We start from the raw sequence: 53,110 nt of genomic DNA on the forward strand, positions 1-53,110 counted from the left end.
CCTTGAATTGGACATCTGGGACAATCCTCCTTCGTGTTATGCATATCGGCTATTGAGGTGTAGCCTGGTCGCGGCCCTGAATCGCGAGATGCTCGTTCGGAAATGGGGACTATCCTCGTGCCACCCACATCGGCATACGGCTGGGGTAGCGGCGTAATCGACCAGCTGTCCAGTCCGCCCACGGCGAATACCTATATAGACCCAGACACCGCCCCCGAGGTGATTGTCACCTACCAGCAACTCGACTGGGCGATTATCGCCGTCGCCTGCGTAGCGGTGCTGATCCTGTCGGTCATGGTGATGGTGCTGGTGAGCAATGCCGAGTTCGATGACGGCCCTCCGGCGACATCACCCACATCCGACACCTGTCAGCCCTTCTGCGCCGGGGTTTTCTAGCCGGTCGCCAAATACTTTGCTCAGCAAGGTGGTTCGAAGGTTCGCTCCGGTATATAGCGCTGCCAGACCTCTGGCGTGAGCACCGTACGGGTCATTCGGCACACGCGTTCGACCGCTGGCGCCGGATTAAGATCCAGCACCACGAGCTGGCCGTGCAAGCCCGCACCCAGCACCAGATCGCGAGCGGGGACCAGTGTCGCGAATACGCCGCCGGTCATGATGCCCGGTTCGAGGAGCGATGGGCCGAGTGCGCGCGGCGCGGCGCGGTTCGACACGTCGTAGAGGCGGATGCCGCCGGTGCTGTCGCCGGTCACCATACGACGGCCATCGGGTGTGATATCGGCCGTGGCGACCAAGGTGCCATCGGCGGGAGCGACCTCTCCGAGCCGGGTCCATCGATTCGGATCTTCGACATCCCAGAGTTCGATGGCCGCACGGCTCACCGTAATGAGGGTGCGCTGATCCTGCGGCAGGAACCCCGAGTAGAAGGGTGCGTCGGGCGCGCCCACGGTCCGTCCGATCAAACGGGCGCGGGCCGGGTCGGAGACGTTCCAGAGCTTCGCCACATTCTCGAGGGTGCCTGCGGCATTGGGCTCGCGCCCGATCGAAAAGATCAGGCTGCCATCATAGTTCGCCAGCATTCCCAGGGTGCCATCGGTGAATATCGACTCCGTGATCGGGGTGCCGAGCAGGCGGGGGCGCTCGGGGTCGGCAATATCCCAGAACTGTGCTTTCGGACGGTCGGAAGGGGTGCCGTCGAACTGGCCGGACAGTGTCAGCAGGGTTTTGTTCGCGCTGAAACGCGCGGCCGTCGCACCCGGGAACTCCGAGAGGACGCGCGGATGCGCAGGGTCGGAGATATCGAGGATACGCACCGGTGACTGTCTGCCCTGCGGTACCGCCATCAGGAGCATGCCATCCGGGCTGATACTGCCGGAGCCGCTCGCCATGGCGGCGATTCGCCGAGGTTCGAACGGATTCGCGAGGTCCCAGAGTTGCAGTTCCCCACTGTCCCAGCCGGTTACCATTCGCTGTCCCGCGTCGTCGACATACGCGGGGATCAGGTCCTGGGTGAGCCCGCCGACGAAAGCCGGAGCCGGTGACCACAGCTGCACGAAGCCGGTGGCGTCACCGGTGGCGAGCCGTCGACCGTCGGGTGCGAAGGCCACCGATCGCGATCCGTTCAGACAGGCGGCGGCCGGATCGGGGCAGCTGGTCGCACCGCTGCGCAAGGGCGCGCCGAGTTCGGCCGGGCGGGTCGGATCGGTGACATTCCAGAGACGGGCGCCGTCATCGCCGCCGATCGCGAGCGTGTGTCCGTCCGGGCTGAAGGCCAGCGACCACACTCCCGATCGGGAGTCGACCCGGACGGATTCGCTGAGCGGCCGTGGTTCGGTGTCGGTGATCGACCACAGGCGCACACTGGCTTCGGCCCACAGCGCGATATCGATGAGCGGGCCGCCCTGCCCGATAGCCACGGTCGCTCCGTCGGGGGCGAAGGCGACCGCATCGACTCGATGTGCCGGGTTCGCCGTGGGAATCGCTACCGGAGCACCGGCCCCGTCGAGTGGCCACACGAGCACGTGCGAGCCTCCGGACGGCTGAGAGAACTGCTCGTAGCTGCTCGGGGCATCGATCGGATTGCTCGCCGTGACCAGTCGATTCCCCTTGGGGGAGAAGGCCAGCGACCGCACCGGAGCAGGAGTGGAGAGCACGCGAGCCCTGACCGGCGCCGTCGGGTCGGCGATATTCCACAGCGTCACGGTGTGGTCGGTACTGCCCACCGCGAGGGTGCGGCCATCCGGGTGGAATGCCACCCGCAGTGCGCCGGACCCGTTCGTCAGACCCTGCCCCAATGTGCGCGGCCGGGCCGGGTCGGAGACATTCCAGAGGCGGATCGAGCCGGAATCCGTGGCCACGGCCAGGATTTCGCCGTCCACGCGAAAGGCGACCGAGGTAACCGAGGTCTGAACCTCCGGGAGTTTCGCTAATTCGCGCGGTTCGTCGCGCACCGACCACAGTCGGACGGTGCGATCGCTGCTCGCCGAGGCGAGCACCTCGCCGCCGGTGGCGAAGGCGACCTCGTTGACCGTATTGCTGTGGCCGCGTAGCGGTGTGGCCAATGGCAGGGTCTGGCTGCGCAGTACCCGCGACTCGATGCCCGGATCGTGGGGCCGGATGCGATCGGCGGCCAGGACCAGTTGCGCGGACAGCGACGGATTGGTGTCGACGAGCGTATCGGCCTCCGACAGCAGCGAGGCGATGAGCTTATCGGTTTCGCGTTGCAGCACCAGCTTGTTCTGCACGAAGGCGATCGAGGACAGCGCGAGCAGGATTACCACGGCCACGGCCGCAGCGATCCGCAATGCCCGGGTGCGACGCTGTTTCCCGGTGTGCGCGGCCGCTGCGGCGCTGAGGAATTCGCGGGTTACCGAGCTGACCGCTCCGCCCGCCGCGTGCGCACGGGCGATATCGAGTCGTGGGCCCGGGTAGAGCCGCGACGGATCACGTTCGGCGGCAGCCCAATCCGCGGCATCGATATCGAGTCGCTGTCGCTCCACGTAGCCGATCCGGTCCTCGTCGATCCACGCGCGTAGTCGAGGCCAGGCATCGAGCACGATTTCGTGGGTGAGATAGACCGAGTCGGCGGCGAGGGTAATGAGTCGGCTGCGTGCGAGTATCTCCAGCGCGGCGTCGGCCGAATCGGTGGCGATATCGGGAAGTTCGGTGCGGCGCACCGTGCGCCGGGTGTCCTTGCTGTCGCGACCGACATTCACCAGCGCCAGCAGCATGCGGCGCGCCACCACCCGTTCGGGCTCGGAAAGCGCCGTCCACGCCTGTTCGGCGGTGGCGGCGACGGAACCCGAAACGCCACCGGCCCTGCGATACCCGGCGACAGTGAGTTTGCGGCCCTCGCGGCGCTCCCAGGTGGCGGCCATGACATGCGATAGCAGCGGCAGCAGTCCCGGATCGTAGCCGTGGTGATCCGCACCGTGCATCTCGCACAGCTCGCTGACGACGAGCTCCTCCAGGCCGGTTTCCAAAGTGAGACCGGAGATCTCGGCAGGTCGGGTAATGGCCCGACCCAGCTCTTCCCGGCCCATGGGACCGAGGAGATAGCTGCGGTCACGCAGCGCCGCGAGGAGCACGGGATGCTCCATACACCGGGCGTAGAAGTCGGCGCGGATGGCGATGACGACCGTGGTCGGCACCGATTGCTCGGGTGTGGTGAGGGATTCGAGTGCCGTCACATAGGCCTCGTGCACCCAATCCTCCGGGTGGGCGGTGAACAGCTCCTCGAACTGGTCGACTATGAGCAGGCGCGGCCGCCGCGACTTCCATTCGATGTCGAGCAGCTCCTGTGCTGTCGTCCGCCCCGGACTGATGACGCGCACCTCGCGGTCGGCGGTCGAAGCGGGAATCAGTCCGGCCTGTAGCAGCGAGGACTTACCCGCACCGGATGCGCCGACCAGGGCGATGATGCCCGTTGCCGCTCCGACGAGTTCGGTGAGCTCGGCCGTCGCGCGTTCGCGCCCGGAGAACAGTTCGGCATCCGCCTGGCCGTACTGGGTCAGCCCCGGATAGGGACAGCCGACCGAGATGGGGAGGGCGGGCCGCTCGGCGGTGCACGAGGTCCACAAACGCCGCCACTGCCGTACATCCAGCAATTCGGCGGGCACCGGTTCGGCGCGCTCGCGGGCGGCGTCGATCAGGGTGAGCAGGACGGGCAGGAACGAATCCCATTTGGCCGGAACGTTGCGACCCGCCCGCCAATCGCTGATGCGCTGCATGGACACGCCGCGGGGTCGCGAGCCTTCCGGGAAGCGGGTCCGCGCGTGCTCCGCCAACCGCGTCAGTTTCGGAGCGCCCGCGGCGGTATGCAGCTGACCGAACCGCTCGGCGAATACGACCCGCGGCGCGGCGGACCGGCTCGCCTCCTCGCTTTTGGAACTCACTGCACCCCTTGATGACTCGGAGGTGAGACTACCGGGTGTCCGGAGGCGGATGCGAGGCGCCGAATTTCTCCGGTCCGGAAAACGTCCGCACCGGCCCCTACCTGCGAATTGTTTGGTTTCGGGCGATTGTTCGGTTTTGCCGGGGCCGGCCGGTTCCTAACGTTGTGGTTGCCCGAACGGACGAGGGGTCGGACGGGCTCAGTCGTCCGGGCACCGCGAGGGGAGTGCCCGGGCGACGGCCTACTTCCGCGCGGCCGGGGCCCGCGCGGCGTCCCGAATCGCATTCGCCCGGTAGGGCAGAGAGTTTGGTGAGCTCAGTGTCGGTAGACCTCGCCGAGATCCAGCGGGCACTCGCACAGGGCCGCGCACTGCATGCCATCGTATTCCCGGACACCGTCACCGACGACTTTCCGCCACGCTGGCAACCCATCCGCACCGCCGCGGACGCGATCGACCGTAAGATCGCCGCCCTGCACCTGTGGAACGCCGACTTCCTGGACCTGATACCGGAATTCGCCCACGCTCTCTACACCGAGCTGGCCGATGTCCGCATCGGTCGGCTCGGCGATGACTGGGTCCTCGTCTACGCCCTCGAACACCTCGAGTCCGACCACAGGCGTGTGGTCTGCTGGATAGGCTGGGACCCAGCGACTTTCGGGGCGGACGTCCCGCCCTTCTGGTTCTGCGTCCCCAGGCCGCTGCGCACCTTCCTCTCGCAGGTCCACGCCGGTTTCACCGCACCCGACCGCCGGTCCTTCGGGCCGCTGCGCCCCCGTGGCATGCGCACCCTCGCCGAGGCCGCCCGCTACCCCGATGGCATCCCCGGCTGGACCGCCGAACCCGCCTCGACCCGCACCCTGGCCGTGGCCCTGACCCAGACCGGCCTCTACGCCTGCGTCTCCTGCGACCTGGAACCGGGACTGGGGCTCCCGGTCTACGCGGGCACCATGGAACCCGCACAGCCCTTCGGCCGGTTACTCGACGAAATCCTCACCGCACGCTTCGCCGACCTGGATCAAGAATTCTGATTCGCGAACCAGGTGCTGTAGAACAGGTACGCCAGTGCACCGAGCGCACCGATAATGGTGATACCGAACAGAATCGGATAGGTCGCCGTGGGTATCGCGAGGAAGCGGACACACAGCAGCACACCCGCGAATACGGCTATGCCGAAGCCCACCAGACGCACCCGCGCGCTATCTCAGCCCCGGTCCGGATCCCGCAGTGCGGATTCCACGGTCAAGCACAGTGCCGCGCCCGCCACCAGGTCGATGCCGTAGTGCGCGCCGAGGCCGAGTGTGGCGATCAGGGTGCCGACCAGCCAGAACGTACCGCCCCAGCGCAACCAGCGCGGACCGCCGCGTGAGTGGATGAACAGTGATAACGCCCATGCCGTATGCAATGACGGCATGCAATTGCGTGGCGTGATGCCGTCGAAGGGCATCGGCCCGACCGAATCGGGCACGGGGGGCACCACATTCGGCCAGATATCGGCGAGTTCGTAGCCGTTGCCCCATGATCCGAAGGCCAGAATCGGCCCGACCACGGGAAACACCACGTACCAGAGGATGAACCACCGCCGCTCGGGATCCGGTGCAGCGGTTCCCGGAGCGCGCGACCGCGCCGATCACAGTCTGCTCGGCAGCAGCCTCCGTGGCGGACAGTGGGTGCGAGCGGATTTCAGTGTGGTCGAGCCAGCCGGGTCTCGCGGACGCGTCCGCGCAATATCACCGACTCGCCGAGCTTCCAGTGCTCCCGCTCGTCCGGTTCGGCCGCCTGCACCGCACCGACGGAGGCGAGTACCCGACTCTCATCGTGTTTGGCCAGTTCACAGAGGCGGGCGGCCTCATTGACGGCATCGCCGATAACGGTGAATTCGTAGCGGCGGTGCGCGCCGACATTACCGGCGACCACCCGTCCGGCGGCAATACCGATACCCGCGTCGAATTCGGTTGTCGCACCGACCAACCGGGTGCGGATGGCGCGAGCCGCCGCGAGCGCCGCCCCGGCGGAGTCCGCGAGCGGCGCGGGGGTGCCGAACACGGCCAGCGCGGCGTCGCCCTCGAACTTGTTGACCAGTCCGCCATGTCGCTCCACCTCGTCGACGACGATGGCGAAGAACTCGTTCAGCATGGTGACGATCTCGGTCGCCGGGCGGGTCGCGGTCATGGTGGTGGAGCCGATAATGTCGATGAAGATGGCGGCGGCCTCGCATTCCTCGCCGCCGAGTTCCGGATGACCGGCCAGCGCCGCCGCCGCCACATCGCGGCCGACATGGCGGCCGAACAGATCCCGAATCTGTTCGCGTTCCCGCAATCCCGCCACCATGTGATTGAAACCGCTTTGCAGTTCCCCCAATTCGGTGCCGTCGTAGACGGTGACCGCGACCTCGAAGTCGCCGTCCTCGACCCGCCGCAGCGCATTGCGCACACCGCGAATGGGTGCGACCGTCGCCGCCAGGGTCTGCATCATCAACACCAGGCCGAAGACGAGCGTCGCGCCGCCCAGTGACAGGACACAGACCGCGAGGCGTTCGGTGCTGACATCCATCCCGCACAGCGCCAACACCGCCACGATCATCAGCAGCGCCACCGGTGTGCCCGAGCCGAGTCCCCACACCAGCAGCGACCGCCCGAACACGCCGAGGCCGCGGCGTCGCCGCCGAGGTGCCGCATCGAGTACGCGCGCGGTCACCAGCCGCAGTGCGAATTCCGCGATCAGGTAGCTGTTGGCGCAGACGACGACGGCGCTGAAACCGACGCCGAGGACGATCTTGGGTATCAGCGCCGGATCGACGAGCCCGTACAGCGGGGCCAGCACCAGCAGTCCGCCGAACCAGAGCAGGGCCTGTTGCAGCACCAGGCGTCGAGGTACCGCGGCGGCCGCGGCCTGTTCGGCCTCGCTGGGCACCGAATCCGGATCGGTCGCCCAGCGCAGGGTGCGCAGCCCCCACACTGTTCCCCAGGCGAATCCGGCCGCCAGCGCGAACGCCACGTAGACCGGTACGGCCACGAAGTTCAGCAGGGCCAGTTCCCGGGTGAATATCGACGGCCCCGGCAGCACCAACCCGGTCAGCACCACCGCGACGACGACGCCGATGGAATTCGCGAAGAGTAGGGGCACGGTCAGTAGCAGTTGCACCCGGACCCGCCGCGACATCGCGCCCTCTTCGGCGGGGCCCAGCAGTCGCGAGCCCCAGGGTCTCGTGCCCAGCGCGGCGGGTGTCAGATCACTATCGACCATGGCGCCAGCCTATGCGGGCCGACCGGTCGCGTTCCGAAGCGTGGTCGTTCCGGGTCGGCGGCGCAGGAATCAACGCGGCGCGCCGACGTTGGCAAGGGGTATGACCACGGCACCGCACGCGACGCGCTTCTCGATTCTGGACCGCTCCCGGGTCCGGCAGGGCCAGACGCCCGCGCAGGCGCTGCGCGAGACCGTCGAATTCGCGCGCCTGGCCGAGCAGTGGGGTTACCGCCGCTTCTGGGTCACCGAACACCACAGCGTGCCCGGCGTGGCCGGATCCGCGCCGACGGTATTGGCCGCCGCCATCGCCGCGGCCACCGAGCGCATTCGGGTGGGGACCGGCGGCGTCATGCTCCCCAATCACCAGCCACTGGTGGTCGCCGAACAGTTCGGGGTCCTCGAGTCGCTGTACCCCGGGCGGATCGATATGGGTGTGGGCCGTTCGGTGGGATTCACCGACGGCGTCCGCCGGGCCCTCGGACACGACAAGGGCGACGCCGAGGACTTCGATGCCCAATTGACCGAACTCCTGGGCTATTTCGCCGCCGCCCGCAATGGTGTGCACGCCTGGCCGGCCGAGGGTCTACCGGTCCCCGCCTTCCTCCTCGCCACCGGTTCGGGAGCCCAGCGCGCCGCCGAGTTCGGCCTCCCACTGGTCATCGCCGCGATTTCCGGCGAGGACGCCATGGTCCGAGCAATCGACCAGTACCGCAACACCTTCCGACCCGGCCAGCGGAGCACGCCCTACGTAATCGTCTCCACCTCCGCGGTCATCGCCGACACCACCGCAGCGGCCCACCGCCTCCTGCTCCCCGAGGCCTGGTCCGCCGCCTACTCCCGCACCCAGGGTGAATTCCCGGCCCTGCTTCCCCCGGCGGAGATCGACCGCATCGATATGACGGCCCGCCAACGCCGCATCTTCGACGAATCCCTGCGCGGTCACATCCACGGCCCCGAAGCCACCGTCACCGTGGCCCTCGACAATCTCATCAGCCGCACCGGAGCCGATGAAATCCTGGTCCACACCAGCACATACGACCGAGCCGCCCGCCTCGACTCGCACCGCCGCCTGGCCGCGGCGGTCGGCCTGAACACCCTCGTAGCGGCGGAGTGACCCGACGCGCGTCCAGCGACTTCCGCCGCTGAAACCCTTGTCGCGGACCGCATCGCAGGGGCGGTGATACCCATGGCATGCCCCAGAACCCCGGTCAGGGCGTGCGCCGGGCTTACTGAATCGGCGTCGCTATGTCGCCTGCCCATCTCGTCATTCCGGCGTGCTTTTGGCCGGAATCCACACCGCCGCAGTAGTGGATCTCGGCCAAAAGCCTGCCGGGATGGCGGGGGTATGCCGACACCGCGGCGTCAACCTCGATGAGGAGGACGCCGTCGTATTCGCTCGGGTCGCCGACCTGAGCCGCCACGACGCCGACAGTCGGCCGCACCCGGATATTGCGGCACGCTCCAGCCGGATCGGCGGTCGGACAACACGAATCGATCCCGACGGTCGCGGTGCGCAGTATCGCCATGCCTCTGATGCCGTCGCGGCCCGTTGAAAGCGCTTGCGCCGATCCTCGATGGGGAGTGCTGAGCCGGACTCCGCGGCTACGCGCCGTAGCCGCCGTCGATATCCAGCTTCTGGCCGCTGATGAAGTCGGCGCGGTCGGAGGCGAGGAAGCAGACCGCTTCGGCGATATCCTCGGCATCGCCGAAGGTGCGCAGGGGGATATTGGCGCGGGTGATATCGAGTGCGTCGCTATCGATTTCGCCGGTGTCGATGAGGCGCTCCGCCATGCCGACGGTGGTCATACCGGGGCCGACGCAATTGGCGCGAATGCCGAATCGCCCCTCCTCCACCGCGATTGCGCGGATGAGGGCCTCCACGGCCGCCTTGGGGGTGCTGGACAGGGCATCGCGCACCGGGAAACGGGCGGTTGCGGCGGTCGTGATGGCGACGATATTGCCGCGGCTGTCGCGCAGATGCGGGAGTGCGGCGTGGGTGGCATTGAAGAAACCGGTCGCATCGTCCACCAGTTGTCTGCGGAAGTCGGCGGGGGTGACCCGGCTCAGGTGCACCATCGGCACATGCGGTCCGGCGGCGTAGACGAGCGTGTGAATCGCGCCGAATTCCGCGACCACCTCGGTGACGACCTCGGCTGCCCGATCCGCGTCGGCGAGGTCGAGCTGCCAGGAACCCGCCGTACGACCGCACGATGCCGCACTGGAAAACAGCTGTTCCAGCGCGTTCGCCGATCGGAAGTACGTCATCGCCACATTGCTGCCGCGTTCGAGCAGCATGCGCGTCGTCGCCTGGCCGAGACCGCCGCTGGCGCCGAGTACCAGTGCCACGCCGGAGCGGTGACCGAAATCGTCCATGCGTTCTCTATATCCCAACCGCGGCCACCAAGCAAATGCTTGGTTCACGCACTGCGACCGCTGAGTTGACCGCCGCCCGCTCAAAACGGGACTTCGGGTTCCACACGCAGTGTCGGCCCAGCCCCCGACGGGCGAAGGTGCCATCGCGACCTCGACCGCCATGGCGGACCGGGCACACTGATCAGCGATGAACCTGCCTGAACTTCCCGACCTGCCGGTCCGCCCGGCCCTGGCCGAGATCGCTGACACGCTGGCCGCCGACGGTACAGCCGTACTGGTCGCACCGCCGGGCACCGGCAAGACGACGCTGGTCCCCTTGGCCCTGGCCGCCACCGTCGAGGGGCGAGTGGTGGTCGCCGAGCCACGACGGTTGGCGGCTCGTGCGGCGGCAGCGCGCATGGCGTCGCTACTGGGGGAGCAGGTCGGGGAGACCGTCGGCTATTCGGTACGCGGTGACCGCCGAGTCGGGCGGGGGACCCGGATCGAGGTGGTCACCTCGGGCCTGCTGGTGCGGCGACTGCAGAACGATCCGGAATTGGCGGGCGTGGATGTGGTCATGCTCGATGAGTGCCATGAACGCCATCTCGACGCCGACCTGCTCTTGGCGCTGCTGCTCGATGCGCGTGGCGGACTGCGCCCGGATCTGCGGGTGCTCGCCACCTCGGCCACCGTCGCCGCCGACCGGTTGGCCGTCCTGCTCGGCGGTTCCGGCGGTCGGGCGTCGGTACTCGAAGTGCGGGGCCGCGCCTACCCGGTGGATTTCGCCTACGTGCCGCCACTGAAGGATGAGCGCATAGAGGCGCAGGTGGCGCGCGCGACGCGCACCGCACTGGCCGAAACCGCCGGCGACATACTGGTTTTCCTGCCCGGCGCGGCCGAGATCCGCCGGACTACCGAACGGCTTTCGGGGCTGCGCGATGTGGATGTCGTACCCCTGCACGGCAGATTGTCGGCCAACACCCAGGACATCGCGTTGCGGCCCGGTACGCGGCGGCGGATCGTATTGTCCACGGCGGTAGCCGAATCCAGCCTGACCGTGCCGGGTGTGCGCGCGGTGGTCGATTCTGGACTGTCGCGGGTGCCGCGCATCGACCACCGCCGCGGTCTGTCCGGCCTTGCGACCGTACGGGTCTCCGCCGCCGTGGCGGAGCAGCGGGCCGGTCGCGCCGGTCGTGAAGCCCCCGGCCGCACCTGGCGATGCTGGCCGGAGAATCAGCACGCCACGCTGCCCGCCTATCCCGAACCGGAGATCCGCACCGCCGACCTGACCCGCTTGGCGCTCGAATTGGCCTGCTGGGGAACGGCGGACGGGCAGGCGCTCGCCTGGTGGGATCCGCCGCCCGCCGGTGGTTTGGCGGCCGGGCGCGAGGTATTGCGAGCCCTGGGAGCGGTGGACGCGGACGGTGCCGTCACCGATCGCGGCAGGCGCATGGCCGCCCTCGGTCTACATCCCCGGCTGGCGCGGGCGCTGCTCGACGGTGCGGCCGTGGTCGGCGCGCAGCGGGCCGCGGAGGTGGTCGCGCTCCTCGATGACGACACCCTCGCGCCCACCACCGACCTGGTGGCCGCCATCCAGGCCCTGCGCAGGGACCGCCCCGCGCGGTGGCGGCGGGAGGTCGATCGTCTGGCCCGACTGGTCGATGGGCCACGAAGCGAGTTCGACGACCCCGCCTATGTTGCCGCACTTGCCTATCCGGAACGGCTCGCACGTCGTCGGGCCCCGGGGTCCGCGAGTTACCTGATGGCAGGCGGGACCGCCGTCACTTTGCCACCCCGTTCCGGTATTGCCGACGCGGAATGGCTCGCGGTAGCGGTCGCCGGGCGCGATCCCGGCCGCTCCGAGGGGCGAATTCGATTGGCCGCCACCGCCGATGAGGATCTGGCCCGCCGCGCCGCACCGAATCTGCTCGGCACTCGCGACGAGGTGGACTGGATCGAGGGCGACGTCGTCGTGCGCCGTGTGACGCGACTGGGCGCGATTGTGCTGTCGGAGCGGCCTTTACGCGATCCAGACCGCGCACTGGTAGCCGCCGCCCTGCGCCGGGGGCTCGGCGCCACCGGCCTCGACCTGCTGCGCTGGACCGCCGACGCCACCGCGCTACGACAGCGCCTCGACTTCCTGCACCGCACCCTCGGTGCGCCGTGGCCACCGGTCGACGACGAGGCCCTGCTCGCCGCCGCCGACACCTGGCTCGGCCCGGAACTGGCCACCGCCCGCCGCCGCACCGACCTCGAACGCATCGACGCCGGTCAGGCCCTGCGCCGACTCCTGCCGTGGCCCGAGGCCGCCCGCCTCGACGAACTCGCACCGGAACGCCTGGAAGTGCCCTCCGGGAGCAATATTCGCCTCGACTACGCCGCCGATCCACCCGTGCTCGCGGTCAAGGTGCAGGAGGTCTTCGGCTGGGCCGCCACCCCGCGCCTGGCCGACGGTCGTGCCGCCGTCCTCCTGCACCTGCTCTCACCCGCCCAGCGCCCGATCGCCGTCACCGCCGACCTCGCCTCCTTCTGGCACACCGGTTGGCCCCGGGTCCGCGCCGAACTACGCGGCCGCTATCCCAAACACGCCTGGCCCGAAGACCCCACCACCGTCCCTGCCCACCGCGGCACCGCCCGCGGGATCAACCGCGGCTCATCAGCTTCATGAGTGTGGCGGTATCGGTGGTGCGCGAGCCGCCCGCGAAAGCCAGGGTGGCGTAGGAACGTTCGGCCGCCTCGGCATGCCCCGCACCGCAGGCATCGGTCACCATGATCGGCAGGTAGCCCAGATCGGTGGCGTGCCGCACGGTGGGTTCGATACCGATCTCCAGGGCGATGCCCGCAATGGCGAAGCTGTCGAATCCCAAGTCGCGCAACGCCATATCCAGGGGTGTTCCCCCGAACGCCGACATGGCGATCTTGTCGAAAGCCATCTCGTTCGGTCCGGGTGTGAGTTCCGGTATCAGCTGGTACTGCGGAGATCCCTGTGGAAAGGAGCCGCGCACCTCGATCGGGTCGTCCACGCGCTGCCACTCCATGGCTGTCCGCAGCTGCGAGACGCCCGCCGCCGCAGGCGGAATCGACATGTGTCGGGTGTAGAAGACCCGAAACCCATTCTCCCGTGCCTTATCTCGTAGCTGGCCGCAGGCTTCCACAATCCGTTGACCATCCGGAATCTGCCGCACGATCCCCACCTGCATGTCGTAGATCACCAGCGCCATTCGCGCCCGATCGCACGCATCCTCGACAGTCTGCGGAATGGTCAGGCCGTAGGCATACCGCATACCGGCCTCACCTGGTCCGGTCGTACGGTTCGGAGACATCGACCGAGGCGTCCATCAGCGCCTCCAGCGGCAGCGGAGCGATCACCGGAATGTAGCTCCACTCCAGAAATCCCTTCTTGCTCAGCGGAAAATCGTCGACATAGCGCTTGGCCTCCTCGACGCTGTCGACCTCGAATACGATCACCACACCGGGCTCATCGGCCCGCGCGTAGTTCTCTCGCACAATCCCGGCCTTCCACAGCCGCCACACATTGGCGACTTCCTCGGGTAGGAAGGGCGTGATGGTCTCCATGGTGACCCCGGGCTTGAAGCGGTCGAAAGTAATGACCTTCATGGGATGTGAACTCCGTGTCTGCACCAGTACCGCTGCCGTGCGCGGCGGCACAGGTCCATGGAATCGCGATGATTACAGTGTTACAAGAACGCACTTTTCGGTAAGCACCCGAGGCGAGAGATGCCCACGAAGCGCTACTACTGCCCAGTCGAGGTAACCGTCGACCTGATCGGCGGCAAATGGAAACCGGTAATCCTCGCCCATCTCAAGGAGGGCGTCCGCCGCTACGGTGAACTCCGTCGCCTCATGCCGACCACCAGTGAAAAGATGCTGGTCCAACAGCTGCGCGAACTCGAGTCCGCCGGTTTCGTTCGCCGGACCGTCTTCGACACCGTTCCACCGCAGGTGGAGTACGACCTGACCGATGAGGGCTGGAGCCTGGTCCCGGTCTTGACCGCCCTCTACGAGTGGGGCGAGAAGCGCTGTGAGAGAACCGGAGTCACGGTCGAAACCGTTGCCCCACCACGCTGAAGGCTGGTCATAGGCTGCGGCTATGTGTGACAGGATCGGTTCATGACGCAGACGACCGATCGGGCCTACGAGTGGACGAAGGGACAGCTGCTCGACGGCCAGTTCGTCGGCGGTGAACTGATTTCCGAGGGGCAGATCGCCGAGGAATTGGGAGTTTCCCGTACTCCCGTGCGTGAGGCGTTTCTCCGACTACAGGCCGAAGGATTTCTCGAGCTCTATCCCAAGCGCGGCGCGATTGTCGTCCCGGTGGGGTTGGGTGAGGCGCGCGCGGTAGGTGAGGCGCGGCTGATGGTGGAGGACTTCGCGCTGGCTGCCGTTGCCGCCCGGGGCGCCGCGGCGCTGTCGAAGCTGGGTGCGGACCTATTGAAGCGACTGGATGCCGATTCGGAAAGTCAGCTGGCGGGCTTGGGATTTCATGAGAAATTGGTCGCGGCCGCCGGCAATCCGCTCATTGCCGATATGTTCCGCAATCTGTGCGATCGCCACCTGCGCCTGGTCGCCGCCGCCGTCGGGACCTACGGCCCGGATGGTGATGCCGAGGAGCATCGCGAATTGGCCGAACTGATCGCGGCGGGTCGCGTGGATGAGGCCGCGACGGCGCTGCGGCGGCATCTCGCCGCACTCTTCGGCGTAGCTCCGGCGCGCCCCCGCGACCTGGTGTAATCCGAAACGAACACACTCCGTCATCAATGTGCCATTGACAAATGGCGCATTGGGGGCTGATGCTCTAGTTATGACGAGAACAAGGTCAATGGCGACCTTCGGATCGGCGGTCCCCGCATCGGCCTCGCGACAAGCGCGGCTCGCGGCGATGGCGTCGGTTGTCGGGTTGCGACGAATCAATGGGTTGCTACCGCGTAATCAAGCGGGCATTCAGGTGGGGCGCGGGCTGATCGCCGGCGTAATGGCCGCCTTCGGGCCCACCCTGCCGGGCACCCGGGTGTCGCGGGTTCGATCCGGCGCAGTGCGCGGCGAATGGGTCCGCGCGGCCGGGGTACACCACGGCGAGCGCGCCATCTACTACATCCACGGCAGTGGCTATGTGGTGTGCTCGGCACGCACGCACCGGGGCTTGGCCTCACGGTTGTCGAAGCTGACGGGGCTGCCGGTATTCCTGATCGACTATCGCCTCGCTCCCGAACACCCGTTCCCGGCTGCGGCGGACGATGTCGAGGCCGGATACCGCTGGCTGCTCGGCAATGGCTATCGGCCGGAGAATCTGGTGATCGGCGGCGACTCCGCGGGCGGGCACCTGGCGCTGGATCTGCTGCTGCAGAACCCGCGGACCGAAACCCCGCAACCGGCGGGTGTATTCATGTTCTCGCCGCTGATGGATCTCACCCTGACACTGGCCGAGCGCCGGGATCGGGAGCTCCCCGACCCGATGGCCCCGGCCCATACCGGCCGCCGTCTCATCGAGCTCTATACCGAAGGGCAACAGCCTGATTCGCCGCGCCTGCGGCTCGAGATCCCGACGGGCACCGCCCTCCCGCCACTGCTGGTGCAGGCCAGTGCGGGGGAGATGCTCGCCGACGACGCCCAGCACCTGCACGATATGGCTGTTGCCGCCGGGGCGCGCAGCGAGCTGGAACTGTGGCCCGGCCGCATCCACGTCTTCCAGGCGCTACCTCTCCTGGTTCCCGAAGCGGTGCCGGCACTGCGCCGCGCCGAGCAGTTCATCGCGACCGCCCTGGCGGCCGCACCGCTCCTGACGAAGGTGAGTTGACCATGTCGATTCTCGACAGTGTGCTGCCGGTGTTCGGCAACCGCCGATCACACGGAGCCAAAGCCGTGGTGACGGGTGCGGGAAGTGGTATCGGCCGCGCGTTCGCACTCGAAATCGCCGCTCGCGGTGGGGAAGTGCTGTGCGCCGATATCGACAAGGACCGAGCCGATGAAACGGCCCGCTTGATCGAGCGCACCTACGGGCGGACCGCGCACGCTGTGTTCTGTGACGTATCCCGCCGCGAAGACGTGGAGAGTCTGGCACTGCACGCCGAGCTCATCTTCCACGGCCCGCCCACCCTGATCATCAATAACGCCGGCGTGGGCATCGGTGGAAAACCGGTGGGCGCTATCGGTTTCGATGACTGGCAGTGGGCAATGGGGATCAATCTCTGGGGTGTCGTACACGGCTGTGAGATCTTCGCCCCGCAGCTGCGGGCCGCCGGCCGTGGCGGCATCATCAATGTCGCCTCCGCGGCGGGTTTCGCCGCGGCCCCCGGTATGGCCGTCTACAACGTATCCAAGGCCGGGGTGATGTCCCTCTCGGAGACCCTGGCCGCGGAGCTGTCCGGCAGCGGCGTCGCGGTGACCGTGCTGTGCCCCACCTTCGTCAAGACGAATGTGGTGCGCGACGGCCGGATCGGCTCGGCCTCTTCGCGATTGGCCGACGAGCTCATGCGCCGGACCGGCTTCTCACCCGAACGCGTCGCGCGCACCACCCTCGACTCACACGACCACGGCCGCCTCTATGTGCTGCCCCAACTGGACGCGCACGCGGTCTGGCTGCTCAAACGGCATTTCCCCGCCCTCTACGCGCACGCCCTGGGTGTCCTCAACCGGGTACTGCCGCAAAACGATTCCGCGGTCCCCACGACCGTCCCGAGCAATGCGAAGACAGGAGTCTGACATGTCTTTCGACTTCGACAATATGTTGACCAAGATCGAGTCCCGGCAGTGGGCATTGGCCGATATCGACTGGGACGCACCGGGTGCCGAACTCATCGACCCCGCGCTGCACGCCAAGCTCAAGCCGTTCATGGCCGATCTGATGTGGATCGAGAATGTCGGTGCGCGCGGTTTCGCCGCCATGGCGCAGAAGGCGCCGACCGAGACACTGAAGCAGATCTACCGCTACTTCCACGCCGAGGAACAGCGGCACGCCAATGCCGAACTGGCCCTGATGCGCCGGTGGGGGATGCTCGACGGTGAGGAGATCCCGGAACCGAATATCAATGTCAAACTGGTCATCGACTTCCTGGACAAGCACGCCGACGATATGTCGCTGTCGTTCCTGGGCACCGTCATCCCCATGCTCGAGGTGGCCCTGGACGGTGCGCTGATCAAGTTCATTACCGATGAGATCGACGACCCCGTCGCGCAGGAGGTCTTCAAGAAGATCAATGCCGATGAATCACGGCACCTGGCCACCGATTACGCGGTCATGGAGCTGCTCGGCCACGCGACGGTGCGTAAACTCGCCGCCGATCTGGTCGGTGGCTGGGTCAAACCGTCGTTCATCGTCGGCGTGCTCAGCTATGTGCCGCTGCTGAACAAGATGCGCGACAATATCGTCGAGATGGGTGTCGACGAGGAGAAGCTCTACGCGGCCATGCGGAAGTTCAAGGCGGTGGGGGAGCGCACGCCGATCGCCAATCGGGTGCCGATGTACCGGATTGTGAAGATGCACAGCAGCTGGGTGATCAATCGCGACCATCCCTACCATCTGTTCGCCGACGCCATGGTCAAGGTGACATCGCGGATTCCGGATCGCTTCCTGGGACCGCAGCCCACCTGGTCCAAGGAACTCACCTACGAGCCCGTCGCATGAGCGAGCGTAGCGAGCGACCGGTGGGCGCAGCCGAGCGTAGCGAGCGACCGGTGGGCGCAGCCTCCACCGCCAAGCCACTGGACGTGGCAATCATCGGTGCCGGTTTCGCGGGTATCGGCGCGGCGATTCGACTGCGGCAGAAGGGCATTACCGACTTCGCCCTCTTCGAGCGCGGCGACCGGGTCGGCGGCACCTGGCGCGACAATACCTATCCCGGTGCGGCCTGCGATATCCCGTCGCGGCTGTACTCCTTCGCCTTCGCACCCAATCCGGACTGGTCGCACACCTACTCCGGCAGTGGCGAGATCCTGGGCTATATCGAGTCGATGGTGCGGAAGTTCGATATCGGCCCCAGCATTCGATTCGACCACACCGTCATCGGTATGGAGTTCGACGAGGCGAGCGGCCTGTGGGATATCACCTTCGCGGCCGATCGGCGAAAGGTGAAGGCGCGCACCGTTGTCGTCGCCTCCGGCCCGCTGTCGAATGCCAGCTTCCCGAATATGCCGGGGATCGAGACCTACGAGGGTCACAAGATCCACAGTGCCCGTTGGGACCACGACTACGACTTCACCGGCAAGAAGGTGGCGGTGGTCGGCACCGGCGCCAGCGCCGTGCAGATCATTCCGGAACTGGTCGAGCGGGCCGCGTCGGTCAAGGTATTCCAGCGCACACCCGGCTGGGTATTGCCGCGGGCGAACCGTCGCACCAGCGCGGCGACCCGGCGGCTGTACCGGCAGGCCCCGATCACCCAGCGGCTGGCACGTGATGCCTGGTTCTGGGGACACGAGTCGGTGGCCCTGGGCGTTGTCTGGAATACGCCGCTGACCCGGGTGGTCGAGTCGGTTGCCCTGCTGCATCTACGATCCCAGGTCGGCGACCCCTGGCTGCGTCGGCAGCTCACCCCGGATTTCCGGGCGGGCTGCAAGCGCTTGCTGATCAGCAATGACTACTACCCGGCGCTGCAGCGGGAGAACTGCAAACTGATCACCTGGCCGATCGCGCGACTGTCCCCGAACGGTATTCGCACCGCCGAGGGTATCGAGCATCAGGCGGACTGCATTGTTTTCGCCACCGGCTTCGATGTCTCCAAGGCCGGTGCCCCCATACCGATCACCGGTCGCGACGGCCGCGTGCTCGGGGACGAATGGAGCAGGGGCGCATACGCTTTCAAGAGCGTCGCGGTCTCGGGCTATCCGAATCTGTTCCTCACCTTCGGTCCGAACTCCGGCCCCGGCCATAATTCGGCGCTGGTCTACATGGAGGCGCAGATCGAGTACCTCACCGATGCCATCGGTGTGCTACTCGCCCGTGATCTGCGCATGCTCGAGGTGCGGCGCGACCGCCAGGACCGCTACAACGCCCGGTTGCAACAGCGGCTGGGCTCCACCACCTGGAACTCGGGCTGCCGCAGCTGGTATCTCACCGAGGACGGCTTCAACTCCACCATGTACCCCGGATTCGGCACCCAGTACGTGCGGCAGTTGGCCCGGGTCGAACTCGACGATTACGTCCTGACCCCTCGGGACGCGGTGCGGCTCACCGGTGCCGACAGCGGAATCGCCCTTTCCCTCCGCTAATGTCGACGCGAGGTGTTCCGCCCATGCCCTCGGTGCTCACCCGCACCGGGGCATGGGCGCTGCGCCTGGTCGACCGGCAACCGCGAGACAGGGAGGGCGAGACTCAGATGGCGGAGTACCGCATCGACGATCTCGCCCACGCCGCGGGCACCACCACCCGCAATGTGCGTGCCTATCAGGAACGCGGCCTGCTCCCGACCCCCACTCGGCGCAGCGGTCGCGCACTCATCTACGACGATTCCCACCTCGCCCGGCTGCGGATTATCGATTCGCTACTGCAGCGCGGGTTCACCACCGCGCATATCGCCGATTTCATTACCAGCTGGGAAACCGGCAAGGACCTCACCGAGGTACTCGGCCTGCAACAGGCCGTCACCGCCACCTGGGGCAAATCCGAAGAGCCCCTGGAGGTTCCGCGCGAACTGGTGGACACCTTCCTCGGCGATGTGGACGGCGATCCGGTAACCGGTGCGGAACTCGAGCGGCTCGCCGATCTGGGCCTGGCCCGGTTGCACGGGGATACCGTCGAATTCACCCAGCCGGAACTGCTCGCGACCTTCGCCGCCCTGCACGGCTACGGGTACCACCTGGACAGTCTCATCGATGTCTACGCGGCGGTCGGTCAACGGGTCGACGATATTGCCCGGCTCATGGTCACCGCCGCCAAGGATCAGATTGTCGCCGAGCACGGGCCGGGCTGGCTCCCGGATACCGGTGCCGAGACCGCCGCCCTGACCAAAATGCTCAATCACCTTCGCGAGCTCGGCGTCACGGCGGTGCAGAACACGCTCGCGCAAGCCCTCGACCGGGTACTGGAGAGCGAACTCAGCGCCTATCTGGAGATCGCCGTCGAAAAGCGCAGCGCCGAGAAGAAGCCGCAGCCCTAGCCCACGCCAGCTGGCGAGTTCGCGAAAACCTCAGAGGCGGAGTGACTTCGACTCCAGGCGCCGGGCGGTGCGCGCGGCCATCAGAGTGGATATGCCGGTGGGATGCAGCGGGTCGTACCCCGTCATCTCGGAGATTCGAGCCAGTCGATAGGTGACCGTATTGCGGTGGATGAACAGCGCCCGCGCGACCGCATTGTGGTTGAACTGATTGTCGATGAACGCATCCAGGGTCTGCGCCAGCACGGGTTGGTCGTCGAGCGGTGCGAGCAGCGCGGCCAATGTGCGCCGGGCCGGGCCCGCCGTCGCGATGGCGTACTCGAACATCATGTCCTGTTGACGGCAGACGACCGCGGGTTGGTGGAGGCAGCGCGCCACCTCGGCGACCGCGCGCGCCTCGGCATAGGCGGCGGGAACATCGGTATGCGTCGGTGCGGGCGCGACCCCGATCCAGAACTGCGGATGCGGACCGGTGTCGCGGATGGCCAGCCGAGCGGCCAGCGCGCCCACCGGATCACCGTCGGGTTCCGGCATGGGTACCAATGCCGTCCATCCGCCACTGTCACGATGCAGCAGCGTGCCGGGCAGATCGGCGATCCGGCTGCGCAGACCGGTCAGGGTGCCGGGCGTCGGTTCCCCGAGCCGCACGACCGCGATGAGGAAGGCATCGGCGATCGGCACCTCGGGATCGTGTGCCCAGCCGCTGGGATCGCGCCCGGTCAGCAGGGCGTCGGCGATTTCGCGCTGCCGTTCGAGCAAATCCCAGCGCGGCTGGCGGGCGTCCTCGACGAGGGCGTTGGCAATGCGGGACATGATCAGACTCAGGTACTCCGTCAGCCGCAGACCCAACTCCGGAATGACCGGGTACTCACCGGGATCGAGCAGCCGCATCAACTCCGACCAGAAGAAGCCGCTGCCGACCCGATAGTTGGTGAGGGATTCGGTCAGGGGCATTCCGTCGTGGACCAGGTTCACCACCCGGTCCACCAGCGGCTGGGTGTCCTCGGAGGTCGGTTCGAATCCCTCGACCAGATAGCGGAAGAACAGCGCGATATTGAGTTTGGCGCTCACCACGAAATCCGCGTCCAGCATCGAATGCGGGATGGCGTCATAGGGCGGTGCGTCGGCACTGAATTCGCCGACCAGGGCGGTAGCGCGCTGCCGTAGCCGCTCGAATACGGCCGCGCGCGCCGCGATGTCGGTGCCCATCAGCGACCCGGGAATCCCTCCGGTAGCAACTGGAAGTCGGCCTTGAACTTCGGCCCGGCCGGCAGGCCACGCAGCAGTGCGCTGATCCAGGCGACCGCGGGCGGCCAGCCGGTCACGGCATTCGTGATGTGCTCGGGGATGGGGCTCGTATAGAACCGCAGATCCGCGCCGCGATCCCAGTAGGACTGCACGGTCGGCAGCACCACCGATGGCGGAATCAGCTCATCCCATACGCCGTGCCACCACAGCACCGGGGAATCGGGAATGTATCTGCCGAGGCTGTTGTCCTGGAGGACCTTCATGACTGCGGGTGACGACTCGAGCGATTTGCCGGGCTGGAAGTATTCGCTGATCGGCCGGTACATGCCCGTGGCCGCAATGGTTGCGTAGCAGCGGCTCTGGAAGTCCGCGACGAGCTGCTGGCCCTCGGGGGTCAGCAATTCCGCAGCATTGAATGCCTCCGGATATTCCCGGGAAAGGCTCGCGAATCCCAGCCACATGGTGAAGTTGCTGATTCCGGTCAGTCCGGGCTGGGCCCGCGTCGCATATTGCGCCTGCGCCACCAGGTCGCCGGGCGTCCCGCCGATAGCCGTTCCCAGAATTCGAACATCCGGCGCATACGACTGCCGCAATTCGGCCGCGCGCAGGGAACCGGAACCGCCGCCGGAGTATCCGTAGAGCGCGATACCGGAATCGGTGAGACCCAATGACGCATCGTTCTTCATCGCCCGGAGGCTGTCGAGAACCATCTTGCCTTCGTCATAGGTGTTGAAGGTATTGAACTTCCCATCGAAGTCGGGCACGTTGATCGCGAAACCCTGTGCGAGCCAACCACTGACCAGCGTGGCCTCTTTCAACGTGCCGACCTGCAAGGTGTACGAGGGGTTGCAGGCCGAACTGGTGGAGTCGATGGCCTCCTGGAACGACACCACCGGCCGCGCGCTGCCCGACCACGGAATTCCGGGCACGATCACCGATGTCGCGGTGACGATCGGATTGTCGTGTACATCGTTGGTCCGGTACAGCAGCTGTTTGGTGTACACGGGGAACGGAATTCCCAGCAGCCGGGTCTGCACCTCGCGTTCCCGCACCACCTGTCCGGGCGCGAAATCCGCGATATTCGGCGGATCGCTGTACCACGGGTCCTCATCGGGTGTGGGAATCGGCAACATGTCGTAGAGCCACGGCTCCGACGGCAATTGCGGCAATTGATTCTGATCCGGCGGAAATGTCGGTGGGAACCCGGGCTCCGCCGAAACCACCCCCATAGCACCCGCCACCAAGCATGCCGACATGGTGAAAACCACCAGCCGCCGTAGCCCAGACCTGCTCATCGACCCCTCCAAACTCCATTGTTCGCACGCGGTCGACTGTGATTCGTCCGGTGGGATTCAGCTCACACCACACGAAAGCCGTGCGCAATCGACGAAGCGCCGAGTATGGATAGGGGCTTTTGTGCACGTGCACAAATGAGTTCTCGGGGCTCTGCCGACTCGATGGGTCTTGACTGATACTTTGGTCAATGTGGCCGACCGGCAGACCTTGATCCTGCGAGCAGCGACGAAAGTCATCGCGCGGCGAGGCGTTCGGGGCCTGCGGGTGGAGGAGCTGGCGGCCGAGGCCGGGGTGTCGACCGCCCTCATCTATTACCACTTCAAGGACCGTGCCGGGCTGTTGCGCCGGACCCTGGAGTTCATCAGTGACCGCGCCGAGCGCTATACCTTCGACGACGCGCCCGCCCCCGGATCGCCACGCGCGGAACTGGAGCAGGCACTGCTGCTCGAACTCCAGGATGATCCGACGGTGCGGGAAAACAGCACCGCCTGGGGCGAATTGCGGGCCAGCGCCGTCTTCGAGCCCGAGCTGCGCGAACAGCTGGGTGCGTCGACCCGGTACTGGGTCGACAGCATCGCGGAACTGGTGCGGCGCACCGCGCCGGATTCCGCGACCGCCCCGCCGCTGGCGATCGCGGAACGGCTGACCGCGCTGGTCGAGGGACTGAGCCAGCGCTGGTTGAGCGGTTCGATCACCCTGGAGTACGCCCGCGAACTGCTACACCAGGCGATTGCCGCCGAACTCGGCGAGAAGTTACGCCCGGTGTAGCGCGGGTTCGTCCGAGCCCGACTCAGGCGGTCGGTCGCCCCGGCTGATCGTGGGTCGAGCAGTGGATGCCGCCGCCGCCGGAGGCAATGACATCGATCGGCACCGCGACGATATCCCGGTCCGGGAAATGCTCGCCCAGAATCCCTTTCGCTTGATCATCGGCCCGGCGGTCGCCGAATTCGGGCAGGAATACCGCGCCATTGGCGATATAGAAGTTCGCGTAGCTCGAGACGAAGTCATCGCCCATATCGGTGAAGCGGCTCGGATCGGGCTGTGGGAGGTCGATAACGGTCAGTCGGCGGCCACGGGCGTCGGTGGCTTCGGCGAGGACCGGCCGGGCCTGGTCGGATGAGCGCGACCAGCTGTCGGCCGGAGTGCCGGGGAAGGGCGTGTCGAGCAAGACTACGCCCGGTGCGACAAAGCGGGCGAGACAATCGATGTGGGCATCGGTAATGTCCTCGCCGCGAACACCTTCCACCCAGATGACCTGCTCCACGCCGAGGGTCTGCGACAGGTCGGCCGCGAGCTGATCGCGGCTCTTCCCGGGATTGCGATTGTCGTTCACGATCGAGCTCTCGGTGACCAACAAGGTGCCCTCGCCGTCGGTTTCCAACGCGCCGCCCTCGGTGACCAGCGGTGCCGATAGGCGCGAAATCCCGTACCGTGACAGCAGATTGCGGGCGATCGCGCTGTCGATCTCGTGCGACTGCTTATTTCCCCAGCCATTGAAGTTCAGATCGACGCCGACGATTTCGCCGGACTGCTCGATGAACGTCGGGATCATGTCGCGGGCCCACAGATCCTCCACCGCCAGCGGGACCACCTCGACGCCGTCGCCGCACGCGCGCTGGGCCGCCGTCACCTGGTCGGTCATCGCCAACATGACAACTGGTTCGTACTCCGCGATCGCCTGCGCCAGTCCGGCGATATCCTCGCGCACCTCGCCGAGGTACTCGCCCCAGCTCGCATGCGCTGGCCACTGCATGAAGGTGCGCGCGTGGCTCTCCCATTCGGCTCCGAGGCGACGACCGATGCTCGAGCCGCGGGATTCGCTGGCTGAGCCGCATGCCGAGAGACCGGCTGCGAGCATGCCGGCCCCGGCGATGGCGCTCAGGGCGGTTCTACGGGACATGGCGTTCTCCCACATCGTGGTGCTCCATTGGTAGGACCTTCTGACTGAAATATCAGTCAGGAACTACCATAGCAGCACGATATATCTCGCCGCGGTACCGGGTCGTCACGCAGCTTTGTGACCTGGGTTTGCGGTGGGCCCGAGAGGGCTACCTAGGGGTGTGAACGTTGAGGTGACCCCGCTACCCGGCATCGGTGTGCGCAAGGATTTCCCGCTGGACCGTGCGCGCCGTCGGATCGGGGTGATCGATCATCGCGACGGCACCATCGACCTGATTGTGAGCAGGCCCAGGCATCCGGATGTGACCGAGCAGATTTCCCTCTCGGCGCAGGAAGCGGCCGTTCTGGCGAATCTGCTGGGGGCTCCGCAGCTGGTGAGTCGGCTGGCCGAACAGCCTGAAGTGGGTGCTGTGAGCACGCGGCAGCTGTCGATCACGGCCGGTTCGACATATGACGGTCGGCCGCTGGGGGATACTCAGATGCGCACGCGGACCACGGCTTCCATTGTCGCGGTAATGCGTGCGGGTCAGGCGATTCCGGCCCCGGGGCCGGACTTCACCATGACCGCGGGTGATGTGTTGGTTGTTGTCGGCACCGAGAACGGACTCGCGGCCGCGGCCAGAATTCTCCTGCACGGTTGAGCCGAATTATGCTGCGAAACGAAGCGATCGGCGACAGTCACTGCAGCGTGACGCGCGCGCCAGCGGCCTCCAACTTGATTTTGGCGGAATCGGCGGTACCGGGGCTCACCTGTTCCAGCACCCGCGTCGGTGCCGATTCGACGAGATCCTTCGCCTCCTTCAGGCCCAAGCCGGGAAGTACCTCCCGCATGGCCTTGATGACCTGAATCTTCTTGTCGCCGAACGACTCCAGAATCAGATCGAATTCGGTCTTCTCCTCGACCGCGGCTGCCGCGGGGGGCGCGTCCGATGAGAGCGGTGCCGCGACGGGTGCTGCGGCAGTCACGCCGAACTGATCCTCGAAAGCTTTCAGGAAGTCCGAAAGCTCCAGCAGAGTCATACCTTTGAATACATCGAGCAGTTCGTCGATGCTCATCTTGGCCATAGTCATCCCCCTACGCACACGACTGGGATGACTCCAGGCTACGCGGCTTGCGGTGTGCTTTCGGGCCCTTTGCGCAGCTCGTCCCGGATCGCACCATGCAGTGCGCACCGATGTGCCGGACCGGGGGTGACATATGCCGGATCCAGCCGTTGTTTGAAGGTGAGGTTGTCACGCCGCCAGCAATCGACGCAGACCAGTTTCTTCATGTCGTCCTCCTCGGGCTCCCGCGAAAAGCTCGTGCGGGGGGAGTTCCCCGTTCCGCCGTCGATCAGCGCCCCTATACCCAATTGCACATCGCGATGTCGTCGGATCGTTACCGCCGCCATTGTTTTCGGCTCTCGCCGCCCGTGGTCACGCGATTTCGAGATATCGGCCGATACCCGTCGATTGATATCCCCGCCTGACCTCGACGTTCGGCGCGGGAGCGGTATTCGGGCAGTGCCGGGCGGCTACGGTGGCTGGAGGTATCGGGTGGCGGTGGAAAGGGGCTCGAGGTGCGGGAACTCCGGGTGGCGGTCGTGGGGTACGGGTTGGCCGGGGCGGTATTCCATGCACCGTTGATTGCCGCGGAACCGGGTATGCGGGTGGCGGTGGTGGTGACCTCGTCCGCCGATCGGGCCGAGCAGGCGCGGCGGGAGCATCCCGGGGTGCGGGTGGTGGCATCGGCCGATGCGCTGTTCACCGACCCGACGGGGATCGATCTGGTGGTGATCGCGACGCCCAATCGCACCCATGCGGATTTGGCGCTACGGGCCTTGGCGGCCGGGCTGCCGGTGGTGGTGGACAAGCCGTTCGCGGTGACCTCGGCCGCGGCCGAGCAGGTGGTGGCCGCGGCGGACCGGGCCGGGCTGGCACTGTCGGTGTTCCAGAACCGGCGGTGGGACAGTGATTTTCGCACCATCGCGGCCTTGATGGCGGACGGTGGGCTGGGTTCGGTGCGCCGGTTCGAATCGCGGTTCGAGCGGTGGCGGCCGGAAATCAAGGGTGGCTGGCGTGAGGTCGGCAGCGCCGAGGAGGGTGCGGGGATTCTCTTCGATCTCGGCAGCCATCTGGTCGACCAGGCGCTCACCCTGTTCGGCCCGGTCAGCGAGGTCTACTGCGAGTTGGACGGCCGTCGTCGCGGCGTGCGGGCCGATGACGACGCCTTCGTCGCACTCACCCACGTCACCGGTGTCCGTTCCCATCTGTGGATGAGCGCCGTGGCGACGCAGCTGGGTCCGCGGTTCCGCGTGCTCGGCTCCGAAAACGGCTATGTCAGCTACGGTCTCGACCCGCAGGAGGCGGCGCTGCGGGCCGGCCGCCGACCGGGTGACGGAAAGTCCTGGGGCACGGTCGAACCCGAGAGCTGGGGAATGTTCGGTACCGATGGCGATACCCGACCGATTCCCAGCGCGCCCGGCGATTATCCCGCGTTCTATCGGGCGATGGCCGCGACGCTGCGCGACGGGGCTCCGGTCCCGGTCGATCCGAACGACGCGGTCGAGACGCTGAAGATACTGGAACGAGCACGCGAGATCGCTTCCGGGCCTTCGGTATAGAAGCGGACTGAGCCCCTTGCCGCCCAGGTATCGTCAGCAGCCCGTCGCGGTCTATCCCTGCGCTCGGGTCGCGAGATAGACGGTGTTGGTCGACCGGCTCCGAATAAGCGGATTGTCGAAGAACACCTGCTGGGCCTCGACATCGGTGAAGACGGAACCGAGGACCGCGAGGAATTCGTCATCGGGCGCGTCGTCGGACCACAGTGCGAACGTGCCACCCGGGGCCAGATGCGCGGCGAACGCCCGCAATCCGTCGGCGGTGTAGAAGGCCGTATGCGGGTGATGGAGGACATGGCGTGGCGAGTGGTCGATATCGAGCAGGACCGCGTCGTAGGTGCGGCCCGGCCGCTGCGGGTCGAATCCGGTCGCGCTCGCGGCGGCGGCGAAGAAGTCCGCGCACACCAGCGCGACGCGGCTGTCGGCGGCCAAACCCACGGTGTCGGGCAGCAGATCGCACTGGTGCCAGTCGATGACCGCATCGGTGTATTCGATGACGGTGAGCGTACGAACCCTGGTATCGCGCAGGGCTTCTCGTGCGGTATAGCCCAGACCCAACCCGCCGACAACGACATCCAGATCCGCACCCGGCGTCCGCGCCAGCCCCAGTCGGGCCAGCTCACACTCCGCGACGGTGAACAGACTCGACATGAGGTACTCGTCATCGAGCTTCACCTCATAGATATCGGCACGCACCGTCGGATCGAACCGCCGGCGCAGACTGATCTCGCCCATCGGTGTCCGCTGCCAGCCGAGTTCCTCGAAGTGTGCGCTCATCCACTGACACTAGGCCCGGCCGGAGAACAGCGGTGGCGCGCCGTGCGCTTATTGCCGCTAGCGAAATGCTCAGCGCCGACGCCGACGCCGACGCCGTCGGTGCGGCGCAACGTGCGACCGGTGGTCGCTGCGAAGTCCAGCTGTGGCCGGGCATGTTCCACGTATTCCAGGTGGGTCATCGGCTCCTGCCAGAGGCGCGCGCCTTCCTCACCGCCGTCGAGCAATTCATCGCCGATGTCGAAACCACCGCCCTCACCGGGGATCCGCGTCCGGTCTGATACCCGTGTAGTCCCGCAGGGTCAGTGGTGGTCGGCCGGTGAACTGCTCGATCGTTTCGGTGACACGGAAGAGTTCGTGGCCGGAGCCGATGGCGGCGAACATCGTCCAGAGGTGGGTCAGGTGTTCGACGGTGACCTCGTCGCGGTAGATCGACATGGCGGTGCGCGCGTAGTCGTCCGGATCTACGGGGACGTAGGGAACGCCGAAGGCGTCGGCCGCCTGCCCAACGGTCATGATCTCACCCGCGAGCCAAAGCACCGGATCGACCGGTCCCTCGGCGCGCAGCACGCCGGCGCCCACCGCGGCGACGTCCGCCGCCGCGATCAGGGGTAGCACCGTCTCGGGGGAACCGAGCGGCAGCGCCAGCTCACCGCGATCGCCGATCGCGACACGCAGATTATCGAAGAACACCGCGGCCCGCAGATGCACCGCACCGACCTCGGCGCGGTCGAGAACCTGTTCGGCCACCCAGTGCCGACGCATATGTGGAGTTCCCGCGTTCGGATCCGAACCGAGCTGCGATACCGCGACCACTCGCTGCACGCCCGCCTCATGGGCGGAGGTCGCGAAAACGGCTGCCGCATCGAGCATTCCGGCGGTCACCGGATAGGTGAAGTACGCGCGCCGCACGCCCTGCACGGCGGGTCGCACGGCGGTGACCTCGCGCAGATCACCCACCACGATCTCAGCGCCGAGATCCTTCAGTTCGGCGGTGCGCGCATCATCGCGGTGCACGAACGCCCGCACCGGAAGCCCCGCGCGCACCAGACTTTCGGAGACCATACGCCCGGTCGCGCCCTGGCTACCGCCACCCGCGCCGGTGACGAGAATCGGATGACCGGGAGAACTTCCGAGGATCGGATCATTCATGTCCTGTCCCCTCATGACTGTTTCGGCAGCTCGAGCGTGAACGCGCCACGACCGGCGAGAGTGGTCAGGAAGTCCACCGGGTCGAAAGCCTCGGCGGGACTGGCGACTCCGCTCTTGGCGGCACCCTCGGTGAGCCGGATCGCGGCCTCGACCGAGGCCAAGGCGGCGGCCCGCCACAGATCACGACCGCGCAGGTGCCCGGACGCGGCGCCCTGGGCCCCGAAAATCTGTGTGGCAATGGTGAAGTCGCTGTTGGCGCGCGCTTCCGGCTCGACGTTCTCGCTGGTGAAGGCCTGCTCCTCCTCGAAGGTGCGGGCGGTCAGCTGCGCCTCCACCGAACGGGTCCTGGTGTGCCGGGGGATGGTTACCGCTTCCGGGAACGGCACCGGGGCTATTACCGTGCGCGGGCCGACCGGCGGAGGAAAGGCGAACACCGCATTGCGCGGCTCCACGAATCCGACCTGCTGCTCGCCGTCCGCGAATCCGATGCGTTCGGTATCGGCGAAGAGCAGCCGCGCGGTCTCCACCGCCCCGTGGGTCATCATCCAGTTGCTCACCGCGTAAGCCACGGTAATGCGGTCGATCTCGGGAACACCGCGCGCGACCGCACCCGCGAGCAGATCACCCAGGCCGCCGTAGAAACTTACGCTGGGCAGCATGGCGATACCGGCGCGCTGCGCCCGTTCCTGGAAGGTATCGAACAGCCGCCGCACATGATGCACCTCGACGGCGTGATCGATGTAGTGACAGCCACCTTCGACGGCGGCCGTGGCGACCGGGAGTCCCGTAGTGGCGAAGGGACCCGCGCAGTGGATGACGACATCGGCGGCTTCGGCGAGGGCGCGCAGTGCGGCCGGATCGTCGAGGGCGGCGGGCAGGACCCGGCTCTCGCCGAGAGTGGCGAGCGCATCCGGATTCCTGCCGGACAGCAGGACATCCTTTCCGCGGGAGCGAAGTTCGGCGGTGACCAGCCGACCGGTGTGACCGGTGGCCCCGTAAACGGCGAAGACGGTCATGAAGATCAACCCTTTGGACGCTGGGTAGGAATTGAAGTCCGTCACCTCAGAGTAGGTGAGTCGGTGTCGGGGTGGCAGCCGTTCGGACAGTGCCCACGCAGCGAATCATGCTCGTCCACAACGATTATTCGCCAATAACTCAGCTCCCCGCACACTCACCACCGCGCGTTGAGTGATCCGCCGCCGCCGAGCGGTCGCTGATGAATGTCAGCCCGGCACATGCGGCCAACCGCCCGCGGCTGGACGCCTCACCCTAGGATTGCCGCGGTGCACGAATCGCTGAAAGCGCTACGCGCCGTTCGCCGGTACCGAACCGATCCGGTGCCGCGAGCGTTGATCGAGCAGATCGTCGATGCCGCGCGTTGGACCGGCTCGGCCCGCAATGGTCAACCGTGGCGGTTCATCGCGGTCACCGATCCGGACGTGCGTGCCGCGCTCAGCCGATGTGGTGCCTACGCCGTGCACCTGGCAGCGGCACCGGTCGTGCTGGTGCTGGCATCCGTGGAAAACGCGTTCTCGGACACCGCTTTCGATATGGGCCGGGTAACCCAATCGGTGTGCCTGGCCGCCCAGGAACTCGACCTGGGAACCTGCCCGACGACCTTCCACCCCGACCACAATGTGGCCCAGGCCGCCACCCTCGTCGACCTCCCCGCCGAATGGCGACCGCGCCACGCCGTATCCATCGGCTACCCCGCCGCAACACCCACACCATCGGCAATCCCCACCGGCCGCCTGCCCACGGCCGAACTGTTGCGGTGGAGTTGATGTGCATGAAGGGGCTTATGCCGCGAGGCCTGCGGTACGACTCGATTGGCTAGCTCGGGGCAGGTGGCTATGCGGATCCCAGGCTGGCCGACGCGCGCATGTGATCCTGATCAATAACCCCTAACGGTTACTGTTCAGCTACATATATGCGGGTTGTCCCAGAGCACTTCCGAGCCGTCTCCACAGGAGGACCAGATGAAGCAGCGTGTAGCGATACTGACCGCGGCGGTGGGCACCGCCCTCGCGGCGCCACTGTTGCTGACCGCCACCGCGAATGCCGACGTGTGGCAGCCGGTCCCGGGTATTTCGATTCCGCTGCCCGACGGCGTGTTCCGGGGCCTGCCCGGTGTTATCGCCACCCCGCCGCCCGGGCCCGCGCCGGTCGAGGGCGCGCCGTGTGAGGGCGACGGTCACTGGGTGCACCTCGACGGCGGCAACGCCGCCCACTACGGCACCGAATGGCTGTGCGCGCACAACTGACGCCCGGCTGGCAACGGGACGGTAAACCGGGGCGGATACGCGCGGGCGGGGGCTGCCACGGCTCGCCCCTCCCGACCTGGTCGACCGTCCACTGATCTTCACAGTTCGCGGATGCGTGTATATGTTGGATTGCGGCTCGGCTCGGGGGCCGATGGCCCGATATCTCGAACAATTGTCGAATATGGAGGCTGGACCCTTGCGATTATCTGTCGGCGCGCTTGCCGCGGTAGTGGGAATGACCCTGATGATCGGACCGAATGCGCAGGCCGCTCCGGAGTCTGCGGGTGCGAAGCCGTCGGCCGTCACCTCTGTGGACAAGGATGGACGCACCTGGCATCTGAAGGTGTATTCGGCGGCGATGGATACCGAAATCGCGGTTGATGTGCAGCGCCCGGCCGATGAATCCACCCCCGCTCCGAATCTCTACATGCTCAATGGCCTCGATGGCGGTGAGGGCAGTGCGAGCTGGACGGCGCAGACCAAGGCGTTGGACTGGCTGGCCGACAAGCCGGTCAATGTCATTCAGCCGATCGGTGGTCGGGGCAGCTATTACACCGATTGGCAGCAGCGGGATCCGGTGCTCGGGCTGAACAAGTGGCGGACCTTCTTCACCGAGGAATTGCCCCCGCTGCTGGATAAGACCCTGCAATCCACCGGCCTCAATGCCCTGGCCGGACTGTCGACCTCCGGCACCGCGGTATTGCAGCTGGCCGAGGCCAAACCCGGTCTGTGGAAATCTGTCGCCGCCTACAGTGGATGCGCGCAGATCGCCGATCCGATAGGCCAGCAGTTCGTCAAACTCGCCGTCGAAACCTGGGCACGTGGGAACACCGTGAATATGTACGGCCCCGCCGATAGTCCGCTGTGGGCCGAAAACGATCCGGTCATCAATGCGGAGAAGCTGCGCGGCACCCTCCTCTACATCTCCAGTGGAAGCGGTGTCCCGGTACTCGAGGACGTCGAGTACTACCTGAACAGCGCCCCCGGCCCCACAGGCGCGGTCAACCTCGGCCTCGGCGTGGTGATCGAGGCGGCAGTCAATGGCTGCACGGTCAACCTGAAGAACCGACTCGACTCGCTGAACATCGCGGCGACCTACCAGTTCAACCCGGTCGGCACCCACTACTGGCCGTACTGGGAAGAGGCACTGCACAACTCCTGGCCGGTGCTCGCCGAGGGCATGGGGTTGCAAGGCTGAGGACCTGTACGCCGACCGCGCCGGTGCCGCTATGGCACCGGCGCGCGGCGTCTCCGGCCCGGAACTTTCGGCGAATCATCGAAAACGACCGACGCGGCTGTGTCGTCCTCTCGCGGAATTACTTGGGCGAGTGGACATTCCGATATTTCAGTCGATACCGCTCGATTCCCTCAGCTGCTGCTAGCTCAGATTTCGATCGATACCGTTCGACTCCGCGCCCGCCTCGACGATTGGTAGCCGCTCGTGAAGACCGCACCTGAGATCCTCGAACTGACCGATGACTTCTACCCCGACCACCGCCGAGTTACGGGCCGTATTCGATGTGCTGACCCGACGCGGCTGACGGTGCGCGTCGGCGAGTATTCGCCCCGCTCAGCCCTGGATGATCGGGACCAGGTAGTCGCGGGCGAAGGTATCGAGTTCCGCGGTGGTGGCGAGGGGGATGGACCCGTCCGGTTGCAGGATCAGCGAGTGCACGAAGCGGCAGACGATTTCGGCGCGGGTCAGCAGGCCGGGGGAGTCGGGGAGTAGCCCACTGTCGACGGCTCCCTGGAGCAGTGTTGCCGTGGTGGCCACGGCCATGGTGAAGGACGGTGCGCCCGCGGTGGTGAGTTGGGGCAGCAGCCGTTCGGGTTCCAAGCTGAGCATCCGGTCGACGAGCGGGTGTGTGCGCCAGCGGGTTACGACCGTGACGAAGAGATCGGCGACCAGGTCGGGCAGGGTGCTGTGGCGCTCCGCGATTTCGGCCAGTGCGGCGAGCACCCGCTGCACCTCGCGAGTGGCGACAATCTGTACGACATCGTCGCGGGAGCCGACGCGGCGGTAGACGGTCACGCGGTCGACGCCCGCGCGGCGGGCAATGTCCTCGATGGTCGTCTTCTTGATGCCGACCTGTTCGAACTGGACCAGCGCGGCGTCGAGAATGCGTGCTTCGACGGAATCGGTCGATTCGCGGGTATTCGACGAGGTCGTAGGCGGTGTGGTCACTCTTCGACGCTATCAGGGTCGCTCCTTTCTGCAACATTCTCACCCCCAATGTTGCGCGCAACATTGCAATAGGAATTGTTGCGCTGTACGTTCGGCCTATGGCTGAGCAGGCTGGTGCGACGAGGCACCACTACAGCGACGAAGCGCACGCGATCCACGCTCGCGACGTCCACTTCGACTTCGCGTCGGTGCCCATGCACTACATCCCCGGCGAGGTGCTGGCTACGCACATCGTCAATGTCATGCACCTGGTACTTCCCGAGGGCGAACGGGCAATGGCGAACTGCCTCGCCGAGGCCCTGCCGCTGATCACCGATGAGCGGCTGCGCGAGGAGGTCGCCGGTTTCATCGGGCAGGAGTCGATGCACGCGAGCAGTCACGAGGGTGCGCGGCGGCATCTGCAGTCGATCGGGCTGGATGTCGAATCGTATGTGCGTGCGGTCGCGTGGCTGGTGGATCGGATTCTGGGCGATCACGGTCTGGCCGGTCGCGCCAAGGAGGAGTGGCTCAAGGAACGTCTCGGTCTCTTCGCCGGGATGGAGCACTACACCGCCGTGATCGGGGAATGGCTGCTGGAAGCCGATATCCTCGAGGAAAAAGGTATGCATCCGACGATGCTGGATCTGGTGCGCTGGCACGGCGCGGAAGAGGTCGAGCACCGCAGCGTCGTCTACGACGCCTACATGTACGTCGACGGGGGTTATGCGCGCAAGGCCCGCACCGCGCTGCTCGCCAGCGCCACCCTGCTGCCACTGTTCATCGTGTCGACGGCCTACATGTATCGCAAGGATCCGGAGCGGGACAAGGGGCGGTTCTGGCCGCTGCAATTCGTGAATGCGACCGTGCGCGGCGTTATCCCGAAGTTCACGGTGTTCTTCACCGAGCTGCCGCGCTACCTGCGCCCGGGCTTTCATCCGTCACAGCTGGGCCCGATGGATACGGCATTGCGCTATCTGGCGCAGTCGCCCGCCGCCCGGGCGGTCGGGCACTGATGGGAACCGCGACGGTGACAGTGGAGTTCGAGCCGTCGGCGAGCCTGCGGATGCTCGGTGTCGTGATGGACGCCTACAAGCAGGTGTTCGCCGGGCGGACCGCTCATGTGCTCTCCCGACCTAATCCGGTGCAGCGCACGGGATTCGACCTGGAACTGCTGGTGGAGTCGGTGCGGGCGGAGGCCGAGAATGTGGTGAGCCTGAACCTGGTCGCCCACGAGCGCGCACTGCTGCCCAGGTGGAAGCCGGGATCGCATGTGGATGTCTTCCTACCGTCGGGTCGGCAGCGGCAATACTCGCTCTGCGGCGACCCGGCCGACCGGCGGCGGTATCGGATCGCCATCCGGCGAATCGGGGACGGCAATGGCGGATCGCGCGAGATACACGACGAACTACGCCCGGGAAGCCGGTTGCGAATTCGTGGCCCGCGCAACGCCTTCGACTTTGTCGAGGCACCCTCGTACCTGTTCATCGCGGGCGGTATCGGGATTACGCCGATCCTGCCGATGGTCAAGGCCGCGGCGACCGCCGGGGTGCGTTGGCAGCTGATCTATCTCGGCTCCGCACGCACGACCATGCCGTTCTTGGACGAACTGTCCGACTGCTCCGGCGGCACGGTCGAGATCCGACCCGACGACGAGTTCGGTACTCCCGATATCGCGGAGCTGGTTGGACGTGCGGAACCCGGTGCGGCGGTCTACGTCTGCGGGCCATCGCCCGTCCTGGCGGCAGCGCAGCGGACCATGTTCGTGGTCAATCCGACGGGATCACTGCACACCGAACGCTTTTCGGCTCTGCCGGTACTCGACGGCAAGGAATTCGATATCCGGCTCGCGCGCACCGGACGGACCCTTCGCGTCGGTGCCGACGAGACCGCCCTCGCCGCGATCCGTCGCGCGATTCCCGGTGTCGTCTATTCGTGCCAGCAGGGCTTCTGCGGCACCTGCAAGACCGCGGTACTCGCCGGGCGGGTACAGCACCGCGACCGCACACTTCCGGACTCCGAACGCGAGAACTTCATGCTCACCTGCGTATCCCGCGCGGCCGACGACTCGCTCACCGTCGACCTCTGATCGACAATAAGAAGGAAGGCCCGATAGTTATGCCCGGACAGGCCGAGCACAAAAGTATCGCCATTGTCGGCGCGGGATTCGCCGGTATCGGGCTCGCGATCAAACTGCGCGCGGCGGGTTTCGAGGATCTGGTGATCCTGGAGCGGGCCGCCGACCTCGGCGGCACCTGGCAGGCGAATACCTATCCCGGCTGCGCGTGTGATGTTCCGTCGCAGTTGTACAGCTACTCGTTCGCGCCGAACCCGAACTGGTCGCACACCTACGCACCGCAGCGGGAGATACTCGAATACCTCCGCTCGGTGGCGACAGAGCACGGGATCGCAAGTCGGATCCGCTACAGCACAGAGCTATTGGACGCGCGATGGGATGACTCGGGTTCCCAGTGGCGGATCGAGACCTCGGCCGGAACACTGACCGCCGACTTCGTCCTCTCCGCGACAGGTATCTTCAGCGATGCGAAGTATCCGTCGCTGCCAGGACTGGAGACATTCGCGGGTAAGACCTTCCACTCGCTGCACTGGGATCATGAGCACGATCTGACGGGGGAGCGGGTCGCGGTGATCGGCACCGGCGCATCGGCGGTGCAGTTCGTACCCGAAATTCAGCCCACGGTCGGCAAGTTGACGCTGTTTCAACGGTCGGCTCCGTGGATCGTGCCGCGCCTGGATCGCGGCACCTATGGGTTGGAACGATCGCTGCTGCGCAGACTGCCATTGGTGGGCAAGGCGATTCGCGGTAGTTACTACACCCTCATCGAGGGATTCGGTCTGATCGGCTTCGTCGACAATAGATTCCGGCATCCGTACGAACTGCTGGGCAAGATGCAGCTGCGCCGTCAGGTCAGCGATTCGACACTGCGCGCCAAACTGACACCCGACTACATGATCGGCTGTAAACGCGCCATCTTCTCCGACGCGTACCTACCCGCCGTCGCCCGGGACAATGTAGAGGTCGTGACCACGGGCATCGCCGAGGTGCGGGCGCATTCCATCGTGACCCGCGACGGTATCGAGCATCCGGTCGACACCATCATCTACGGCACGGGTTTCGAATCGACTCCCGGTGCGTTCCAACGGTTCGTCGGTCGCGACGGCCGCACCGCCGCCGAGGTGTACGACGAACGGCCGCAAAGCTATCTGGGTGCCGCGCTCGCGGGATTCCCGAACTTCTTCTGCACCCTGGGTCCGTTCGGCGCGGCCGGAAACCAGTCGGCCATCTTCATGATCGAATCGCAGATCGCCTACATCGTGGACGCACTGCGGACCATGCGGGACCGGGGTGCGCAGCGCGTCGAGGTGCGGCCCGAGGTGCAGGAGGCGTTTCTCACCGAGATGACCGAGCGCAGCCGCTCGACGGTGTGGCTCACCGGCGGCTGCCAGAGCTACTACACCACCGCCGACGGCGGCAATGCCGGGCTGTATCCGAATTGGAGTTTCGAATACCGCCGCCGCACCGCCCGATTCGATATCGATGCCTACGAGGTGAGTGCGTGATGGGTATCGGAGATCTCCATCTGCTCGGCTGGCTCACCAACCGGGATACCTACGATGTGCGCGGCAAGACGGTACTGATCACCGGCGCGGGCCAGGGCATCGGATGGGAACTGGCGAAGGTGCTGCACGCACGCGGTGCGTCGATCGCGTTGGCCGATATCGATGAATCGAGCGCACGTACCGCCGCCGAATCCCTGGGCGTGGCCACCATGGCGATCGGTGTCGATGTCACCGATCGAGAAGCCATGGCGCGGACCGTCACCCGCGTGGTGGAGCGCTTCGGCCGTCTCGACGTCGTCGTCGCGAATGCGGGCGTGGTGCCGAAGCCCGCCACGCTGCGAGTCATGGATGCCCGCGACTTCGATCGCGTGATCGGCATCAATCTCACGGGCGTGTTCAATACGGTGCACCCCGCGCTCGACCACATCATCCAGGCGAAAGGCCATGTGGTCGTGGTGTCTTCGGCCGCCGCTTTCGCACCCGGTATGGGTGGGTCGCCGTACATGATCAGCAAGGTGGCCGTCGAGCAACTCGGCCGGGCATTGCGGATCGAGCTCGCGGCCGTCGGCGCGAGCGCGGGCGTCGCGTACTTCGGTGTGGTGGAAACGGCGATGACCCACGACACCCTCGATGACGACGAGCTGGGGCGGCGATTGGGCGCAATGCTGCCCTGGCCGCTCAATGTCCGGATTACCGGGCGGGCGGCGGCGGAGACGATCGCGGATGGCATTGCGCGCCGGGCCCCCCGAACCATCGCACCGGTCGGCTGGGAACCCTATTCGCTGTTGCGCGGAGTCGTGAATGTGGTGCTGGACGGCAGGCTCGCGCGGGATGCCCGGGTACACGCCCTGATCCGCGCGGTCGAAGAGCGAATCCGCCCGAACCTGCACTCCGCCTCCGATATCACCCGCTGAGTATCTGAAAGGTCCACTGCCACCATGTATCTCACCCAAGGCCTGCATCGCGCAATCCAGCAGAATCCGGACGACGTCATGCTCGTCTATCGGGACCGGACCACAACCTTTCGTGCGGTGGGTGATCGGGTCGCGCGGCTGGCCGGTGCACTGCGCGAACTCGGTGTGGGGCAGGGGGACCGGGTGGCGATCCTGGGTCTGAACTCCGACCGGTACGGCGAATATCTGCTTGCGGTGCCGTGGGCGGATGCCGTGTTGAATCCGGTCAATATCCGCTGGAGCCCCACTGAAATTATCTACTCCCTGGCGGATTCGCAGTCCTCGGTCCTGTTCATCGATGACGCGTTCGCGCCGATGCTCCCGGCGCTGAAGGCGGGTTACCCGGACCTGGAGACGGTGATCCACTACGGCGACGGGCCCACACCCAAGGGCGCGCTGTCCTATGAAGATCTGCTGGCCGCCGCTGAACCGGTCGAGGATGCCCGCCGCGGTGGGGATCAACTGGCCGGGCTGTTCTACACCGGCGGAACCACCGGGTTCCCCAAGGGGGTGATGCTCAGTCACACGAATCTGATCACCTCGACACTGGGCGCACTCGCGACCGGTTATCTACCGCGCCCCGGTGCGCGATTCCTGCACGCGGCCCCCATGTTTCATCTCGCCGACCTCGCGGGCTGGATGGCGCAGGTGATCCTCGGCGGCACTCACATCATCATTCCGATGTTCGAACCGGTGGCTGTACTGGAGGCCGTCGCCGACCACAAGGTGACCGATACCCTGCTGGTGCCCTTGATGATTCAGCTGATCGCCGATCATCCCGCATGCGGCGACTACGACCTGACCAGCATGGAACACATCCTCTACGGGGCGTCGCCCATCTCCGAGGCGGTACTCGACCGCGCGATGAAGACCTTCCCCGGCGCGGGCTTCACCCAGTGCTACGGCATGACCGAGCTGGCTCCGGTGGCGACGCTGCTCGGACCCGACGACCATGCGAAGGACCTGCTGCGTTCGGCCGGTCGGGCCGCCCCGCACGTGGAAATCCGCATTGTGGACGAGGCTGGTAACGAGGTGCCGCGCGGCACCGTCGGCGAGATCGTCGTCAGCGGCGCGAATGTCATGCTCGGCTACTGGCACCGTCCCGAAGCCACCGCCGCGGCGCTGCGCGAGGGTCGAATGCATACCGGGGACGGCGGCTACCTGGACGCGAACGGCTACCTGTTCGTGGTTGACCGCATAAAGGACATGATAGTCAGCGGCGGCGAGAACGTGTACTCCGCCGAGGTGGAGAACGCGATCGCTACCCACCCCGCCGTCGCCTCCTGCGCCGTAGTGGGCGTCCCCGACCCCGACTGGGGTGAGCGTGTCCACGCCGTAGTCATTTGCCAGCCCGATACCGCCCTCACCCTCGCCGAACTGCGCGACCACACCAAATCCCTCATCGCAGGCTACAAAGCCCCCCGCACCCTCGACATCGTCACCGAACTACCGGTCTCGGGCGCGGGCAAAATCCTCAAACGTGAACTGCGCAAACAGTATTGGGGTGATAAGGCCCGCCAGGTGAACTGATTGGGGCGTCGGTTTCTCGGCCGCCATCGCCGCGTGGGAGTCGTCAGCGAGCGCGGCCGAATCCTTCGAACAGGTTCCAGGAGCTGCTGTTCTTGGCGACGTGGAGGTAGTAGGCGTAGTTCGCGGTGCTCAAGGCCAGACCGGCGAAACCGAATCCGGCGAGACGGGACCAGGTATCGGACAGGTCGGCGACCGTGATCACCACGCCGACGGCGAGGCCCATGCCCAGCAGCGTCAACCCTTTGCGCCACATGCCTTTCACGAAGAAGTAGATCGGCCCGAACAGGAATGCGAGGAAGTTCGAGTTCAGCATGATCTTCTGCCCGAACGGCAGTGCCCGGTAGGCGTCTCGTGCCGCCGGAGTGGATCCGGGGATCCCGTAGGTGTCGTAGAAGGCGAAGCGTTCCTGCCAGCGGTTCGATAGTTCCCGGGGTGCAGACAAATCCGACATGGGTGCACGATATGCGACCTCGTGCCATAAACACTTATCGTCCTCGTCCGGGAACACTTCCGGTGGTGGTCGCTCTCGCCGTGTCGCACCTCGGTCGGCGGTGCTGATGTCGTTGGCGATGTTCTCGCGAGGTCGTGGACCAGCTCCGGCCCGGGGCCGCAATTCATGTTCTGCTTTACTTTACTTTCGAATCTTTGCAAGTTCATGTGCCGGTCGGGCGATTCATGCGCAGTATGTCTCGCTGGCCGTCACGGTGCGACACGACATGGAAGGCCCGCGATGCCCACAGCAACCCTCAATGGGATTCGGCTCAACTACGACGTCACCGGCAGTGGTCCGCTGGTCGTCCTGGTTATGGGAACGGGAAGCCCGGGCCGGGTATGGCGCACCTACCAGGTTCCGGCGTTGGTGGCGGCCGGGTTCCGGGTCGCGATCATGGACAACCGCGGTATCGCGCCGTCGGACGAGTGCGGCGGCGGTATGAGTGTTGCCGATCTTGTGGGCGATACGGCCGCGCTCATCGAGCATCTGGGCGGCGGCCCCGCTGCTGTGGTCGGTACATCGCTGGGGGCTCGAATCGTCCAAGAACTCGCTCTCGCGCGCCCGGACCTCGTCGGCAAGGCCGTCATGCTCGCCACGGCCGGTCGCCCACACCCGCTGACGCACACCATGAATCGAGGAGAGCAGGCCCTCTACGACAAGGACCTGCAATTGCCCGCCGAGTACGCCGCCGCGGTCAAGGCGATGCTGAACCTGTCGCCGCATTCGCTCGAAGACGCCCAGAAGGCGCAGGAATGGCTCGACATCTTCGAATACTCGGCCGCGGGCAAACCGTCGGCGGGCGTTCGAGCTCAGCTCGGTATGGACCGATCCGGAGATCGCCTGCCCGAGTACCGGCGTATCACCACCCCCAGTCTCATTATCGGGTTCGCGGATGACCGCATGGCACCTCCGATACTCGGTCGGGAAGTGGCCGCCGCGATTCCCGGCGCGCGGTACGTGGAGATCGAGCGTTGCGGCCATTACGGCTACCTGGAACGACCCGACGAGGTCAACCGCGTGATCATCGACTTCCTCGCTGCCTGAGCGCCTCGGGTACGTGGTCTATCCACCGACGCCGTTTCGACGAAGACGAACTCGAAAGGAACCTGCATGAACGACACCTTGCCCCCGTGCCCGTCGTGCTCCAGCCCCTACACCTATGAAATGGGCGCTCTGCTCGTGTGCCCGGAATGCGCGCACGAATGGACGCCATCGTCCGCCGCCGGGGCCGAGGGCGATGGCGACGCCGTGATCACCGATGCCGTCGGCAACGTACTTTCCGACGGCGACACCGTGACCGTCATCAAGAGCCTGAAGGTAAAGGGCAGCCCGACCGGCATCAAGGCGGGCACCAAGGTCCGGAATATTCGTCTCGTCAACGGGATCGGAGACCATGACATCGACTGCAAAGTCGACGGAATCGGACCGATGCAGCTCAAATCCAGTGTGGTGAAGAAGATCTGAGCCACCGTCGGCTGTCCCCGGGTGGCTCGGTCAGGGTCCTGCTGACATGCCGCGCTACAACCGGGACCAGCCGCTGGTCGTTCGGGTCGGGCAAGATCCGATCGGCCGGGGTGATCAGTGCGAGTGCGCGAGCGGCGGCGGCCAGTGCTGTACTGGTCAGGTCGATGACGTCGTGACCACACAGGGCACTCAGCAGACCCGGAAGTGGCAGTGCGGCATAAAGATACGGGTCGTTCGGGATCGACACAGTCCGCGCTCGCATTGTCCACGGTGATGAGAGGCCGGTGAAATCGACGACCACGTCGTGGCCGGCCATGAATTGCCGCAAGGTCGTGGGGGTGGGTTCGATCGCGTGATGTACGAGCGCGGCCTCGAGTCCGGCGGCTCGCACTACCGACTCCAACCGAGGGGCATGCTCGCCGCCGAGCAGGGCCAGCCGCCCATGATCCAGGCCGATTCCTCGGAGCCGTAGCTTGGTGATCGTTGCCGCCGCGACCGCGGCGGTGAGCGCGTCGATCTCGGACACCACGACCGGCCCGCCCTCGGCCGCGATCGAGAACTGCACGGCCGTCGATCGTGCCGCGTCGAACCCCACCAACAGCACCGCCGACACCGGCGGCGACAGTTCCGCGATCCGCATGGCGACATCAGCCGGGTCATCACAGGTCAACGGCATCGGTGTCACCCGCAACGCCGTGCATTGGCTGACCAGCGTGATGTAATCCTCCATCGCTGACCAACACGAGCGGCCTCGGCGGTGACGGTCTCGCACCGCCACCACCGCGACCGCCACCGGCGGCGGGTCGGCACTCGTATCGTCGCCGGGCACACAAGCCGGTTGCACGCTCACTAGCGATGACTCCGATCATCAATTACATACTGCTGCTGTGCTGTTCGTTGACGCCTTCGCTGTGCTGGACCATGGCTCGCCTCGGTCCACTAGCCTCGGCCGTGGCGGCGTTCGTAATCGCGGCGTTCCGCGTCGCCACGTGCGCGGGCCCTCGCATCGGCGAGCGTGGGGTCGAGCCCGTGCTCGGCGAGGCGGTGGCGTCGAAAGACGTAGGTCAGCGCGACGGCGAAGTAGATCAACGGCAGATACAGCAGCGCCATCATCGCCAGGCCCATCCACGCCGGACCCGGGATCAGCAGGAACAAACACAGCGGCGGGATAACTGGAACGAGGACTCGCAGCAGATACCGGCGGGTCGCGCCGGGGCCGGTGAGGTCTTCGAGTACCCACTGCGACATCGACGAGGGCAGGGTCGCGCCGGTGATGTAGCGCAGCCGCTGTCCCAGTGTGGGTGTGGGGTACTCACCACTCATCAGTTCTGTCCTGACGGTTCGGGACGGTGTGCGCGGGCATAGGCGATGGCGTCGGGGGTGTGGTCGAAGACGCGTTCGTCGATGGGGGAGGGCAGTGCGCCGATCGCGGTGAGGCGGCGGCGGTGGTCGTCGCGCAGGCCGGACATGAGCACGGTGATGCGGCGGTGCTCGAGCTTGCCGATGACATCCTTGAGGACGAGCGCGCCCGTGGTGTCGAGGGCGGTGATGCGCGACATCCGAATGATCACGACCCTGACATCGGTGAGTTCGGCGAGCTCGAGGAGGAATCGATGCGCCGCGGCGAAGAATAGCGGCCCGTCGATCCGATAGGCGACGATGTGGTCGTGCAGCAGGTTGTGCTCCTCGGCGAGATGATCGGTGTCGTCGAGCGGAACCTGGTGCAGCCGAGCTTCTTTCGCCACCGATCGGAGCGCGAGCACAACAGCGAACCCGATGCCGACCGCTACCGCGGTCACCAGATCCAGTGCGACTGTGACCAGGAAGGTCACCGCCATGATCGCGGCGTCGCCGCGCGAGGCACGGGCGATCGCGGCCAGCGATGCCGTTTCCACCATGCGCACCGTGGTCGCCAGCAGCACGCCCGCCAGTGCGGCCAACGGGATCTCGGCAACCAAGGGAGCCGCGAGGTAGATGATCGCGGCCAACACCACTGCGTGTGTCAGTGCCGCCAGCCGGGTACGCGCGCCGGAACGGACGTTCACCGCGGTGCGGGCGATAGCGCCGGTGGCGGGTACGCCGCCGAACAGCGGTGCGGCGATATTGGCCAGGCCCTGGCCGAACAGTTCGCGGTCGGGGTTGTGGCGTGTCCCCACGGCCATGGCGTCGGCCGCGGTGGCTGACAGCAGCGATTCCAACGCGGCGAGCGCCGCCACCGCCAGCGCGGGGGCCAGCAGCGGAACCAGCTGCTCGGCCTGAACGAATCCTAGTGTGGGAGCAGGCAATCCGGACGGAATGATGCCGATCGTGGCCAGCGTCAGATCGAACAACCTCGTGATGATCGTCGCGGCGGCGACGGCCAGCAGCGCGAAGGGCAACTTCGGCAGATATCTCCCGCCCACGAGCATCACGACCGCCACGGCCAGCGTGGCGGCCAGCGACATCAGGTCGGGGTGCGACATGAACTGGTGCACAGCATCGAACGCCGACTGCCACACCTTCTCACCCTCGGCATGGTCGATACCGAGCGCGGAGGGGAACTGCTGCAGTGCGATGACGACCGCGATTCCGGCGGTGAAGCCCTCGATCACCGGGGCGGGCACGTATCGCACTGCCCGCCCGACCCCGGCGACCGCGAGCACCACCAGCATGAGTCCCGCCAGCAGCCCCACTGTCAGAACCCCGCCCCCGCCATGCTGATGGAAGATTGGGACCAGGACGACGGTCATCGCCCCCGTCGGTCCGGACACCTGGAAACGTGAGCCACCGAATACCGCCGCCACCACGCCCGCGATGACCGCGGTGGCCAATCCGGCCGCGGCTCCCAGGCCGGAACTGATGCCGAATCCGAGTGCCAGCGGCAGCGCGACCAGGGCGACGATCAGACCCGAAAGTAGGTCGGCCCCCGGCGATTTGATTGCCGGGGCCCAATCCCTCCGGCTGGGCAGTAGTGCGCGCACGGTCACCGAGTGTCGGCAAGCCGGTGCTCGAGCGCCGCGAGTTGTTCACGCAGGGCGTCCGGCAAACGATCGTCGCCGATGGCGGCGTACCACTCGTCGATCAGCAGAGTTTCGGCCGTCCACTCGTGTCTATTGACCGCGAGCGCGTCGGAGACCAGTGCCGTGTAGCCCGCGCCGAGGCCGGTCAGGTCGAGCGCGTCCGCGGTGGGCACATATCCGATCGGCGTAGCAATGGCCTCCCCCTCGCCCTCGATGCGTTCGAGCGCCCACTTCAGAACGCGGATATTGTCACCGAAGCCGGGCCAGAGGAATTTGCCGTCGGCGCTGCGCCGGAACCAGTTGACCTGGAAGATCTTCGGTAGCCGCGCGCCTTCGCGGTCGGCCAGCGACAGCCAGTGCGCGAAATAGTCGCCCACGTGGTAGCCGAGGAACGGCAGCATAGCCATCGGATCGCGCCGGACCACGCCGATCGTGCCGGTGGCGGCGGCGGTGGTCTCCGACGACAGCACCGACGCGGTGAACACTCCGTGCGCCCAGTCGAAGGACTCGCTCACGAGCGGAATGGTGCTCGCACGGCGACCGCCGAAGAAGAACGCCGAGATCGGGACTCCTGCCGGGTCGTTCCACTCCGGCGCGACGGACGGGCACTGCTCGATCGGGGTGCAATATCGCGAATTCGGATGTGCGGCGGTTGTTTCCGACGCGGGGGTCCAGTCCCGACCGTGCCAGTCGATGAGATGATCGGGTGCCTCGTCGGTCATACCCTCCCACCACACGTCCCCGTCATCGGTGAGCGCCACATTCGTGAACACCGAATTGCCGCGTTCGATGGTCGCGATCGCGTTCGGATTGGTCTGCGAGCCTGTTCCCGGCGCGACACCGAAGAACCCGGCCTCCGGATTGACCGCGTACAGGCGTCCGTCCGCGCCGAAACGCAGCCAGGCGATATCGTCGCCGACCGTCTCCGCCTTCCATCCCTCCAGCGCGGGTTCGAGCATGGCGAGATTGGTCTTGCCGCACGAGGACGGGAATGCCGCCGCGATGTAGTGCGTCTTGCCTTGCGGGGAGGTGAGTTTCAGGATGAGCATGTGCTCTGCCAGCCAGCCCTCGTCGCGACCGATCACCGAGGCGATGCGTAGTGCGAAGCACTTCTTGCCCAGCAGCGCGTTGCCGCCGTAGCCGGAGCCGTAGCTCCAGATGGTGCGGCTCTCCGGGAAATGCGCGATGTACTTGGTCTTGTCGCAGGGCCACGGCACATCCGGCTGCCCATCGCCGAGCGGCGCGCCCACGGAGTGCAGGCATTTGACGAATTCGGTTCCGTCGGTGAACTTCTCCCACACCTGCGCGCCCGAGCGGGTCATCACCTGCATAGACACCGCGACGTACTCCGAATCTGTGATCTGCACACCGAATTTCGGGTCCTCGGCGTCCAGCGGCCCCATGCAGAAGGCGATGACGTACATGGTCCGCCCGGACATCGCCCCGCGGTAGTGCTCGGTCATGACCGTGCGCATATCGACCGGATCCACCCAGTTGTTCGTGGGTCCGGCGTCCGACTCGTTCTCCGAGCAGATAAAGGTGCGATCCTCCACCCGCGCCACATCTTCGGGATCGGACGCGCACCAGAAGGAGTTCGGCTTCGCCGTCAGCCGGACGAACGTGCCCTTCTCGACCAGTTGGTCGGTGAGCCGGTCCCATTCGGCGCGCGAGCCGTTGCAGAACACTATGTTGTCCGGCGCGGTGAGCGCGGCGACTTCGTCGATCCACATCAGGATGGCCTTGTGGTCGGTCGGCGCCGCCGGTGCCGACGTGGTGACAGTGGTCGGGTGGTCGGTCACGGCGAATGTCTCCTTCATGAAACTATATAGGTAGTTAGTTTAGAAAATCTGCAATCAGTGGCGACGCGCACACCCACCACCGCTGAGTTCGGGTGTTAAGCGGGCTGCTCCAAAGCCTCGACTTGACCGGCGACAACGCCGGTGAGAATGGCACGCGCGGTCGCCAGCAATTGCGCGACCTCCGGGGAGGCGAGTTCGTAGGTCACCGACAACCCTTCGCGGCGCGCGGTCACCAGACCGGCACGACGCAGGATCGACAACTGCTGCGACAGATTGGCCGGTTCCACGCCGATCTCCGCCAGCATCTCCGACACCGCATGGTCGCGTTCACTGAGAAGTTCGAGGACGCGGATGCGGACAGGATGTCCGAGTGTCTTGAAGAAGTCGGCCTTCATCTGATACAGCGGTCGTTGCAATCCTGGCATCTGCGATCACTCCTTCCGCTGGTGGCGGTATCGACTCGGGCAACCGCACGGTGCTGATTGCAGAGTTTAGCAAACAGCTTAGCCCTTGAGCCCGCCGACAGCGACACGCTTGTGCTGCCCGGCCTCGGCATGAGCGCGGGCGGACCAAATGACTGGTCCCGCTGGGTCGACGAACTCCTGGCGGACAGCGAGGTTCGACGCCTGATCGGGCATTCGATCGGATCCGCCGTCGCGGTGGAAGCCGCGAGCCGCAAACCCCACCGGGTGGACCGACTCACGCTGGTAGCCCCGTTCTTCCTCCAGCCCGGACCGGGTGTCCTGGCCAGGGCGAGCCTGCTCACCGGTTTCATCCTGCGGCACGCGAAGGCAGAATCCCTCGCCGCGCGTCTCACCGGCGACCGAACCCACGCGCCCACCCTCACCACCAGCATTGCCGACCTGCGCCGACCCGGGACCGCGAACCGAGTCGGCCGTCTGCTGAGCCGCAGCGTCGATATGCGTTGGCGGGCAGACCTGCTGGACAAACGATCACCAGAATCGCAGGCGCGGGACACCATCCGCAACTGACACACCCTGCTGCTCTGGTACGAGCACTCGAGTCGATGGACCCCGTCCGGTTGTCGAGCCGCTGATCAGATGTAGTTGTGTTGCTGGACCTTTGTGTTCAGCGCACGATGCTCGTGGCCGTGTCGTGCACTACCCTGGCCGTCGGGTGTTGTGCCCGTGACGGACTGGGTGCTGCGCCCGGGGAGGAACGATAGATGGGCCTGTTAGGGAAACTGCGCGGTGAACTCGTCGACATCATCGAATGGCTCGACGATTCGCGGACCACGCTGGCGTGGCGATTCCCGCGCTATCAGAACGAGATCAAGAACGGTGCCGAACTCATTGTCCGGGAAGGTCAGGAGGCGGTCTTCGTCTATCGGGGTCAGCTGGCCGACCGGTTCGGGCCCGGGCATTACACGCTGACGACGGAGAATATGCCGCTGCTGTCCACCCTGCAGGGCTGGAAACACGGCTTCAACAGCCCATTCCGGTCGGAGGTGTACTTCATCAGCACCCGCCCTGTCACCGATCTGCGGTGGGGCACACCGCAACCGGTGACGGTGCGTGATCCCGACTTCCGGATGGTGCAGGTGCGTGCGAACGGTACCTGCGTCCTGAAGATCGTCGACGCCGAGATCTTCCTGCGCGAGGTGATTGGCACCGACAGCGTGGTCGAGGTGCAGGAGATCTCCGAATTGCTGCGCCGCGTGATTACGCTCGCCTTTTCGGACATGGTCCTCGAAAGCGGCCTCGGCGCAATCGATTTGCAGGGTCGGCAGGTTGCGCTTTCGGAGAAGTTGCGTGATTTCGTCGCCGAACGGGTGGACGACGAGTTCGGTCTCGGCATCGACGCGGTCACCCTGACCATATCGCTGCCCGAGGAGATCACCCAGGCCATGACTCGCGGCGTCGCACGCGGTGTGGAACAGGGTGGCTACCTGGACAATGTCGGTGATATGGGCCGCTTCCAGCAGGCGAAGGCGGCAGAGGCGATGGTCGCCGCAGCCGAGAATCCCTCCGGCGGCGGTGCCATGGGCGCGATGATGCAGGCCGGAATGGGTGTGGCGATGGGCGGACATATGGCCAATGCCATGCAGGGCGGAATCGCCCCGCAGGCAGCCCCGCCCCCGCTGCCGACACAGCAGGCATTCCATGTGGAGCAGGGCGGGCAGCCAGCGGGTCCGTACACCATCGCGCAAATCCAGCAGGGAGTGTCTACCGGGCAGGTCAGCGCCAACACCATGGTGTGGGCCAACGGGATGGCGAATTGGGTCCCGGCCTCGACGGTTCCCGCTCTGCAGGCGCTGTTCACGGCACCGCCACCGCTGCCCGGTACGCCGCCGCCGATGGCGCCGTCGTCATGACCGTGGGGATCAGTGGGAAGAGCTCGAGCAGTTAGAACTGAACAACCGTGAACAATGAGCATCAGCGGTCAGACCGCGCCATGCTGCACCAGACCGAACTGACCCGGACCTATCCTTGCGCCGCGTGCGGTGGGCAGCTGGAATTCGACATCTCCGGTCAGCAGCTGCGCTGCCCCTTCTGCGGGGCCATCGCGGCTGTCGCCGCGCCCGATGGTCGCCCACGGGCGCGCGAATTCCACTCGACCATGAATGAGTGGCGTGCGCTCGCCGCGAACTCGGCCGGTCCGCAGGTGACCGGGGAATGGGAGGTGGTGTGCCAGAGCTGTGGCGGCCACACCACATTCACCGGCTCGCTGACGGCCACCCGGTGTCCGTACTGTACGACACCGATTCAGCGCGACGACGTGCACAATGCCCCGGCACGGCTGCCGGTGGACGGTGTGGTGCCGTTCGCGGTGGACGAGAAGCGCGGCCGTGAATTGGTCGAGCGCTGGGTCCGGGGACGATGGTTCGCACCGTCGGAATTCAAGGCGTACAAGCGGATCGGATCATTCGCCAGCGTCTACACCGCGTACTTCACCTACGACGCGGATACGCACACGCGGTACCGGGGCGAGCGTGGCGAGGAGTACCGGGTCCAGGTCGGATCGGGAGATAACAAGCGCACCGTGACCAAGGTTCGCTGGCATCGGGCCTCCGGCGAGGTGCGCAACGACTTCGTCGATGTGCCGGTGCTGGCCAACGATGGTCTGGACCGGGACAAGATCAGGGAACTGGAGCCGTGGCCGATGGACCAGGCTCGCCAGTACTCCCCGGAGTACGTGGCCGGGCACCTGTGTCGAACCTACGACAGGGACGCCGAGCAGTCGCTACCAGAGGCGCGCGAGTGGATGGAACGCTCCATCCGCAGTGCCGTCGAGCGCGATATCGGCGGTGACCGGCAGCGGATCCACCACCTGGACACGGCGTGGAATCGGCTGGCCTACAAGCATCTGCTGCTGCCGATCTGGCTGCTGACGGTGATCTACGCGAACAAGCCGTTCCAGGTGTACATCAATGGAATCACCGGCGAGGTGCACGGCGAACGACCGTGGAGCAAGATCAAGGTCGCCGTGGCGGTGCTGTTCGCCCTCGCCGTGATCGCAGGCATGATCGTTCTGCTCAGATAGGGTGACGCATGGTCTGGATCGTTATCGCACTGCTGGTGTTCGTAGCCGCTGCCGCTGCCGCTGCCGTCGTCGTGCGCCGACAACGCCGCGATGTCGTGGAGCGCAACCAGGTAGTGCCGGGGCGGCCGACCAACGCCCCGCTGTCCTGGGCCGGCTCCCATGACCCGGAGGCACGGCTGCACCGCCGGTTGCGAGACGCCATGACAGCGCTGCGCACCGTCGCGGCCATCGACGACGCGACGACTATCGGATTGCGCGCGAGTATCGAAGAGTCCGCGGTGGCGGTCGACAACCAACTGGTGTCGATCGCCGCACTGGCGCGGGAGTATCGGGAACAGCGGCTCCCACAGGCACATCGGGCGGTGGAGTGCGTGGAGGCGGCGGTCGCCCAGTACGCTACGGCGGCCACCCGGCACGCCACCACGGCGCTGGAGGCGGATCTGGCCGATGTGCGTGCGCAGTTGGCGGTGGTGGCGGAGATCCGCGGCGAACTCAGCGCCGGATAGCACGATTGCGGCCTGAGCGATGGAGGTGGCGACGCGCTCGTCGAGTAGAGGCTCGAGGTCGGTTCGGGTGTAATCGTCACTCGCCGAGTCGTCATGCCGCGTCGGTCGTCCCGGTCCGGACAGCCGTCGCCGATGCCGCGGCGTCGTGCCATCACCATGAGTTCCGAAGCGGTCCAGTCTGCGACTGCGAATCCTCTGCCATGTGGAAGATGCTGGCGCACAACTCAACACACCACATATAGGTATGTCCTAGCGGCGTCGCCAGAATCGAGGTCGCTTGGATGTGGTTGGTGTCGCGTGGGATTTACCGTACGTCTGGATGGCCACGTCGCGATGAAGGTCGGTCAGTTCGGTGAGCGGGCAGACGCTTCGGCTGGCTGCCGCAATGTCGCTGCCGCCCTCGGAACTCCATATCGGCGGGTAGATCGACAGGCCCTGAGCTGGAGACAACGCCTGTACTTCGGTGGCCCAACCCGGCCACCGTCGATCGCTGTAGAAGTCGTCGAGGCCTCCGTTGAGGACCCACATCACAAACCCCGAGTGTCCGATGCCGGTCGATTCCCATTGCGGACTGCCGGATTCGAGGAAGCACACGTCGCCGAGATCTGCGGGTAGACCGCCGCCATTGATCGCGAATTGTCCGCCCAGCACGTCGATCGCCACAATGAGGAATGGCGGCGGGGCGTCGGCACCGGGATCGCCCACCTGGCTCATTGTGGCCACATCCGGAAGTTCGACATGGCCGCCGCCGAGCAACCGCAGCCAGCCGTGGTCGATCATCACGCCACCGGTGTGCAGCACGAGAGCGCCCAGTGTCGAGCGAGCGGTGACTTGCAAATGGACCAGCGTCTGCCGCGCGCGGGCCGGCTCAACGGGAAGAATATCGACTGACACTGTCGCCGTGGCGATATCGTCCTGTAGGTCCGGCCACGCCTTGTCATCGACCTCGGCGAGCTCATGGAACAGGCGAACCTTCATGGCCCCGATCTTCGCAGGTACACGCCGATCCGGCACGGATACGTAAAGTGTCTTCGCACATGGCGATAGGCGAACCTCGGACTCCCATACGCATTCACGGAGCCGTCCAGACCTCTCTGCGCCTAGCCGTCGCGGTGCTCACAGCGACGCAACCGGCGTTGCGGCGAAGGCGTCCTCGGACTGTCGAACTAAATAGTGCTGCAAGGAGATTCGTCTGTACTGACCGCTCTGTGACGCGAACTGCCCGTTATGTGATTGCTTCGTGGAACCTCATGCGTCGACGGGTTCTTTGTTCGTCGCCTCCTGCTCCTTCGGCGAGGGGATATGGCGCAGGAGGACGAGCACCAGTCCGGCCGCTACGGCGGTGAGGCCGATGCTCACGATGGAATTTACGTGCAATGCCTGGGTGAAGGCCTGGCGTGCCGCGGTGGTTAGTTCCGTGCCGAGCTGGGCGGGCAGCAGGCCCGACACGTGCAGTGCCCCGGCGAGGGTGTCCTTCGCGGCGTCGGCGGCATCGGCCGGTAGTCCCTCCGGCATGGAACCGGTCATCTGTGAGGTGTACACCGCGGTGCCGATACTGCCGATCACGGCGACGCCGAGGGCTACCGAGAACTCCTGGCCGGTTTCCGAGATCGCCGACGCCGCCCCGGCACGGGCCGGATCCACCGCCCCGACGATCATGTCCAGACCCAGCACGAACATCGGACTGAGCCCCAGGGAGAACACCACCATGCCGGTGACGATCGTCGCGAGGTCACCGTCCCCGGACAGCTGCGTGAAGATCGTGTAGCCGACGATGCTGACGAGCAGCCCGCCAGTCATGAGGTAGGCGGGGCGGATCCGCGGTGCCAGCACACTGACCAGTCCTGCGCCGACCACCATTGCAGTGGCCTGAGGCATGGTCCACAGGCCCGCCCGGAACGCGGACAGCCCGAGTACCAGCTGTAGGTACTGGGACAGCAGTAGGAAGAGCCCGCCCATCGCGAGCATGGTGACCATCAGCGCGACGAGCGCACCACTGAATTTGACATTGCCGAACAGGCGCAGATCGACAAGGGGGCTCGTCAACCGCCGCTGCCGGGCTACGAACACCGCACCCAATGCGAGCCCGGCGGCGAGCACCAGCACGGGAGCGGTTTCGACGCCATTCTTGGCCAGCTCCTTGATGCCGTAGATGATGGCGATCACCGACGTCAGGGACAGTGCCGCACTGAGCAGGTCCAGCTTCCCCGGATTCGGATCCTTGTACTCGGGCAACAGGACTGGTCCGGCGACGAGTAGTAGCACCATCGCGGGCACGGCGACCAGGAACACCGAGCCCCACCAGAAGTGTTCGAGCATTGTTCCGCCCACCAGCGGGCCGACAACCATGCCAACCATGAAGCTGGTCATCCACACTCCGATGGCCGTGGTGCGCTGCTTCTCGTCGTGGAACATATTGCGGATCAATGCCAGTGTGGACGGCATCAGGGTCGCGCCTGCCACGCCCAGTAGTGCGCGGGTGACGATCAGCATCTCCCCGCTGGTCGAGTACGCCGCCACAATCGATGCGATACCGAACGCGACCGCGCCGACCATCAAGAGTTTGCGGCGTCCGATGCGGTCGCCCACGGTGCCCATGGTGATCAGGAATCCGGCCACCAGGAAGCCGTACACGTCGAGGATCCACAGCAGCTGAGAACTGCTGGGTTCCAGCGCCGCACTGATGTGCGGGATCGCCAGATACAACACACTCATGTCCATGGAGATGAGCAGCGTCGGCAGTGCGAGGACCGCGAGGCCGATCCATTCCTTGCGGCCTGCTACGGCCGGCGGTCCGTCTATCTCAGTTGGCACCTGCGCCATTATCACCCCT

At 66.2% G+C, this 53,110-nt stretch carries 52 protein-coding genes and 1 pseudogene; 29 read left to right on the top strand and 24 right to left on the bottom strand.

The window, feature by feature from the left end; genetic code table 11:
- Positions 1 to 117 precede the first annotated feature (117 nt).
- A complete protein-coding gene (locus NU1_RS27140; protein WP_157553093.1) occupies positions 118 to 396 on the top strand; it encodes a hypothetical protein in 279 nt (92 codons plus the stop codon).
- Between the two features lie 20 nt (positions 397 to 416).
- Here NU1_RS27140 and NU1_RS27145 read toward each other — a convergent pair whose 3' ends face one another.
- Positions 417 to 4,352: an nSTAND1 domain-containing NTPase gene (locus NU1_RS27145; RefSeq protein WP_067525666.1), complete on the bottom strand. Its 3,936-nt coding sequence runs from the start codon at positions 4,350 to 4,352 to the stop codon at positions 417 to 419.
- A gap of 317 nt (positions 4,353 to 4,669) precedes the next feature.
- Here NU1_RS27145 and NU1_RS27150 point away from each other — a divergent pair, with 317 nt between their 5' ends.
- The gene (locus tag NU1_RS27150) at positions 4,670 to 5,380 is read left to right on the top strand and encodes a hypothetical protein (RefSeq protein WP_067525668.1); all 711 of its coding nucleotides are present in this window, start codon (positions 4,670 to 4,672) and stop codon (positions 5,378 to 5,380) included.
- Here NU1_RS27150 and NU1_RS40680 read toward each other — a convergent pair.
- Both NU1_RS40680 and NU1_RS27160 read right to left on the bottom strand, forming a co-directional pair.
- Positions 5,368 to 5,919 (bottom strand): annotated as a pseudogene (locus NU1_RS40680) (phosphatase PAP2 family protein); the annotation flags it as partial. The gene NU1_RS27150 and the pseudogene NU1_RS40680 overlap by 13 nt on opposite strands.
- Positions 5,920 to 6,032: 113 nt before the next feature.
- Positions 6,033 to 7,595 carry an adenylate/guanylate cyclase domain-containing protein gene (locus NU1_RS27160; RefSeq protein ID WP_067525671.1) on the bottom strand — a complete coding sequence of 521 codons (1,563 nt, stop codon included), beginning with the start codon at positions 7,593 to 7,595 and terminating at the stop codon, positions 6,033 to 6,035.
- 100 nt (positions 7,596 to 7,695) lie between these two features.
- Between NU1_RS27160 and NU1_RS27165 the strand changes: the two genes are divergently transcribed.
- Positions 7,696 to 8,709: an LLM class flavin-dependent oxidoreductase gene (locus tag NU1_RS27165; RefSeq protein ID WP_067525672.1), complete on the top strand. Its 1,014-nt coding sequence runs from the start codon at positions 7,696 to 7,698 to the stop codon at positions 8,707 to 8,709.
- Between the two features lie 112 nt (positions 8,710 to 8,821).
- On the opposite strand, the gene NU1_RS27170 is transcribed toward NU1_RS27165, so the two are convergent.
- Both NU1_RS27170 and NU1_RS27175 read right to left on the bottom strand, forming a co-directional pair.
- A complete protein-coding gene (locus NU1_RS27170) occupies positions 8,822 to 9,121 on the bottom strand; it encodes a hypothetical protein (RefSeq protein WP_067525674.1) in 300 nt (99 codons plus the stop codon).
- Between the two features lie 76 nt (positions 9,122 to 9,197).
- Entirely contained in the window at positions 9,198 to 9,968 is a 771-nt protein-coding gene (locus NU1_RS27175) for an SDR family NAD(P)-dependent oxidoreductase (protein ID WP_067525676.1), read from the bottom strand.
- A 187-nt stretch (positions 9,969 to 10,155) separates the two neighbouring features.
- On the opposite strand from NU1_RS27175, the gene hrpB reads away from it, so the two are divergent.
- Positions 10,156 to 12,615, top strand: coding sequence for an ATP-dependent helicase HrpB (gene hrpB, locus NU1_RS27180; RefSeq protein WP_170264333.1), 2,460 nt, complete (start codon positions 10,156 to 10,158; stop codon positions 12,613 to 12,615).
- Here the strand turns inward: hrpB and NU1_RS27185 are convergent.
- Entirely contained in the window at positions 12,590 to 13,231 is a 642-nt protein-coding gene (locus NU1_RS27185; protein WP_067525678.1) for a cysteine hydrolase family protein, read from the bottom strand. The genes hrpB and NU1_RS27185 overlap by 26 nt on opposite strands.
- A 7-nt stretch (positions 13,232 to 13,238) precedes the next feature.
- A complete protein-coding gene (locus tag NU1_RS27190; RefSeq protein ID WP_067525794.1) occupies positions 13,239 to 13,565 on the bottom strand; it encodes a hypothetical protein in 327 nt (108 codons plus the stop codon).
- 120 nt (positions 13,566 to 13,685) lie between these two features.
- Between NU1_RS27190 and NU1_RS27195 the strand changes: the two genes are divergently transcribed.
- The 7 genes from NU1_RS27195 to NU1_RS27225 all read left to right on the top strand — a co-directional run bounded on the left by NU1_RS27195 (position 13,686) and on the right by NU1_RS27225 (position 20,056).
- Positions 13,686 to 14,036: a winged helix-turn-helix transcriptional regulator gene (locus NU1_RS27195; RefSeq protein WP_067525680.1), complete on the top strand. Its 351-nt coding sequence runs from the start codon at positions 13,686 to 13,688 to the stop codon at positions 14,034 to 14,036.
- A gap of 42 nt (positions 14,037 to 14,078) precedes the next feature.
- The gene (locus NU1_RS27200; RefSeq protein WP_067525682.1) at positions 14,079 to 14,699 is read left to right on the top strand and encodes a GntR family transcriptional regulator; all 621 of its coding nucleotides are present in this window, start codon (positions 14,079 to 14,081) and stop codon (positions 14,697 to 14,699) included.
- 70 nt (positions 14,700 to 14,769) lie between these two features.
- Positions 14,770 to 15,762 carry an alpha/beta hydrolase gene (locus tag NU1_RS27205; protein ID WP_084521841.1) on the top strand — a complete coding sequence of 331 codons (993 nt, stop codon included), beginning with the start codon at positions 14,770 to 14,772 and terminating at the stop codon, positions 15,760 to 15,762.
- A gap of 2 nt (positions 15,763 to 15,764) precedes the next feature.
- Complete coding sequence (locus tag NU1_RS27210; RefSeq protein WP_067525687.1) at positions 15,765 to 16,667, top strand: SDR family NAD(P)-dependent oxidoreductase; 903 nt, start codon at positions 15,765 to 15,767, stop codon at positions 16,665 to 16,667.
- 1 nt (position 16,668) lies between these two features.
- On the top strand, positions 16,669 to 17,589 hold the full coding sequence (locus NU1_RS27215; protein WP_067525689.1) for a ferritin family protein: 921 nt from the start codon (positions 16,669 to 16,671) through the stop codon (positions 17,587 to 17,589).
- Entirely contained in the window at positions 17,586 to 19,169 is a 1,584-nt protein-coding gene (locus tag NU1_RS27220) for a flavin-containing monooxygenase (protein WP_084521842.1), read from the top strand. Before NU1_RS27215 ends, NU1_RS27220 begins: the two co-directional genes overlap by 4 nt.
- Positions 19,170 to 19,192: 23 nt before the next feature.
- Positions 19,193 to 20,056 carry a MerR family transcriptional regulator gene (locus NU1_RS27225; RefSeq protein WP_307644927.1) on the top strand — a complete coding sequence of 288 codons (864 nt, stop codon included), beginning with the start codon at positions 19,193 to 19,195 and terminating at the stop codon, positions 20,054 to 20,056.
- Positions 20,057 to 20,086: 30 nt separating this feature from the next.
- Here the strand turns inward: NU1_RS27225 and NU1_RS27230 are convergent, their stop codons facing one another.
- Together NU1_RS27230 and NU1_RS27235 are read right to left on the bottom strand one after the other, a co-directional pair.
- Complete coding sequence (locus NU1_RS27230) at positions 20,087 to 21,262, bottom strand: PucR family transcriptional regulator (RefSeq protein ID WP_067525694.1); 1,176 nt, start codon at positions 21,260 to 21,262, stop codon at positions 20,087 to 20,089.
- The gene (locus tag NU1_RS27235) at positions 21,262 to 22,557 is read right to left on the bottom strand and encodes a lipase family protein (protein ID WP_157553123.1); all 1,296 of its coding nucleotides are present in this window, start codon (positions 22,555 to 22,557) and stop codon (positions 21,262 to 21,264) included. Before NU1_RS27235 ends, NU1_RS27230 begins: the two co-directional genes overlap by 1 nt.
- A 208-nt stretch (positions 22,558 to 22,765) precedes the next feature.
- Here NU1_RS27235 and NU1_RS27240 point away from each other — a divergent pair, with 208 nt between their 5' ends.
- Positions 22,766 to 23,365, top strand: coding sequence for a TetR/AcrR family transcriptional regulator (locus NU1_RS27240; RefSeq protein WP_245720331.1), 600 nt, complete (start codon positions 22,766 to 22,768; stop codon positions 23,363 to 23,365).
- Positions 23,366 to 23,387: 22 nt separating this feature from the next.
- On the opposite strand, the gene NU1_RS27245 is transcribed toward NU1_RS27240, so the two are convergent.
- A complete protein-coding gene (locus NU1_RS27245) occupies positions 23,388 to 24,497 on the bottom strand; it encodes an agmatine deiminase family protein (RefSeq protein ID WP_212762101.1) in 1,110 nt (369 codons plus the stop codon).
- Positions 24,498 to 24,657: 160 nt separating this feature from the next.
- Here NU1_RS27245 and NU1_RS27250 point away from each other — a divergent pair, with 160 nt between their 5' ends.
- Positions 24,658 to 25,137 carry a cation:proton antiporter regulatory subunit gene (locus NU1_RS27250; protein ID WP_067525703.1) on the top strand — a complete coding sequence of 160 codons (480 nt, stop codon included), beginning with the start codon at positions 24,658 to 24,660 and terminating at the stop codon, positions 25,135 to 25,137.
- A gap of 37 nt (positions 25,138 to 25,174) precedes the next feature.
- On the opposite strand, the gene rplL is transcribed toward NU1_RS27250, so the two are convergent.
- The gene (gene rplL / locus NU1_RS27255; RefSeq protein WP_067525705.1) at positions 25,175 to 25,561 is read right to left on the bottom strand and encodes a 50S ribosomal protein L7/L12; all 387 of its coding nucleotides are present in this window, start codon (positions 25,559 to 25,561) and stop codon (positions 25,175 to 25,177) included.
- Between the two features lie 38 nt (positions 25,562 to 25,599).
- Positions 25,600 to 25,767 carry a hypothetical protein gene (locus NU1_RS41785; RefSeq protein ID WP_157553096.1) on the bottom strand — a complete coding sequence of 56 codons (168 nt, stop codon included), beginning with the start codon at positions 25,765 to 25,767 and terminating at the stop codon, positions 25,600 to 25,602.
- Between the two features lie 288 nt (positions 25,768 to 26,055).
- Here NU1_RS41785 and NU1_RS27265 point away from each other — a divergent pair, with 288 nt between their 5' ends.
- Entirely contained in the window at positions 26,056 to 27,099 is a 1,044-nt protein-coding gene (locus tag NU1_RS27265; RefSeq protein ID WP_067525709.1) for a Gfo/Idh/MocA family oxidoreductase, read from the top strand.
- 51 nt (positions 27,100 to 27,150) lie between these two features.
- Here the strand turns inward: NU1_RS27265 and NU1_RS27270 are convergent, their stop codons facing one another.
- A complete protein-coding gene (locus NU1_RS27270; protein ID WP_067525711.1) occupies positions 27,151 to 27,873 on the bottom strand; it encodes a polyamine aminopropyltransferase in 723 nt (240 codons plus the stop codon).
- A 32-nt stretch (positions 27,874 to 27,905) separates the two neighbouring features.
- Between NU1_RS27270 and NU1_RS27275 the strand changes: the two genes are divergently transcribed.
- On the top strand, positions 27,906 to 28,151 hold the full coding sequence (locus tag NU1_RS27275) for an alpha/beta hydrolase family protein (RefSeq protein ID WP_174565945.1): 246 nt from the start codon (positions 27,906 to 27,908) through the stop codon (positions 28,149 to 28,151).
- Here NU1_RS27275 and NU1_RS27280 read toward each other — a convergent pair.
- Positions 28,126 to 29,022: an NAD(P)H-binding protein gene (locus NU1_RS27280; protein ID WP_067525716.1), complete on the bottom strand. Its 897-nt coding sequence runs from the start codon at positions 29,020 to 29,022 to the stop codon at positions 28,126 to 28,128. The two genes, NU1_RS27275 and NU1_RS27280, sit on opposite strands and share 26 nt — an antisense overlap.
- Before the next feature lie 11 nt (positions 29,023 to 29,033).
- The gene (locus tag NU1_RS27285; protein WP_067525799.1) at positions 29,034 to 30,038 is read right to left on the bottom strand and encodes a saccharopine dehydrogenase NADP-binding domain-containing protein; all 1,005 of its coding nucleotides are present in this window, start codon (positions 30,036 to 30,038) and stop codon (positions 29,034 to 29,036) included.
- Positions 30,039 to 30,305: 267 nt separating this feature from the next.
- On the opposite strand from NU1_RS27285, the gene NU1_RS27290 reads away from it, so the two are divergent.
- The 3 genes from NU1_RS27290 to NU1_RS27300 all read left to right on the top strand — a co-directional run bounded on the left by NU1_RS27290 (position 30,306) and on the right by NU1_RS27300 (position 32,484).
- Positions 30,306 to 30,806: a nitroreductase family protein gene (locus NU1_RS27290; RefSeq protein ID WP_212762102.1), complete on the top strand. Its 501-nt coding sequence runs from the start codon at positions 30,306 to 30,308 to the stop codon at positions 30,804 to 30,806.
- A gap of 195 nt (positions 30,807 to 31,001) precedes the next feature.
- Positions 31,002 to 31,286, top strand: coding sequence for a hypothetical protein (locus NU1_RS27295; RefSeq protein WP_067525720.1), 285 nt, complete (start codon positions 31,002 to 31,004; stop codon positions 31,284 to 31,286).
- A 235-nt stretch (positions 31,287 to 31,521) separates the two neighbouring features.
- Positions 31,522 to 32,484, top strand: coding sequence for an alpha/beta hydrolase (locus NU1_RS27300; RefSeq protein WP_157553126.1), 963 nt, complete (start codon positions 31,522 to 31,524; stop codon positions 32,482 to 32,484).
- Between the two features lie 372 nt (positions 32,485 to 32,856).
- Here NU1_RS27300 and NU1_RS27305 read toward each other — a convergent pair whose 3' ends face one another.
- On the bottom strand, positions 32,857 to 33,471 hold the full coding sequence (locus NU1_RS27305) for a TetR/AcrR family transcriptional regulator (RefSeq protein WP_067525722.1): 615 nt from the start codon (positions 33,469 to 33,471) through the stop codon (positions 32,857 to 32,859).
- A 98-nt stretch (positions 33,472 to 33,569) separates the two neighbouring features.
- Between NU1_RS27305 and NU1_RS27310 the strand changes: the two genes are divergently transcribed.
- The 5 genes from NU1_RS27310 to NU1_RS27330 are packed head-to-tail and all read left to right on the top strand — an operon-like array spanning position 33,570 to position 39,512.
- On the top strand, positions 33,570 to 34,463 hold the full coding sequence (locus NU1_RS27310) for a metal-dependent hydrolase (protein ID WP_067525724.1): 894 nt from the start codon (positions 33,570 to 33,572) through the stop codon (positions 34,461 to 34,463).
- A complete protein-coding gene (locus NU1_RS27315; RefSeq protein WP_067525726.1) occupies positions 34,463 to 35,536 on the top strand; it encodes a PDR/VanB family oxidoreductase in 1,074 nt (357 codons plus the stop codon). The genes NU1_RS27310 and NU1_RS27315 overlap by 1 nt, the downstream gene beginning before the upstream one ends.
- A 29-nt stretch (positions 35,537 to 35,565) precedes the next feature.
- A complete protein-coding gene (locus NU1_RS27320) occupies positions 35,566 to 37,029 on the top strand; it encodes a flavin-containing monooxygenase (RefSeq protein ID WP_067525729.1) in 1,464 nt (487 codons plus the stop codon).
- Complete coding sequence (locus NU1_RS27325; RefSeq protein ID WP_067525731.1) at positions 37,029 to 37,943, top strand: short-chain dehydrogenase/reductase; 915 nt, start codon at positions 37,029 to 37,031, stop codon at positions 37,941 to 37,943. Before NU1_RS27320 ends, NU1_RS27325 begins: the two co-directional genes overlap by 1 nt.
- Positions 37,944 to 37,967: 24 nt before the next feature.
- Positions 37,968 to 39,512 carry a long-chain-fatty-acid--CoA ligase gene (locus NU1_RS27330; RefSeq protein ID WP_067525733.1) on the top strand — a complete coding sequence of 515 codons (1,545 nt, stop codon included), beginning with the start codon at positions 37,968 to 37,970 and terminating at the stop codon, positions 39,510 to 39,512.
- Between the two features lie 43 nt (positions 39,513 to 39,555).
- Here NU1_RS27330 and NU1_RS27335 read toward each other — a convergent pair whose 3' ends face one another.
- Positions 39,556 to 39,963 carry a DUF2628 domain-containing protein gene (locus tag NU1_RS27335; protein WP_157553099.1) on the bottom strand — a complete coding sequence of 136 codons (408 nt, stop codon included), beginning with the start codon at positions 39,961 to 39,963 and terminating at the stop codon, positions 39,556 to 39,558.
- A 279-nt stretch (positions 39,964 to 40,242) separates the two neighbouring features.
- Between NU1_RS27335 and NU1_RS27340 the strand changes: the two genes are divergently transcribed.
- Together NU1_RS27340 and NU1_RS27345 are read left to right on the top strand one after the other, a co-directional pair.
- The gene (locus tag NU1_RS27340) at positions 40,243 to 41,049 is read left to right on the top strand and encodes an alpha/beta fold hydrolase (protein WP_067525735.1); all 807 of its coding nucleotides are present in this window, start codon (positions 40,243 to 40,245) and stop codon (positions 41,047 to 41,049) included.
- Between the two features lie 66 nt (positions 41,050 to 41,115).
- Positions 41,116 to 41,469, top strand: coding sequence for a zinc ribbon domain-containing protein YjdM (locus tag NU1_RS27345; RefSeq protein ID WP_067525737.1), 354 nt, complete (start codon positions 41,116 to 41,118; stop codon positions 41,467 to 41,469).
- Here NU1_RS27345 and NU1_RS27350 read toward each other — a convergent pair.
- The 5 genes from NU1_RS27350 to NU1_RS27370 form a co-directional block, all read right to left on the bottom strand.
- Positions 41,441 to 42,319, bottom strand: coding sequence for a hypothetical protein (locus NU1_RS27350; RefSeq protein WP_157553102.1), 879 nt, complete (start codon positions 42,317 to 42,319; stop codon positions 41,441 to 41,443). The genes NU1_RS27345 and NU1_RS27350 overlap by 29 nt on opposite strands.
- Positions 42,320 to 42,408: 89 nt before the next feature.
- Entirely contained in the window at positions 42,409 to 42,792 is a 384-nt protein-coding gene (locus tag NU1_RS27355) for a DUF5313 family protein (RefSeq protein WP_067525739.1), read from the bottom strand.
- The gene (locus NU1_RS27360) at positions 42,792 to 44,429 is read right to left on the bottom strand and encodes a SulP family inorganic anion transporter (protein WP_067525807.1); all 1,638 of its coding nucleotides are present in this window, start codon (positions 44,427 to 44,429) and stop codon (positions 42,792 to 42,794) included. Before NU1_RS27360 ends, NU1_RS27355 begins: the two co-directional genes overlap by 1 nt.
- Positions 44,430 to 44,431: 2 nt before the next feature.
- Entirely contained in the window at positions 44,432 to 46,198 is a 1,767-nt protein-coding gene (locus NU1_RS27365) for a phosphoenolpyruvate carboxykinase (GTP) (protein WP_245720337.1), read from the bottom strand.
- Positions 46,199 to 46,362: 164 nt separating this feature from the next.
- A complete protein-coding gene (locus NU1_RS27370; protein ID WP_067525743.1) occupies positions 46,363 to 46,692 on the bottom strand; it encodes an ArsR/SmtB family transcription factor in 330 nt (109 codons plus the stop codon).
- 111 nt (positions 46,693 to 46,803) lie between these two features.
- On the opposite strand from NU1_RS27370, the gene NU1_RS27375 reads away from it, so the two are divergent.
- The 4 genes from NU1_RS27375 (at position 46,804) to NU1_RS27390 (ending at position 50,277) form a co-directional block, all read left to right on the top strand.
- Positions 46,804 to 47,259, top strand: a complete 456-nt coding sequence (locus NU1_RS27375; RefSeq protein WP_067525745.1) for an alpha/beta fold hydrolase — start codon at positions 46,804 to 46,806, stop codon at positions 47,257 to 47,259.
- A gap of 194 nt (positions 47,260 to 47,453) precedes the next feature.
- Positions 47,454 to 48,602, top strand: a complete 1,149-nt coding sequence (locus NU1_RS27380) for an SPFH domain-containing protein (RefSeq protein ID WP_067525747.1) — start codon at positions 47,454 to 47,456, stop codon at positions 48,600 to 48,602.
- A gap of 47 nt (positions 48,603 to 48,649) precedes the next feature.
- Positions 48,650 to 49,771, top strand: a complete 1,122-nt coding sequence (locus NU1_RS27385; protein WP_157553105.1) for a zinc ribbon-containing protein — start codon at positions 48,650 to 48,652, stop codon at positions 49,769 to 49,771.
- An 8-nt stretch (positions 49,772 to 49,779) separates the two neighbouring features.
- On the top strand, positions 49,780 to 50,277 hold the full coding sequence (locus NU1_RS27390; RefSeq protein WP_067525751.1) for a hypothetical protein: 498 nt from the start codon (positions 49,780 to 49,782) through the stop codon (positions 50,275 to 50,277).
- 249 nt (positions 50,278 to 50,526) lie between these two features.
- On the opposite strand, the gene NU1_RS27395 is transcribed toward NU1_RS27390, so the two are convergent.
- Together NU1_RS27395 and NU1_RS27400 are read right to left on the bottom strand one after the other, a co-directional pair.
- Positions 50,527 to 51,255, bottom strand: a complete 729-nt coding sequence (locus NU1_RS27395; protein WP_067525753.1) for a DUF2625 family protein — start codon at positions 51,253 to 51,255, stop codon at positions 50,527 to 50,529.
- 270 nt (positions 51,256 to 51,525) lie between these two features.
- Positions 51,526 to 53,100, bottom strand: a complete 1,575-nt coding sequence (locus NU1_RS27400) for an MFS transporter (protein ID WP_067525755.1) — start codon at positions 53,098 to 53,100, stop codon at positions 51,526 to 51,528.
- Between the last annotated feature and the right edge of the window lie 10 nt (positions 53,101 to 53,110).

It is taken from the genome of Nocardia uniformis NBRC 13702, from assembly GCF_001613345.1.
Taxonomy (GTDB): Bacteria; Actinomycetota; Actinomycetes; order Mycobacteriales; family Mycobacteriaceae; genus Nocardia; species Nocardia uniformis.

What these genes read in the sequence shown, in the direction of transcription:
- NU1_RS27225 (WP_307644927.1), top strand. Translation starts at nt 19,193, where the DNA reads ATGCCCTCGGTGCTCACCCGCACCGGGGCATGGGCGCTGCGCCTGGTC.
- NU1_RS27325 (WP_067525731.1), top strand. Translation starts at nt 37,029, where the DNA reads ATGGGTATCGGAGATCTCCATCTGCTCGGCTGGCTCACCAACCGGGAT.
- NU1_RS27210 (WP_067525687.1), top strand. Translation starts at nt 15,765, where the DNA reads ATGTCGATTCTCGACAGTGTGCTGCCGGTGTTCGGCAACCGCCGATCA.
- NU1_RS27390 (WP_067525751.1), top strand. Translation starts at nt 49,780, where the DNA reads ATGGTCTGGATCGTTATCGCACTGCTGGTGTTCGTAGCCGCTGCCGCT.
- NU1_RS27170 (WP_067525674.1), bottom strand. Translation starts at nt 9,121, where the DNA reads ATGGCGATACTGCGCACCGCGACCGTCGGGATCGATTCGTGTTGTCCG.
- NU1_RS27320 (WP_067525729.1), top strand. Translation starts at nt 35,566, where the DNA reads ATGCCCGGACAGGCCGAGCACAAAAGTATCGCCATTGTCGGCGCGGGA.
- NU1_RS27160 (WP_067525671.1), bottom strand. Translation starts at nt 7,595, where the DNA reads ATGGTCGATAGTGATCTGACACCCGCCGCGCTGGGCACGAGACCCTGG.
- NU1_RS27340 (WP_067525735.1), top strand. Translation starts at nt 40,243, where the DNA reads ATGCCCACAGCAACCCTCAATGGGATTCGGCTCAACTACGACGTCACC.
- NU1_RS27270 (WP_067525711.1), bottom strand. Translation starts at nt 27,873, where the DNA reads ATGAGCGCACACTTCGAGGAACTCGGCTGGCAGCGGACACCGATGGGC.
- NU1_RS27200 (WP_067525682.1), top strand. Translation starts at nt 14,079, where the DNA reads ATGACGCAGACGACCGATCGGGCCTACGAGTGGACGAAGGGACAGCTG.
- NU1_RS27195 (WP_067525680.1), top strand. Translation starts at nt 13,686, where the DNA reads ATGCCCACGAAGCGCTACTACTGCCCAGTCGAGGTAACCGTCGACCTG.
- NU1_RS27395 (WP_067525753.1), bottom strand. Translation starts at nt 51,255, where the DNA reads ATGAAGGTTCGCCTGTTCCATGAGCTCGCCGAGGTCGATGACAAGGCG.
- NU1_RS27330 (WP_067525733.1), top strand. Translation starts at nt 37,968, where the DNA reads ATGTATCTCACCCAAGGCCTGCATCGCGCAATCCAGCAGAATCCGGAC.
- NU1_RS27165 (WP_067525672.1), top strand. Translation starts at nt 7,696, where the DNA reads ATGACCACGGCACCGCACGCGACGCGCTTCTCGATTCTGGACCGCTCC.
- NU1_RS27285 (WP_067525799.1), bottom strand. Translation starts at nt 30,038, where the DNA reads ATGACCGTCTTCGCCGTTTACGGGGCCACCGGTCACACCGGTCGGCTG.
- NU1_RS27230 (WP_067525694.1), bottom strand. Translation starts at nt 21,262, where the DNA reads ATGGGCACCGACATCGCGGCGCGCGCGGCCGTATTCGAGCGGCTACGG.
- NU1_RS27310 (WP_067525724.1), top strand. Translation starts at nt 33,570, where the DNA reads ATGGCTGAGCAGGCTGGTGCGACGAGGCACCACTACAGCGACGAAGCG.
- NU1_RS27400 (WP_067525755.1), bottom strand. Translation starts at nt 53,100, where the DNA reads ATGGCGCAGGTGCCAACTGAGATAGACGGACCGCCGGCCGTAGCAGGC.
- hrpB (WP_170264333.1), top strand. Translation starts at nt 10,156, where the DNA reads ATGAACCTGCCTGAACTTCCCGACCTGCCGGTCCGCCCGGCCCTGGCC.
- NU1_RS27380 (WP_067525747.1), top strand. Translation starts at nt 47,454, where the DNA reads ATGGGCCTGTTAGGGAAACTGCGCGGTGAACTCGTCGACATCATCGAA.
- NU1_RS27300 (WP_157553126.1), top strand. Translation starts at nt 31,522, where the DNA reads ATGACCCTGATGATCGGACCGAATGCGCAGGCCGCTCCGGAGTCTGCG.
- NU1_RS27185 (WP_067525678.1), bottom strand. Translation starts at nt 13,231, where the DNA reads ATGCGGTATGCCTACGGCCTGACCATTCCGCAGACTGTCGAGGATGCG.
- NU1_RS27335 (WP_157553099.1), bottom strand. Translation starts at nt 39,963, where the DNA reads ATGTCGGATTTGTCTGCACCCCGGGAACTATCGAACCGCTGGCAGGAA.
- NU1_RS27220 (WP_084521842.1), top strand. Translation starts at nt 17,586, where the DNA reads ATGAGCGAGCGTAGCGAGCGACCGGTGGGCGCAGCCGAGCGTAGCGAG.
- NU1_RS27345 (WP_067525737.1), top strand. Translation starts at nt 41,116, where the DNA reads ATGAACGACACCTTGCCCCCGTGCCCGTCGTGCTCCAGCCCCTACACC.
- NU1_RS27280 (WP_067525716.1), bottom strand. Translation starts at nt 29,022, where the DNA reads ATGAATGATCCGATCCTCGGAAGTTCTCCCGGTCATCCGATTCTCGTC.
- NU1_RS27235 (WP_157553123.1), bottom strand. Translation starts at nt 22,557, where the DNA reads ATGTCGGCATGCTTGGTGGCGGGTGCTATGGGGGTGGTTTCGGCGGAG.
- NU1_RS27365 (WP_245720337.1), bottom strand. Translation starts at nt 46,198, where the DNA reads ATGTGGATCGACGAAGTCGCCGCGCTCACCGCGCCGGACAACATAGTG.
- NU1_RS27370 (WP_067525743.1), bottom strand. Translation starts at nt 46,692, where the DNA reads ATGCCAGGATTGCAACGACCGCTGTATCAGATGAAGGCCGACTTCTTC.
- NU1_RS27245 (WP_212762101.1), bottom strand. Translation starts at nt 24,497, where the DNA reads ATGTCCCGTAGAACCGCCCTGAGCGCCATCGCCGGGGCCGGCATGCTC.
- NU1_RS27190 (WP_067525794.1), bottom strand. Translation starts at nt 13,565, where the DNA reads ATGAAGGTCATTACTTTCGACCGCTTCAAGCCCGGGGTCACCATGGAG.
- NU1_RS27175 (WP_067525676.1), bottom strand. Translation starts at nt 9,968, where the DNA reads ATGGACGATTTCGGTCACCGCTCCGGCGTGGCACTGGTACTCGGCGCC.
- NU1_RS27295 (WP_067525720.1), top strand. Translation starts at nt 31,002, where the DNA reads ATGAAGCAGCGTGTAGCGATACTGACCGCGGCGGTGGGCACCGCCCTC.
- NU1_RS41785 (WP_157553096.1), bottom strand. Translation starts at nt 25,767, where the DNA reads ATGAAGAAACTGGTCTGCGTCGATTGCTGGCGGCGTGACAACCTCACC.
- NU1_RS27205 (WP_084521841.1), top strand. Translation starts at nt 14,770, where the DNA reads ATGACGAGAACAAGGTCAATGGCGACCTTCGGATCGGCGGTCCCCGCA.
- NU1_RS27215 (WP_067525689.1), top strand. Translation starts at nt 16,669, where the DNA reads ATGTCTTTCGACTTCGACAATATGTTGACCAAGATCGAGTCCCGGCAG.
- NU1_RS27315 (WP_067525726.1), top strand. Translation starts at nt 34,463, where the DNA reads ATGGGAACCGCGACGGTGACAGTGGAGTTCGAGCCGTCGGCGAGCCTG.
- rplL (WP_067525705.1), bottom strand. Translation starts at nt 25,561, where the DNA reads ATGGCCAAGATGAGCATCGACGAACTGCTCGATGTATTCAAAGGTATG.
- NU1_RS27355 (WP_067525739.1), bottom strand. Translation starts at nt 42,792, where the DNA reads ATGAGTGGTGAGTACCCCACACCCACACTGGGACAGCGGCTGCGCTAC.